Origin of the sequence: Riemerella anatipestifer ATCC 11845 = DSM 15868, from assembly GCF_000252855.1 — a bacterium.
GTDB lineage: Bacteria > Bacteroidota > Bacteroidia > Flavobacteriales > Weeksellaceae > Riemerella > Riemerella anatipestifera.
The window spans coordinates 1729056-1786726 of record NC_017045.1; the positions used below are offsets into that span (position 1 = coordinate 1729056).

Sequence of the window (57671 nt, forward strand, 5' to 3'; positions counted from 1 at the left end):
GGTTTTGAGGGGTTAAAGAGGCGTACTTTTCTGTTTGTTGTGATATTTTCTTTTTTGCTTCTTCGGGGGTGTTAACTCCCCAAATAGCATGAAAGGTATTCATATTGAAGGGTAAGTTGTATACTTTCCCATTGTTAATAGCAATTGGAGTGTTTGTATAACGATTAAACTCGACGAAGTTATTGATGTAGTCCCATATTTTTTTATCATTGGTATGGAAAATATGTGCACCATATTTGTGAACATTGATACCTTCTATATTTTCAGTATAACAGTTTCCACCTATATGGTCTCTTTTTTCTATCACTAGACAGCGGTAACCTTTCTTTGTTAATTCGTACGCCGCTATAGAGCCAAAAAGACCAGCTCCAACAATGAGATAATCGTATTTCATAATTTTGCTTTTTACTGTGTAAAAGTAGTGTTTTTTTGTTACTTTTGTCAAAATAAAATAAAAACAATGTCATATTTTATCTCAGTAATAGTGCCCATATATAATGTGGAGCGCTATTTAAGTAAATGTATTTCTTCTCTTATTAACCAAACTTATGATAACTACGAAATCATATTGGTAAATGATGGTTCTCCTGATGGTTGTGGAGAAATATGTGATAGATTTGCAAAAGAAAATGACAGAATAAAAGTTTTACATCTTGAAAATGGAGGTGTATGTAATGCACGGAATCAGGGAATGCTTTTAGCAAAAGGTGATTTTTTCTGTTTTGTGGATTCGGATGATTGGGTGGAACCACATTATATAGAAGATTTTGCTAAAGGGATTGAAGATGAGTATACTATGGTGGTTCAGGATGCTTGTAGAGATATAGATGATGACTCTCAAAGAAATTTCTTTAGTTTTGATAATGACGCCTTTATACTCAAGTCAGATTTTGCAAAAATGATAGATAAAAATATATTGTATGCACCAGGGGGATATCCTTGGAATAAGCTTTATTCTAGAAAAATTATTTTTGATCATCAGCTGAAATTTGATCCTGAAATAAAACTTGGGGATGATGAAAAATGGAATTTAGAGTACTTTAAGTATGTAAAGAAGGTGGTTTTTTCAAAAAGACCAAACTATCATTATATCTATAACCCCAATTCTATATCTAATCAGAAAAGACCTTTTGAAAGGGAGTTGTTAAGGTATGTTTTTAGGGCGGACTATTATAACTTTGTTCTCAATAATTATGATAAAAGAAATGAAAATTTACCAATATTAATTTCTTTTGCAGAAGAGTTTTTTAGAATCAATATCTTTGATAGAATATACAAAGGTAAATTGACTAGAAAAGAAAGGCTATATCGTTTGAGAGAGATATCTAAGCTTCCTAAGAACTATTTATTTTTTCTTCAATCTAAACTAAGGTTTAGGAATTTGGATTATACTTTGTTGAAAAAAGGAAATATACTTTTTATGGATTTAATTAAAATGGTTAGGTTAAGTTTAAATAGGTAGGGATGTTGGAGAGCTCATCAAATAAAAAAATATTACTTATTTATCATCCGTGGAGGATGTTTAAAGGAAGTCTCCATGAGCAGTTAGTGAAGGGGTTGGTTGCACTAGGACTGGATGTTACTTATCTAGATATAGAAAACCCTCCTAAGTTTAAGAATAACTATTTACCAGATAAGTTTAGAAATATTTTTGAAAGAATAGTCAGGAAAAATAAACAGTATTATCTAATTGCTGAGAAAAACCATTATAACCGTTTTTTCTATAATAAACTATTTGAGCTGAAAAAAAAAGGCAAAAAATATGATTATGTTTTAATTATAAAGCCAGAAGAGTACTCTTCAAAGTTGGTAAAACTAGCTTCTGAAATGGGAAATATTACGGTAGGTTATATTTGGGATGGGCTTAGGTTGTTTTTTAAAAAAAGCCTTGTTAAAAGTGTAAAGCATTTGGATAATATATACTCTTTTGATGTTAGAGATATTAAAAATCATCCCGACTTAAATATGTCTTTTTGTACTAATTATTATATTCCAGACAATACAGACTTAGTACCATATGATAGCAGAAAAATAGATGTGTTTTATGTAGGGGCATTAGCGGGAACTTTGCCTGAACAAAGAAGGGATGTCAAAATAGATAATGTAGCAAAGTATCTTGATGGTAATGTAGAACTTAATATTTTTGTGTCGCAATCTTTTTTGGAAGGGGATAATAATTTAGTTAAAAATCCCAAGGTGCAGTATATTACTTCTCCCACTAGCATAGAGGAAACTTTACAAAAGACTCAAAATAGCAAAATAGTAATAGATATCTGTAAAAAACATCATATTGGTCTTTCTTTTAGGTTTTTTGAATGTATGCTCTATGAAACTAAAATGATTACAAATAACACAGATGTTATCAATTATGATTTTTATCATCCAGATAATATTCTAGTGGTAGATTTTGATAATATAGATATTTATGCAGAGGATATAAAAGCATTTCAAAGTAAACCATATCATAAATTATCAAAGCAAATTACACGAAAATATGCTTTGGATAATTGGATCAAATATTTATTCAAAGAGCAACCTTATGAGGAAATTAAACATTTATAAGAGATGAGTTCGTTAGCAAGAGAAAATAATTTTGATTTTTTGAGGCTACTGTTTGCTTCATCTGTAATAATTTCACACTCTTATCCGCTTACGGAAGTTAGAGATAAGGAGATACTTATGGTAATAACCAATGGACAATTGGATTTAGGAGGTTTTTCGGTAGCTTGTTTTTTTATTATTAGTGGGTATTTAATATATCAGAGCTTGGAAAGAAGTTCCTCTATAAAAAACTATATATGGAAAAGAGTTCTAAGGCTGTATCCAGCTCTTATAGTAATGCTTTTGCTGACAGTGTCTGTGGTTCCCTTTTTTTATCAAGGGGAAGGATCTATTTTAAATAATACCAGTTATTTCACTTATTTACCAAGACAACTAAGTTTGTACAACTTGCAACACAATATCCTTGGAGTTTTTGAAGATCTACCGTATAAAACAATAAATGGTAGTTTGTGGACTATTTGTTATGAATTTACGATGTATATGCTTTTAGTGCCGTTTTATTTTATTAAATCTAGGTGGAGATTAGGAATGCTACTGATTTTATTTTTTTTGTTTTACTTTCTTTCTATTTTTTTTCCTTTATTTTTAAACAACAGACTTTTTTCAAAACTTTTTTTGTTTTCTCCTAATTTTTATAATTTAGGGTGTTTTTTTTCTGCAGGAGCATTACTAACATATTTAACTTCAAAAATCAACGGTTCAACTAAATGGTTAATGATAATTATAGGGTTAGTAGCTCTTATAGGAAGTATCTGTTTTGAGCAATATAAACCACTTAAATATTTTGTATTACCCTTTGTAGTTATTCTTATTGGGATATCATCTACCCCAATAATAAACAAGGTAGGTAAAACAATAGGAGATAATTCTTATGGTATATACATATATGGTTGGCTAGTGCAACAATCAATATTGTATATTTTTGGATTGAATACCTATTATTTAATGTTTTTTAGTCTTGTTATATCTTTTTCATTAGGTTGGCTATCGTGGCATTTTGTGGAGAAAAAGGCGTTAGAGTATAAAAACTTAATAAGATAATTAACTAAAGATATGATACCAAAAAAAATACATTATTGCTGGTTTGGAAGAGGAGAAAAATCAGATTTTATAAAATTTTGTATTGATTCTTGGAAAAAAATACAGCCTGATTTTGAGATTATTGAATGGAATGAAGATAACTTTGATGTGTATGGTATTCCCTTTACCAAAGAGGCTTACATGCAAAAAAAATGGGCGTTTGTTTCTGATTACGCTAGAGCTAAAGCTTTATACGAGCATGGAGGATTTTATCTAGATACAGATATGGAGTTGAGATTGCCATTGAATGATTTTTTACAACATAGAGCTGTGTGTGGATTTGAAATGAAAGGAATTCCTTACTCTGCCTTTTGGGCTGTAGAAAAGGGGCATGAGTTAGCTAAAGATATAAAGGAGTATTACGAAAACAAAGATAAGTTTGAGGTTGTTACAAATACTTCCGTGTTTTCAAAGTTATTGATTGATAAGTATGGAGCAAACGCAGATAATGATAGTTATCAAACCTTAAAGCATGGTGTGATGTTGTATCCGTCAAACTACTTTTCGTTGGATTTTCCTAAAAACTATGTTGTTCATCATTTTTCAGGCTCGTGGCATGGAGCATGGTCTCAAGAGAAGAATGAATTTAAAAATTTAGTTAATGTGTACGGAATAATGAAACTCTTTTTAGATATTCCAAATGCTAAAAAAGAAGTAAAAAATGTTGTTTATAATCACGAATTGATGGATATAGATAAATTTTTGAATCAAATTCCACTAAGTTATATTTTAAGATATATAAAGAAACAGATATTAAAGAAAATAGGGTTGTAAAATAGATGATAATAGGTAATGGGCTTATTGCTTCTTTATTTAAAGAAGCGGATTTGGACAATGTTATATTTTTTGCTTCGGGGGTTTCTAACTCTTTGGAGACGAGCTTAGCTCAATTCCAGCGGGAAGAAGAACTTGTAAGAAGAACAATGGAAGAGAATTTAGATAAGATATTTCTTTACTTTTCTACTTGTAGTATTTACGATTCCTCCAAGGCGGAGAGTCCTTATGTTTTACATAAACTTAAAATGGAGCAAGTGGTTGTAGAAACTTGTTCTCAATATTTGATTTTAAGACTAAGTAATGTGGTGGGAAAAGGAGGGAATCCTAACTTGTTAATGAACTACCTTGTAAACTCCGTGAAACGAGGGGAGGTAATAAATGTTCATACAAAGGCGACAAGAAATTTGATAGATGCAGAAGATGTTAAGGCTGTTGTATTTAATTTACTCAAACAAAAACAGCTTAATAGAGTTGTTAATTTAGCCTACATAGATAATTATACTATTATTGAAATACTAGAGATATTAGAAAGTGTTATCAAGCTTAAACCAAATCTTAACTTGATAAAGGCAGGGGCAGGCTATCCAATTAGTATTTCAAGTGAAGTAGAAAACTATTTTGTAGAAAACAGTCTTAATAACAAACATTTGTACTTGAAAAATATTTTGTCCAAATATTATCTTTCGTAGCGGTACTTAAAAATCTTCATACCAAGCCAGGTAGGTAGACTATTAAGAAAATCTTTCTTCTTAGTGTTAATGGTAAAGCTAGTGGAGAAGTAGTCTAATAGGCTCAAAGAAGCTAATGTTTTGTAATTAGAGTAACTCTCCTTCCAAAGAGTTTCGTTTTTTTGAGCCTTCCAATTCATTAGTAAGGTGGTGGCTTTATAGTTGGTAAGGTATTTTAAAATGAGATTCTTTCTTTCTTTTTTGGTTTCATCCTGTAAAGCTTTATCAATGTGTTGTCCTATGGTAAACCAGTTATCAAAGTGTTTTTTGTTACGGTTATGTATAACTGATTTTTGGTGTAGATAATAAAAATAGGTGTATTTGTCTTGTGGTAAGAATGCTATACTTTCAATTACTAATGCTGTTTGAAAACTTTGTAATTCATCTTGTGCGAAAAGCCCTTTTGTGAAATAAAGAGAATGTTTCTTTAAGAAATTTAAATTAATTAATTTATTCCAAGAGGAACTTGGATATTCTCCTTTTGAGAAGCTTTTGAAAATATTATCATTGCCTCTGATTATATTTTTTTTGGACTTGGTTTTAAATGTATTTTGTTCTTTACCTGTTTCAAGATTGATGGTTCTTGTATTGCCTACAACTATATCCACAGATTCTTTTTCTGCTATTTTTATTAGTGCTTCTATACAGTTGGGCGTAATGGCATCGTCACTATCTAAGAAAAAAAGATATTTTCCTTGAGCGGTATCAATCCCTTTGTTTCTAACAACAGATAGACCAGAGTTTTCCTCCAAATGATAGATTTTCCAATTATTGAGTCGGTGTTTAGAAATAAAGTCTTCTGCAATTTTTACAGAGTTATCAGGTGTCTGGTCATTTATGAGGGTAACTTCCAAGTTTGGATAAGTTTGGTGTAATACCGATTGCAAACACTTTTCTAAAAAATCTTCACATTTAAAAATAGGAATAGATATTGTAACCAAAGGAATTGATGTTCTATTTTGCATAGATTTGTTTTTAGCAAAAATACGATTATTTTTTATACATTTGTAAGTGTTAAACTATACTAATGAACTTGTTTTCGAGACTTATTTATTTTTTAATTAAATATCCCAATTTAAAAAAAATAGAAAGATATTCGTCAAATTTAAAATTTGGGGACTTTTGTAATTTTTCTTTTTATCCTAGCCTAAAAAATGTTAAGTTAGGAAATGGTATTAGTATTAGAAATTATTGCAATGTTTTGGTGGGGAATGAGGCACAGCTAATAATAGGGGATAATGTATTTATGAATAATTATTGTTCTATCAATTGTTTAGATGAGATAGAAATAGGAGAAAACACTTTATTTGGAGAGGGAGTGAAACTTTATGACCATAACCATCAACATACAAAAGGAAAAGTAGAACATCACATTTTTACTAAAGCACCTATAAAAATAGGTAGAAATTGCTGGCTTGGGAGTAATGTGTCTGTATTAAAAGGAGTTACTGTTGGGGATAATGTGATAATAGGAGCAGGGTGTATCATATACAAGGATATCCCTGCAAATAGTATTGTGATTAATAAACAAGAGCTAATGGTAAAATCAGTGTGATTAGTATGAATGTAAGTTTTCCTACAATATCTGTTGTAATGTCTGTGTATAATGCAGAGGAATATTTGGCAGAAGCAATAGACTCTATTCTTAATCAGACATATAGTGATTTTGAATTTATTATCATTGATGATTGTTCTACAGACTCTTCCTTTGCTATATTAGAAGAATATGCCACTAAAGATTCCAGGATAAAGTTATTGCAAAAGAAAGAAAATAAGGGAACTCAAGGATTTATTGAAAATTTGAATTGGGGACTTGAGGAAGCTAGGGGTAAATACATTGCAAGGATGGATGCAGATGATATTAGCCATCCTACTAGATTTGAACAGCAAGTAGATTTTTTAGATAACAATCCAAATGTTTTTATTATAGGCGCTCAATTAGATTTAATAAACGAGAAAAATGAAATAATAGGAGAAAAGTTAGCTAGCACTGACAATGAGGAAATTCAAGAGCGAATGCTTAAAACAATACAGCTATTTCATCCTGTTATTATGTTCAGAAATGAAGGTTTAAGGTATAGGGACAAGGTTTGGTATTGTGAGGATTATGAGCTGTATCTTCGTTTGATGTCAAAACAAAAAAAGATGGCTAATTTACCAATTAAATTATTGAAATATAGGGTTTTAGGTGGTTCTATATCAAGAAAAGGGAGTAAGTTTATTAAATACATGTTTCTATCTAAAGCCTTTGAAATGTATTATGAAAGACAAAAAACAGGAAAAGATACTTACGAACAAATTAATCCCTACGCTTATGTAAATATACATAATATAGATTATAAAAATTCTATGCAAGAAATGGAACAAGCTGCAAGGGCTTGTTTAAAATATAAATTCAGGGAAGAATTGGTAGATCTAGTGAAAAAACAAAAAAAGTTTTATCCTAATGAGAAGTTTGGATTTTATTCTTTGGTAAGTAAGCTACCACCGAATTTATTTAATCTCTGTTGTAGAATCTTAAATCAGATATAGCATAGAATAAAAATGGATATATTAATAAAATCATTCAATAGACCATATTATTTGGATCGTGCGATTTATAGTTTGAAAAAGTATCTGGTGGGTAATTATACTATTACAATTTTAGATGATGGTACACCTCAAAAGTATTTGGATAAAATACTCAATAAATATCCAGATGTTATATTAAAGAGAAATGAAAAAGCAGACTTAAAATCAAAAGCTATTGAAAATAATATAAAAGAAGGGACGGGTATAAATGGATTTATAATACCTGTAGATTTATGGAAAGGAGCTGTTGAAAAAGCTTCCGAATATTTTGTGATGACAGAGGATGATGTATGGTTGACGGAGGAAATAGATTTGATGGAAGTTGAAAAAACTCTAAAGTTTCATGAGGTTTCTTTGCTTAAAGTAGGATGGATAAGTAATAGGAAGGTTAATGCTTTTTTACGAGATACCATAAATGAGGAAATAGTTGCGTTGGAGCCTAACTTTTGGGTAGCAGGTAGGTGGTTTATGCACGCTGTTATTAAGAATAAATATCGTCTTTTTTCTTTGTTATATAGACTCAAGTTGGTGGATAGAAATACATATAATGATTATTGGATAATGAACTCTCTTTTAATGGGTATTTACAAAAAGGAGTATTGGCTATTTTTGTGGGATAAAATAGAGGGGAGAGTTGATGAACAGATGCAGATTATTAATGCTACACAATGGTATAGGAAAAATAAGAGAAATAAATTTAATTATACAAAATTTAAAAATCTTAGAATGAGTACAACTTTTGTGTCTTCTGCTACAAACTCATATCATCAGTATGGGATTGATTGTGATATTAATTTTTTTAATTATATAATGAACGAGGAATGGTATAGTGGAAATTTTAATTCCCTCCAAAATTTCCCTAAAGATATTTCAGAAGATTATTATATATCTTTTTTAAATAAACATAACAATAATAGATGCCTCCCTGAAAATTGGAAAGCGTGGGCAGACAAATTTAAAGAACAATATAGGAGACAAGATGTAGTTGTTGATTAGAGAAAAGATTTGCTTAAACTTTATACACTTTGTAATACACTACTAACCAAGGGTTCACTTTTAAAAAAGTTAAACCTTCGGTAATTTTAACTTACACACTTTACGGGGTAGTGTCTATTTGCTTAAATTTTATATATATTGTCAAAATCTTTTAACCAAGTGTTATGATAGGAGGATAGTTTACCATAACTATTGTCTAGGATAACAACCTCTTTCCCCATTAATACAGCCAAAATCATACCGTGTAAACGGGTAGTGTATATTTTTCTGTAGTCAGAAAAAAATGAAGTGCCCATTTCTATGAATTTTTCTCTTCTCTTCTTATTCTTTAACCCATATCTACTATCAATGTATTTTGAAAAAGGAGAGTGTCTTTGAATCATTAATGCTATACGATCTAATCTGTGTTCAAATCTCAATTTTTTATACCTTTCCTCTTTGGTTGTGTTAAAGGTTGGCCAATCTAACAAGTCATATTCTTGTTCTATATTTATATTTAAAGGTATATTTTCGTTATCTTTTCTGTCCATTACGAGTATTTTGTTTCCTTTTTTATTTGTTTGGATCTTATGTAAATCTATACAAAAAGCCATATCTGGTAACAAAAGTATTGTAGCATTAGAAAAGTACTGTTTTGCTAAGGACTCAGACTTTTCATCTCTGACGCATATGGTGATATTAGGATGTTCATTGATTATTTTAGAATCTCTTTCAAGAGTCTCTTGAGATTTGTAGTGTAGTGTTTGAGGAAGAATGATTATCTTATGATTTTGATATTTTTGGATTAAACTGATTCTAAAATTATTTACAACAGGGTATATGTCTCCGAAGTTTCCACCACCATGCAGCAGTAGGATTGTTTCGGGTCTAATGCAATTGTGGTCAAAAAATGTCAAGCTATACTCATAGTATTTTTGATATGGTATGCTGTTTAAAAAAGATAACTCCCCTTCCCAAATTAAGTTATCACCTATGTTGTCATGATCTGGTATATCAATTAGAGCATAATCACTATTGATGATAGGAGTTAAATTTTGGATGATAAGGTCTTTTAGCTTTTGTATTTTTTTTGTATTCTCCATAGTTTGCAAAGTTAAATATATAATATGATATTACTTGTGTTTAATATTCCGAATTTACATTTTTTAGTGTAGGCTGAAACTTTATATTTTCTATATCTTTGCAGAAATTTTTGCTTTGAAAAAATTACTCAACGAGACTATCATTTATGGTATTGGAGCAATCTTGCCGAGGGTTATTTATTTCCTGCTTAATCCTTTTTTTATTTATTACATCTCTAGGGAAGAGTTTGCCCAGTTTACCAATCTTTATGCTTGGATGTCTTATGTGAACATACTGCTTACACTTGGGTTTGAAACCTCTTTTTTCCGTTATTCGGCAGAGAAGGAAAACGAAAACAAGGCATTCTATACTTCGTTTTGGTTTCTCTTTTTCACGGCAAGTTTGTTTTTAGGAGGAGTTTATATTTTTAATCAAAGTATAGCAGATTCATTAGGGTACTCCGCTCACCCTGAGTATATTAAATGGTTTGCTTGGATTGCTTTTTTTGATACTATTTGCGTAATTCCGTTGGCGTGGCTTAGATTTAATAATAAACCAATAAAGTATTCTGCTATTAGAGTAGCACAGGTGCTGGTGCAGGTATTAAGTGTTTTGGCATTATTTCTATTTATACCTAAAGAGAGCTCTCAGAGCTTGGGTATGGAGACATCAGTATCCTATACATTCGTAAGTAATATTATAGCTAGTGTGGCGGCGTTTGTGATGTTACTGCCTGTAGTGAGTAAAGTAAGGCTTAAGTTCTCTATGAACTTGTTTAAACGAATGATAAAATATTCATATCCACTGATGTTGGCGGGATTAGCATTTGTTGTAAACGAAAACTTTGATAAAACGGTACAATATAACATTATTTCCAAGGCAGAAGCAGGGGCTTATGGAGGTTGTTATAAGTTGGCGGTTCTAATGACGCTATTTGTTACGGCTTATAGAATGGGTATTGAGCCATTCTTTTTTAAACAAATGAATAATGCAGATGCACCAAAAACTTATGCAAAAATCACGGAGTATTTCACATTATTTGCATCTGTGGCAGCTTTGGGTATTGTAGTAAATATTAGTTGGTTAAAATCAATTTTTATTACAGATAGCTCTTATTGGATAGCTATGGATATAGTGCCGATTATTGTGGTGGGTAATTTGTGTTTTGGTATTTATTATAATTTATCTACTTGGTATAAAGTTACGGATAGAACCTTTGTTGGGACGCTTATTTCTTGGCTAGGAGCGGCGATTACCATTTTACTGAATTTGTTATTGCTCAAAGATTATGGGTTTATGGTATCAGCTTGGGTAACCTTGTTGGTGTATTTCTTAATGATGTTGGTGTCTTACTTTTTAGGGCAAAAGTATTACCCAATCCCTTATAATATGAAAAAGATAATGTCGGTGCTTTTGGTATTGTCGGTATTTTCATTTTTATCTTACCAGATATTTGAAGCAAATGTATGGATTGGGAATATTTTATTCTTAATCTTTGGGTTTGGTATTGTTTTTTCTGAGAAGAACTTAATTTTATCAATGGTAGCAAGGTTCAGAAATAGAGGCTAATTTTAATCATTTGTTTATTTTTGGAGGAAGAAAAATTAAAACACTATATTTGAAGTTTAATTAGTAATTTATCATAAAAATATGAAAATAATAGTACCTATGGCGGGGCGAGGCTCCCGATTGAGACCACATACTCTTACGGTTCCAAAACCACTTATACCTATTGCAGGTAAGCCTATTGTGCAAAGATTGGTAGAAGATATTGCAAAAGTAGCAGGACAGCCTATAGAGGAAGTGGCTTTCATTATTGGAGATTTTGGTGATGAGGTAAAAGCTTCTCTAATTCAGATTGCAGAAAAATTAGGGGCTAAAGGGAGTGTTTATGCTCAAGATGAGCCTCTAGGTACAGCTCATGCAATAAAGTGTGCGGAAGCGTCTATGCAGGGTGATGTGGTAGTAGCGTTTGCAGACACTCTTTTCTGTGCTGATTTTGTATTAGATACTAATTCGGACGGTGTAATTTGGGTGAAAAAAGTAGAAGATCCTTCGGCTTTTGGAGTAGTTAAGTTAGATGATTATGGGTTTATTACAGATTTTGTAGAAAAACCACAGACCTTTGTTTCAGATTTAGCTATTATAGGGATTTATTACTTTAAGTCTGCTGAGAAGCTGATGGAGGAGATTAATTATATTATGGATAATAATATAATGCAAGGAGGGGAGTATCAGTTGACTGTAGCTTTAGAAAATTTAAGACAAAAAGGAGCGAAGTTTTCTTTAGGGAAAGTAAATGACTGGATGGATTGCGGCAACAAAAACGCAACAGTAGAAACTAATAGCAAGATATTACAATATGAGAAAGAATCTGTATCCTCCTTCCCATCGTCTGCTAAAATAGAAAATAGTCTTATTATTCCTCCGTGCTTTATTGGCGAAAATGTGGTTATTAAAAATTCTAAAATAGGACCTAATGTCTCTTTAGGAAATAATACTGAGGTAGTTAATTCTAATATAGATAATTCTTTAATACAGGAAAAAACACTGATTAATCATGGTAATTTGAGTAACTCTATGATAGGTAACTCTGCCAAATATTTTGGAGTATCTAGAGAAATTTCGCTAGGAGACTATTCGGTGCTAGATTTTCTTTCTAAATAGATGTATAAGTTTTTAACTATTTTTTCGTTATAGCTAGATAATTAACATTCAATATTATGAATAAATTTTGGTTATTAGGGATAGCTGTGCTTATGCTAGTGTCGTGCAAAACGCAGCAAAATATTCCGTCCGCACCACCTGTGAATACAAATAAAAAGATAGAAAAAGACCAAGTTTTTTTCAATAATATCCTTAAAGAATCATCTTTTAAAAGTCTAAAAATTTCCAGTAAAATTAAGGTAGATAATGGGAGCCCAATTCCTACATTGGACGCATTAGTTTATATAGAAAATCAAAAGAAAGTTTGGGTAAATCTTTCAGCGTTGTTCTTTAATGTAGCAAGAGGTGTCGCTACGCCAGAAGGCGTTAAAGGCTATGAGAAGTATAATAAAACTTACATAGATTCGGATTTTTCTTATCTTAATCGACTTCTAAATGTTAACTTTATTGATTACTCAACTCTTCAGAATTTATTGGTAGGGAGGACTTTTGTTCCTATTAAAGATGGTGATTTTGATTTGATTAAAAACACACGAAGCTATCATTTAACATTGTCTAAAAATCAAAAAATAATAGTAGATGGTAAGGTAAGTGAGTATAAAATAGAGTTAGATTATGACACCATGTTTAATCTTAGTAGGGTGAAATTATCTGACGCCAAAACACCTGATTATCTAGAAGTTTTTTATACCAATTGGGAAAACTTTGAGGGAAATTATTTGCCTAGAAATGTTAAAATTATTATAAAAGCAAAAAAAACAGACCAGATTTTCATAGAAAATACGAAATTTGATTCCTCTGTTATGGATACGCCGTATACTGTGCCAAATAATTATACAAAGAAGGAAATTGAATGATATTTAGGAAGTTAAGTTTTTTATTGAGTGTATTGTGTTTTGGGTTGTTTTTTTCTCAGAAGAAAGAGCAGCTCCAGAGAGAAAGTGCTGAACTGAAAAAACAAATTGCACTTATCAATTCTAATCTTGCTAAAACTCAGAAGGAGGTAAGGCTTTCGATAGCACACCTTAATGAAGTTAATAAAAAAATTCAGTTAAGAGAGAAAATTTATAGAAATACACAGAAAGAAAAGCGTTTCATTGAAGATGATATTTATCTTCGTCAAAAAGAGATTAATAAGTATAAAAAAGAGCTGGCTGTACTAAGAAAAAACTATGCTGAGATATTAGTAAAAGCTTATAAGAATAAAGGTATTCAGAATAAAGTTACATTTATTCTATCGGCTAAAAATTTAGGAGAAGCTCTAAGAAGAGTACAGTATCTTAAACAATATTCTGATTATCAGGATAAAAAAGCTAAAGAGATTAGCGGTAAAGCAGCAGAAATTCAGCAAGCTTTAAAGCTGAAACAAAAATCAGTAAAAGAGAAAGAAAATATTCTTACTCAGCAACAGAAAGATCTTTTAGTAATCCAAAATGATAGAAAACAAAGGGAACTATTATTAGAAGACTTCAAGAAAAATGAGGCGGTCCTTACGGCTGAACTTAAACAAAAGCAAGCACAAGCTAAGAAAATTGAAGGGGAAATCCGAAAGATAATAAACGAAGAAATAGCAGCTGCTAAAGCAAAAGAAGAAGCGGAGCGAAAAGCTAGACTAGAGCGAGAAAGACTTGCGAGAGAGGCTGCAGCTAGAGAAAAAGCAAGAATAGATGCTGAGAATAAAGCTAGGGCAGAAGCATTAGAAAGAGAAAGAAAAAAAGCGGAAGCAGAAGCTGCTAGATTGGCAGAAATTGAAAGAAAGAAGCAAGATGATGCTAGAAAACAAGCTGAACTTGCAAAAGCAGAAGAAAATGCAAGGAACGAAGCACGCCGAATAGCAGCTGAAAAAGATGCTAGAGAAGCCGCTGCTAGAGCTAAGGCTGCAGAAGAAAAAGCTAAGGCTGCAAGAGATGCTGAGGCAGAACTAGCCAAGAGAAAAGAAGAGGAAAAGAAAAAAGCGGAGGAAAAAACGAAGACAGCGTTTGGTGTGGGAGCAGCAACAGGGTCTAATTTTGCTGAAAATAGAGGGCGAATAGGCTTTCCAGTGGAGAGAGGGCAGGTAACACACCGTTTTGGTAGACAGCCACACCCTGTATTTAAAAATATAGTTGAGGAGAATAATGGGATTAGAATTGCAGTTTCTCCTGGTACTAAGGCAAGATGTGTTTTCCCTGGTGAAGTGTCAAGAATTTCTTTTGTTGGGGGGACTAAGACGGTTATTGTAAAACATGGTAGCTACTTTACCATATATAGTAACTTATCCGATGTTTCGGTTTCTCCTAATCAGAAGGTTTCATCAGGAACTACAATTGGGACTATAGCACAAGATTTTGAGGGGGCTTACTCTCTGGATTTCCAAATTTGGAATGGAAGTACTCCTGTTGATCCTATGGGATGGGTCTCAAATTAACTGTAAATGAATAAAAATATAAATAAATTATGTTAACGACTATTTTAGCACTATCGGTACAACATATACTTATAGTGTTGGTTATACTACTCTTATTGTTTGGAGGGAAAAAGATTCCGGAGCTGATGAAGGGCTTAGGTTCAGGTATTAAGGAATTTAAAGATGCAGTAAAGGAGGAAGAAAAACCTTCAACAGAAGAAGAGAAAAAGTAGAGCAAATCGATTAGAGGGTCTAATTTTGGTAAGGATAGCGTATTAGTTTATATGTATAAATTTTGCTATCTTTACCAAAATTTTGTTTTAATACTATAAAGATAAATATATGTTAGTAGCTATTCTTGGGGCAGTAGGACCTTGGCAGATTGTTGCCATCGTGGTTGTATTATTACTTTTGTTTGGAGGGAAGAAGATTCCAGAACTTATGAAAGGCTTGGGCTCAGGTATTAAAGAGTTTAAAGACGCGGTAAAGGAAGATGATAAAAGCTCATCTTCAACAGAGGAAGAAAATAAAAAATCATAATTAAAAAGTAAGATTTTAAATTAAATGAGTTTTTCTGAAAAAGCTTGGAATATTTTTAATCAAGCCATTATAGACTATCATAAAACAGATGATGTAGATGCAGTTGAGTCTAATCCGTTCTCTGAAAATACTTTGGAACGACTTTTGTATTCAAAGAATTGGATTGATACCGTTCAGTGGCATTTAGAGGATATTATTCGTGATGAAAACATATCTCCTGAGGAAGCTCTAAAGATTAAAAGGAGAATAGATTCATCTAACCAAGATAGAACAGATTTGGTAGAGTATATAGATGATTATTTTCTAGAAAAATATAAATCTGTGAAGCCTAAGGAAGATGCTAAAATCAATACAGAAAGTCCAGCATGGGCTATCGACAGATTGTCTATATTAGCTCTTAAGATTTATCATATGAAGATAGAAACCTTAAGAGATACAGCAGATGAGAAACATAAACTGAAGTGTTCTAATAAGTTGGCTGTTCTTGAGGAGCAGAAGCTAGATTTGAGTACAGCTATAGATAGATTATTATTTGATATAGAGAGCGGTAACAACAAAATAAAGACTTATAAGCAAATGAAAATGTATAATGATGATAGTCTAAACCCAGTTTTATATCAAAAGAAAAATGTTTAAAAATCTCTTACCCTTAGTATTCACTATATTTTTACTGGTTTCTTGTTCTGTAGAGCAAGTTAACTTGTCTCCTTTGTCGCAAGGGATTGTTTCTAAAGGAGAGGCAAAAACTTCACCTGATACCATTGTTATGAGTGCAAGTGTGAATGTTAGCCAAGTAAAGTATGCTTCTGAACTATCAACAGCGGCAGATAAACTTCCGAGGTTTTCAGACGCAGCAATAAATAAACATATAGATTTAATAAAGTTCAATGTTTCTGAGTATCTTTACGCACTTAGGGAACACAACGAAAATAGAAGGGTAAGAACGCTAGACGGTTTGCAAAAGAGTTACAAAAAACTTCAAGGGCTGAGAAAAAATCTTTCTTTGGAAGAAGATGAAGCTCTTAATTTTTATTTGGTTAAAATCAAGACCAATATTACTCTGTTAGAGTCAATAAAAACATCTTCTGATAATTTTTAATTACCTAAATTTATATGTTGAAAATACAGGCTGAGGCTAATATCCCTACCGATTTTGGTGTTTTTAAAATGATTGCATTTTCTGATAATGAAATGGATTGGACGCCACATATTGCGTTGATTGCAGAAAATACAGATTTTTCTAAAGTGGTCAATGTGAGGTTTCATTCTGAGTGTATTACTGGAGAGATATTTCATTCTAAAAAGTGTGAGTGTGGGCAGCAGCTAGATGCTGCGATGCAGTACATGCAGAAGGATGGTGGTATTATTCTTTATTTAAGGCAAGAAGGTAGAAATATAGGGATTATCAATAAGCTTAAGGCTTATGCTTTACAAGAGCAAGGAATGGATACTGTACAGGCAAATCTACATTTGGGACTACCTGCCGATGGGAGAGATTTTGGTGTAGCGATTGATATGTTAACCAGTTTGGGTATAAAAGAAATTAATCTGCTTACTAATAATCCAGATAAATTGAAATTTGTAGAGGATAGTACAATAAAGCTTAATGAGAGGATTCCTTTACAGATACCATCTAATGAAGTTAATGCGGATTATTTAAAAGTAAAAAAAACTTACTTTGGACACCTGCTAGAAGATAATAAATAATCATAATATCAATTATATAAGGTTAAAGAGCTCTTTTTTACTAAAAAGATGCTCTTGTTTTTTTAATAGTAGGCTTATAATAAAATTGTATATTTGTTGTGGTTACAACTAATTTCTTTGAGTATAATGAATATAAATGTTAGAACAGTCTTAGTTTGTGCGATGTTATTTTTTATTTTTGGAAATAATAAAGCACAATATATACCTAAAAATAACGCTGAAACCCTAAAAAAAGAAGCTAAAATTTATGCTGAAAAAACTTATCAACAGCTTTCTGAAGATGAGAAAATAGGGCAACTTTTTATAGTCGCATTATATACTAATAAAGGGGAATCATTCATCAATCAAGTCAAGACATTAGTGGAGAAGGAAAATATAGGGGGGCTTATACTGATGCAAGATGATACACGTAGGCATATAAGTTTAGTAAACGAACTTCAAGGTAAATCTAAAATACCTTTGATGATAGGTATGGATGCAGAGTGGGGACTTTACCAAAGGCTTCCAATCGCACATAAGTTCCCTTGGGCAATGACGCTTGGGGCGGTTCAAGATAATACACTTATTTATGAAATGGCAGCCAAAATAGCTGAAGATTGTAAAAGAATGGGGATTTATTGGGATTTTGCTCCTGTGGTAGATGTTAACACCAATCCCATCAATCCCATTATAGGTAATCGTTCTTTTGGGTCTAATGTGAAAAAAGTGATAGAGAAAGGGTTGGCTTACAGTTATGGTTTGCAGGATAATGGAGTTTTGGCAAGTATTAAGCATTTCCCAGGTCATGGGGATACCGATACCGATTCTCATTTGGATTTACCTGTGGTTAATCATTCATTACACAGACTTAATAAAGTAGAGTTAGCTCCATTTAAAGCACTTATGGATAAAAAAATAGGCGGTGTTATGGTGGCTCATCTCTATGTTCCGTCTTTGGAAAGCCAAAAAGGAATTCCAGCTTCTATTTCGTATAATATTGTAACTAATTTGTTGAAAAATAAGTATGGTTATCAAGGGCTTATTATTACCGATGCTCTTAATATGAATGCGGTTGCAAAAAGGTTCAATTCAGGAGAGTTAGATTTAAGAGCTTTTAAAGCTGGTAATGATATTATGCTGTTCTCTCAAGATGTACCTTCTGGTAAAAGGTTAATTAAGAAGGCTTTGCAGTCTGGCGAGATTTCTCAAGATAGACTAAAAGAATCGGTGATAAAAATTCTAGAAGCAAAGTATCTACTGGGTTTACAAGATTTTAAACCTATTGATGCCAATAACATAGAAAGAGATTTAAATAATGATACTCATCAAAAATTAACGGAAAAGTTATACGCCAACGCTTTAACATTGATAAAAGATGAGGCAAAAGCTCTACCTTTAAAATCATCAAAATACTATTATTTACCTTTGGAGGAAGCCTCTTATCAAGATTTTGTTAAAGAACTTCAAAATGAACGAGAAGTGGAGCTTATTACAGAAGATAAACTAAATACTTTACCTCAAAATACTTCAATTATTGTAGGGCTTCATAAGGATAACAGCACAGCATATAAGCCTTATAAAATATCTGCTAAATCTAAGGCAATTTTGGATAGAGTAGCAGCTAAGCATCAGTTGATATTAGTAGTATTTGGTAGTCCTTACGCTTTGAGAGATATAAATATAAAGAATTATCCAACGATACTTGTAGCTTATGAAAATAATGAATTGTCTATGAAAGCTACTGCCAAAGGGCTTCTAGGTAAAACTAAAATACATGGGCGACTTCCTGTGGTGGTAAATCAAGATTTAAAAGAAGGAGAGGGAATAGATGTGGAAGCAGTGAATAGCGGGATTGAGTGTGGTACTAAAGTTAAAAACTAATATTAAAAGGCAAATGAAAATAGGTATTTTATGCTATCCTACTTATGGAGGAAGTGGTATTGTGGCTACCGAATTAGGAATGAGTTTAGCTCAAAAAGGTTATGAGATACACTTCATTAGTTCTAACCTTCCCGCACGGTTGGATATGACTAATCCTAACATTTTTTTCCATAAAGTAAATGTTGAAACCTATCCATTGTTTAAATATCAGCCGTATGATATTGCATTGTCTTCAGCTATTTATCAGGTAGTTAAACTTTATAAATTAGACCTCATACACGTTCATTATGCTATTCCGTATGCTTATGCCGCTTTTGTAGCAAAACAGATGTTGAAAGATGAAGGTATTTTGATTCCCATGGTTACTACATTACACGGCACCGATATTACTTTGGTAGGGCAATATCCTAGTTACAAGGCAGCGGTTCAGTTTTCTATCAACCATTCAGATACGGTAACTTCTGTTTCGGAAAGTCTTAAAAAAGATACTTTGAAAGCTTTTACTATTAAAAAAGAAATACAAGTTATTCCTAATTTTATTGATAACGATTTGTATAACAGTTTTGTAGGTTGTTGTAGAAGACTATTTGCAGAAGATGATGAAAAACTACTGATTCATGTTTCCAACCTAAGAAAAGTTAAGAGAATTCCTGATGTGCTAGAGGTATTTAAAAGGGTGCAGGAAAAAGTATTAAGTAAATTGGTAATTATTGGCGAAGGTCCTGATATGGAGCTGATTAACGATTTTCTTATGGCTTACCCATACCTCATAGACAAAATAAGGATTTTAGGTAAAACTAATGATTTATACCAGATTTTAAAATGTACTGATGTGTTTTTGCTTCCTTCTGAACAAGAGAGTTTTGGTTTGGCAGCGTTGGAAGCAATGGCGGCAGGGAATGCAGTGATTAGTAGTAATGCAGGAGGGATACCAGAAGTAAACATACAAGGAGAAACAGGCTTTTTGACGGAAGTGGGCGATGTGGAAACTATGGCTAAAAAGACCATCAATCTCTTGCAAGACGATGCTTTGCTTCAAAAAATGAAAGAAAAAGCAAAAGAAGTAGCCCTGCGTTTTGATTTAAAAAATATTCTCCCACAATACGAGCAGATGTATCGTGAAACAATAGAATCGTTTAAAAATTAATTACTTCCTTCGTATGACTGAGCAACTACTGCAATATCTTTGGAATTTTAAAATCTTTAAAACTTTTGATTTTAAAGATACTAAAGGTAATAAGGTAGAGGTTTTAGATTTTGGTCAATGGAATTTTGATGAAGGAGCCGATTTTTTGTTTGCCAAAATTAAATATCAAAATATTGTTTTAGCAGGAAGTATAGAATTGCATTTGAAGTCTTCGGATTATCAAAAACATCAACATCATTTGAATAGGGAATATGATAATATTATTTTGCATGTGGTCTACACTCATGATAAAGATGTGGAAGAGCTGGTTGAGAAAAATATCCCAACATTAGAGCTTAAAGATTATTTGGAAATTTCTACACTAGAGAAATATCAGCAGTTGAAGGCTCAAAATGAGTTTATTCCGTGTGAGAAATTGATAGAGGTTTCTAAAATTCCATTTCAGTTTTCAGAGGAAACTTTACTTAAAAAACTTGACCAAAAGTCTTTGGAAATAGAAACAGAACTCGTTAAAACTAAAAATAATTACGAAGAAGTTTTATTTCAAAATTTGGCGTATGCTTTTGGACTTAAAGTCAACGCTTCCATTTTCAAACAAATGGCGGAAAGTGTAGGTTTTGCTATTGTAAATAAAATAAGGCACCATCAAAATCAATTAGAAGCTTTATTTTTCGGGTTGAGTGGCTGGCTAGAAAAGCCTTCCGATACGGAAACCGAGATGTGGAAAAGAGAGTTTGATTTTTTGAAAGCCAAATATCAACTGAATGATGCTTTTGTGACTCCTAAATTTTTAAGATTAAGACCTGCAAATTTTCCTACAATAAGGCTGTCTCAGTTGGCACATCTTTACCATTTGCATCAAAATTTATTTTCAAAAATAATTAAAGCGTCTTGCCTTGAGGAGCTTTATGAATTGTTTACACCAATTAAAGCATCGGAGTATTGGGATAATCATTATAATTTCGGAAAACCAACGGATAAAAAATCAGTTAAAAAACTGACGAAGAGTTTCATAGATTTAGTTATTCTTAATGCGGTTCTCCCTTTAAAATATACTTATCATAAACATTCGGAGGAAGAAATTTCCGAAACTATTTTAGGTTTTTACCAAAATATTAAACCAGAAAAAAATAGTATCATAGAACAGTGGGAAGCTTTAAAAGTTCCTATTAAGACGGCTATGGACAGCCAAGCTTATTTATTTCAGTATAAAAACTTTTGTAGTCAGAAAAAATGTCTAACTTGCGGCGTTGGATATCAACTTTTAAAAAGATAGAGGTTTTATGTTTGAAAATTTAAGGCACAGATTTGAGCGTGAATGGTTTGGTGTACTTACTAGAATGGGGTCTAGACTAGGGATTCCTGTGTCAAAATTAAGGGTCTTTTTCATTTATTCTACATTTGCAACGGCAGGTGTATTTTTCCTTCTTTATTTAGGGTTGGCATTCCTACTTTGGGTAAAAGATATTTTTATCGTAAGAAGACCTAGCGTATTTGATTTATGATGAAGATACAAATAAAGCCTGTGAATAGTAATAATATTACTAAACTACAGGAAATCTATCAGTCTTATATAAATACTTTTCCAAAAGACGAACGCAGAGATGAAGCAGGTTTTTGGGCTTTAGCTAGAAAAGATTTTTCTCCTATAAGAGAAATTATAAGGGGAGAAGATAGTGTAGGCTATATTATTGTGTGGGATTTATCATTATGCTTGTTTGTAGAGCATTTTGAAATATATACTTCGTTTAGAAATCAAAATTTAGGTTCTCAAGTATTGAATTATTTAAAGAATAAATTTCCATTGGTAATCTTGGAATCAGAACCTGAAAATTTAGGAGAGCTAGCATCTAGGAGGTTGGAGTTTTACCAGCGTAATGGTTTTGTAATTTTGGACAAAAATTATATTCAACCAGCTTATTCAAAGGGAAAAGTGCCTGTAAATCTATATTTGCTAGGGACGAATAACTCTGATGATTTATCCTTTCTTGTTAAAGAAATAAGGGATATAGTTTATAAGTGAAGTTTTCTTAAAAAAAATATGATATTTCTTGTTTTTTTAAATAAAAAAGTGTATATTTGGAGAGCATAAGAAGAGGGGAGAAATTTCTCTTAAGCAATAAATTTTTTTCATCATTTGTGTTTTTAGAGTCATATTATCCCAAAAGATAGTATGACTCTTTTTAATTAGTGATAGAAAGTCGTTCGTACTTGATTAAAAGTTCAATAAAGTAAGAGTAAGTAATTCTGCCTTCTTGCTGATTAGATTTCAGGAATAGATGGTTAGTCAATCCAAAAAAATCAGAAATGAGTCCTGTATGCTTATTTATAAAATCTTTCTCATAAGCTCGGTCTCGTTTCATTCCATCAGAATATTCACTAAGGATTTTTTCAACGAATTGAGGCTCTGTATCTACTAACGAGTTAAGTAAACTTTTAAGAGTGAAATATTGAGTGCTGTATTTTAGGTCAATATTATCACTATCGATTCCTATGAGATAACCTATGAAATTAGCTTCTTGCTCCCTCGCGTAACCTAGCTGGTGGGCACTTTCGTGGGCTAGAGTGAATGGCAAATAAGTATCAGGAAGATTAGGGTTATATTGAGCTTCGGCAGAAAAAGGATTGTAATACCCTAAAATACCTGTATCATTCATTATAAAAGAAAAAATACTAGGTTTGAAATTGGAGATGTCAGTTGTTATTTTAGAGTTTAAACCTAAAGGAAGTTGCTTCTGTTGATTAAGAATTTCAGAGGTTACAATACTTAAATTTTTTATCTTAAAAACACCGTTAGAATCTTCGGAGACTTGTGCTCTACTTTCTTTACATAAGTTGAGATATTTAATAGCAAGAGTTTTAGCTTCGTTAATACTAGGTTCTTCTTTGGGTAAAAGATTTATTATTGGTGGTTGAAAATAAGTCATTCCCCAAAAACTTTGATAGATGAAATAGCATATATTAACTCCTACTAATAGTTTTAGTAATGATTGTTTTTTCTTTTTAAATATTGAAACTAAGTTATAAATGAGGATTACAAATAAAACAATGTACAATATATCTCCAATAGAAAACGGAAACAAAGATGAAAGATATTGATGTGTTTCTTTTTTTAGTTCAAAAAGAGAGTTAAAGCATTCAACAGCTAAAGCAATTTTGGATAGAATATAGAATAAAACAAATTGGGCAAACAAAATGCCTGCCCAAAATCTTTTCTTTTTATGTAAATCACTAGTGTGCATTACTAGAACTTTCAGAAAGAATAACGCCTTTCTTTTTAAGAATTTTAGGAGTAATAAAACCATAAAATGCCAAATAACTGAAGCATATCACAGGAATAATGTACGAGAAATGCGTATAAGTCATTCCTAAAATTCCGTTTGGAGAGGTAAGGTCATGGTCGCAAACCCACCCTTGTATCAGAGGGATAACACCACCTCCTAGAATCATCATTACCAAGAACGAAGAGGCTTTACCAGTATTTTTACCAAGCCCTGCGATTGCCAAGTCAAAAATAGAAGGCCACATAATAGAGCAAAATAATCCACCTGAAATAAAGAAATATTTGGCAATTTCTTTGTCTGGGTAAAATAAACCTAAAATCATCATTACTGCACCAGCTACGCCAAAAATCATTAGTGTTTTTCCAGCGTTTTTACCACCTAGGAAACTCATAACGATAAAAATAAAAATCCAAATAGGGTAGACGTAAAATGCAGAAATATCTTTTCCACTTAGATGGTTAGCTCCTAAAATAATTCCGAATGCTATGAACGGAACAATAAATTTTAAAGCTAAATTAGTAGAAGACGAGGTATTGAAAACATTGATGCCTCCATTCCATCTTCCAATCATCAAGCTACCCCAATAGAGCGATACAAAAGGAGCAATATTATGTTCTAAAACATTACCAAATTCTGCAGTGTGTAATAAAGCAGGTAAATTACTAATAATAGAAACCTCAACACCTACATAAATGAAAATGGCAAGCATTCCTAATAGGAGTTGCGGATAACTAAAGATATTGAAAGAGGAATCTTTATTTGTATTATCTACTTCATCTGAAGTGAGGTCTTTAGAAGGGTCTTCTATTTTAGAAAATAGCATAAATACTGCCACGAGTATAAAGGCAATTCCAAGTATGATAAACGGTAATTTAACATCGTTGAGGTTTAGGTTAGTATCTCCGTTGCCTCCCGTTCCAAAAAGAGCTAATCCTAACAAAATAGGACCGATGGTAGTTCCCAAAGAGTTGATGCCTCCTGCTAAGGTTAGTCTGTGAGCACCAGTTTCGGGGCTTCCCATTTTAATAGCGAGAGGATTGGCAACAATCTGTTGAACAGAAAATCCTAATCCTACAATAAACAAAGCTGTTAAAAAGAACCCAAAACTATGATTACTAGCTGCTGGTACAAACAAAAAGGCACCAATAGCAGAAATTACCAACCCGAAGGCTAAGGTCTTTTTATAACCAAATTTTTGCAGAATATCACTAAACAAAGAAATGATGAAAAATATAACCGAACCTATGAAATAAGCAGCATAGAATGCCCACGCGACTAGTTGAGACTGCACCTGAGAAAGAGTAAAACTCTTCTTAAAAACAGGAATAAGATTATCGTTACTTGCGGCTACAAATCCCCAAAAGAAGAATACAATAATTAGGGATATAAATTGAGACCATTTGGTTTGTGCTGTATTTTGTTCCATTGTTAAAAATTATAAGAGCAAAGATAATTTATTATTTTATATTATAGAGTGTTTTCTTCTAGTGTGTTTTTGATAAGTTGATGTGCCTTTACTTTAAGTTCCTCTACATTATAGGTTATAGGATTATCAACAATCTCATTCAAGAATACTTTTATTTTACCAGGATAACCTTTAGAATTATCAAAAGGGAACATTTCCTTAAGCCCGATGAACGTAAATATAGCTAGTGGCATACTATGTTCCACCGCTAGGGAGAAGGCTCCGTTCTTAAAATCGTCTAGAATAATGCTTGTGTCATCAGGAACGCCACCTTCAGGGAAAATCACCATATTTTGTCCACTTCTCATTCTTTCGGCAGACCTTGTGTACACTTCGGCTCTGCTTTTCGGGCTGTTTCTGTCCACCATCACCGCTACTCTCTTGTAAATAGTTCCGAAAATGGGGATTTTTACCAACTCTTTTTTTCCTACAAAACAAATAGGGTGATTAGGTAATAAGATAACCATCAGCATAACATCAATCACAGAAGTATGGTTGGCAATCACGATGTATTGTGTGTTAGGATTAAGACTTTTTGAAGTTTTTTTAATCAACTCGTATCTAAAGCCCATACCATAGAATACGCCTAACGCCCAAAGTCTAATAAAAAAATAACAAATTTTGTAGTGCCCCTTTCTAAATGAAAAAAGATAAACCCAAGGTCCTAGTATTAGCACTAGAACAATGTTTAGTATCACAAACCATAAACGCCATAGATAAACCAGTGCCACCATAATTTTGAAAATTTTATCCGTTGAATACCACTCGTTTTTTTACACTATAGTTGAGTATAGATACTAGAGCGATAGCTGATACTTTGCTGAGTATTTCTCGGCTGAAAGTGAAAAACCATATTTTAAGATAACTTTCAAAAACCCACCAAAAGAAAACTTGGAAGAATATAAGACTCAAAAAAGTAGAAAAAACAGAGACCCCCATAAAGTAAGCAAATTCTCTCTTTTTAGAATGTTTTCCCCTCTGAAATACAAACCATATACTCAAGAAATAGTTGGTAATAATACCACTACTGGTAGATAAAATATTACTCAACGGGTAATGTACTCCCATCAAATCTACCTCCATAGGAAGCCATTGAGGAATAAAGATACTAAACAATTTAAAAGAACCTATCTCTACTATAGCACTCAAACCACCTGCTATAATAAAGAATAGAATTTGTTTTTGTTTCAGTAGATGCTGTTTCATAAAGTGGCAAATTTAACTTTAATAATTTAAAGATGTAAAATATCCAGTGGAGTTTTTTTATAAAATGTAACAAAATATAGATGCTTTGCGACTTATTGTGTTATTAAAATAAAAACTATGAAAAAACAATTAATTCTGTTGTCTTTGGTGAGTTCATTGTGTGTGATGGCACAAGAAAAAGGTGGCTCAAAAGAGAAAAGGATAGAAGAAGTTACCATCACCAAAACCAAAAAGGCGGTAGAACAAAAAGCAGATAGAACGATTTTTGACTTTTCGGAACAGCCTCAACTTAATTCAGGGACAGCTTTAGATGGGATAAAAAAACTGCCAGGGCTTGTGTCATCTGATGTGGCAGGTATGCTTTATCAAGGTAAGATGTTAGATGTATTTATGGACGGCAGACCGCTGAATATTTCCAGTAACGAACTGAATGCCTTTCTAGAAGGTATGCCAGCTAATTCTATAGACCGTATAGAGATTATCACACAACCAGGGGCAGAATTTCCTGCAACTTCTGGAGGAGCAATCCTTAATATTATCACTTCCAAAACGGCTAAAAATTACCTTACAGCTACTTATTCTGGCAATTACTCTTTTACCAATGAAGAAAAAGTACGCAGCCGAACTAATAACTCCGTTTTACTTAACGCTAAAAATAAATGGTTTGGTTGGCAGCTTAATGTGGGGCAAAATTACAGAGAATCTCTACTTAGAGGGAATACCGATAATATTACCTCTGTATTTACCGACCGATGGGGGCGTGGTTCTTTTATTAAAGCGGCAATGACTCTGGATATTGGTCAAGACAGATTATTGTTAAACTACGACCTTAACCATAATAACAATGATGCTAGAACAAATAGTAGTGGTATTATTTTAGGAGTGCCTTACGAAAGATTAGACGAAACCAATTCATTGGGAGATAGACACGAGTTTATCGCCACTTATCAGAAGAAATTCGATGATAAAAATAAAAAATTAGATTTTAAATTTTCATTCAATAAGAATGATAACAAATTCCAGCAGGAAAATCAAATATTTAACGGCGTTGGAAGAAGTGAATTGACATTAGACAATCTATCAGATGCCAGAATTTCTACTTTTAAGGTAGATTACTCTCAACCGATAAATATTTTAGATGAAGGTAAAATCAGTTTTGGTGGGTTGTACGAGAAGCTGAATTTTAATACCCAATCTGGAGGTATTACTAATCTAGATTATCAAAGGCAAACCGCCTCGTCTTATGTAGAGTTACAAGCCACTTTAGGGAAATTTGATTTCATAGCAGGAACTCGTGCCGAAGATTACGATATTTCAGGAGAGGCTTACAATGCAACTACAAAGTCTAATAAACAACTAATCCCTTTTAATCAGTTTAGGTTTTTCCCCAATGCAAGTGTGCAGTACAACTTTGGTAAGCAGGTTTATTTTGCTTTAAACTATAACAAAAAAATTACGCTGCCTAGCATTTCTGCCCTTAACCCTAACAACAATACCTTTGCTAACGGAAACCTTTGGACGACGGGTAATCCCGAACTCCAACCGACGATTTTTGACAACTATGAAGCTAAACTTTCTGCGTTTGACTATGCCTTTATCGGCTATAATGTAAGCGTGGCTAAAAATCAGCTCATTCAGATGATTATTCGTCAGGGAGATGTGATTGTTCATCGTCAGGATAATTTACCACAATTTAGAATCCACAACTTTAATGTAGGGCTTCCGTTGCCGTTTATGCTATTCCATAAACCGTTAAGCGAGGTAATGAAGATGAATTTTAACCCAGACAAAATCAACTTTATGTACCTCTATGCGGGCTACCAAAAACACGAAATTCCAGAAGTGAAAACCAAAGGATTTTGGATTTTGAACCTAATGTCGCAGTTTATACTTCCGAAAGATATCAAGCTAGTAGCTAATTTTGGATACCTTACACCGAACGGAAACTACTACTATTTTGTAGCCGATAAACCGTTTATGAACACGCTAGACCTTACACTTTCCAAGAAGTTTATGCACGACCGTTTGAGTGTTTCGGTATTTGCTAATGATATTTTAAACGGACAAAGAATGCAGGTGCGTTCTCTAGCACAAACGCCCAATGTTGTACTCTTTAATAAGTGGGACAGCCGTAGCTTCGGACTTTCTATAAACTACAAAATCCCAACTAAAAACCGCCTAGCAAAAGAAACCCCTAACCTTTTGAATAAGGATAAAAAAGAAGATACAGGGCTTATCCAAGGTCTTTAAAAACTAAGATTATGGATACTTTTAAAGGAAAAAAGGAGCATTTTTGCTCCTTTTAATGTTTATTATTTATTATATTAGCCACGCCTTATCTCCATTAAGGCAAAGTATAAAAAAGTAAAAGCTGGTGGCAAACAGCGAAAGACCCCATCAGTCATTAACCTAAAAATCTAATGAATTATGAGTTTAAGTAACTTAAGAAACAGCCATCTAAGCGAAGACAAAGTAGCTAAGGTGGTAGAAGCATTAGCCAAACTAGAGGCAGAACTGGCAGAAGTAAATGTAAATCTAACCTCGGAAGACCGCAAGAGGTACGGTAGCATCAATGAGCAAAACAAGCTCTTCGTTAATCGAGTGAATGATTTTCACAAAAGTATGCCTAGCTTACAGACACCACAGGTAGATTGGGCAGAGTTTGATAAAGACTTTAGCAGCCGTACCCATCTCACCAACATTATAGACAGGCTAGAAACGCTGCTACAAAACCTTAAAAATGCCAGAACTCTCCATGATTATGATAACTATCAAGACGCCTTGGTAGATTATGCCTATACCAATTTTATGGTAGGGACTTCGGCGCCAGGCTACGAAGCCAAGCAGAGAGAGCTGGCACAGTTTTTCGCTAGTCGTGGCAGAAGGGCAGACAAAGCTGCGGCTCCTAAAGAATAATTTTGAGTTCCTAAAAAATCAAGTCAGCCTCGTAATTAGCGAGGCTGACTTGGTTTTTTGGAAAGTGTACGGGGTCTTTAGCCTACTAGAGTTGGTTTTTTAGAAAGTTGTGTTGGTTTTTTAGGAAGTGTACGAGGTCTTTAGCCTACTAGAGTTGGTCTTTTAGAAAGTTGTGTTGGTTTTTTAGGAAGTGTACGAGGTTAAAGACCCAGAGGAGTACGTTACGAACCCCAATTTTGCCGTTATCTACGAAGAGTTTTAGCTCAACCACCAAGTCCACTTCTACTAAGACCCCGCCGAGAGCCTCAATAAGCCCTTGGGCTTACCCCACCTTCCCCTAGCATCAAAGCCCGTTTTGGGGGTGATAGGCGAGAGTGGGCTTCCCTTTTGGATTTTTCGGGGCGAAAGTGTAAGGTAAATGATTGTTGATAAGCCTAAACCTTTCCTATAAAAGATAAATTTGTATTTTTGTAGAACATAACAAATAAAATAATAATGGCTAAGAAGAACCAATCAACAAGATTGACAGTTCAACATAAAAAGTCTCAAGGAGTAGTTGGTATTTTTGGTGAAAAAGCAAAATTACACGATTTAACACTTGGTGAAATATCGCATCTCGTGATTAAGCAACTTGAAGAAGAATACCCACAGCTAACATTTCAATATAAAACAAGCATACGAAAAGAAGAAATAAACAAGGCGTTAAGAAAAATTGATGGAGAGCTAGGACAGACCCTCTTTGTTCCAAATTCAAGCGTTAAACCCGATGGAGGAATAATTGAAGTGAAAGATGATAATGGCAATTGGAGGATAATTTTAGTGTCAGAAGCTAAACATCAGGGTAAAGATATAGAAAATATTAGGAAAGGAAGGTTGGTTGGTAAGGCTAATAATCAGGATTTGATGGCGGCAGGAAATGCGATAGAAAGATCGCATAAGAATATATCAGAAATAGCCAATTTTATGCTTTTAGAATCTCATTTTCCTTATGTTTTGTTTTTAGAAGGCTCTAATTTTTTAACAGAAACTGTGTCAATTGAAAGACCAGATGGAAGAATAGTAAGACTTGAATACAATTCAGGGATATTAAACAGATTGGATAGGCTAACTGCTGCAAATTACGGAATGCCTATTAACACCAATTTGTGTGTAAATAAATTTATTAAACACAGGGATAAAACAATTATGCTCCAAGCAACATCTATTTATACACAAGGAAAAGGAGAAAAGTGGGATAATAAGGAGATGTTTGATATTATGCTTACAATTTCAAAAACCTCTCTTAAGGTATTAGGGAGCGATTTATTTAATCAAATTACCAAAAATAAATAAGCAAAGAATAGTGGCAAGAAACGCAACAAATAAATTATTACAAAAAGCAAAAAAATCTAAAAGTGATGAGTTTTATACACAGCTTTGTGATATAGAAAGTGAATTACAACATTACAAAAGCCATTTTCAAGATAAAGTGGTTTATTGTAATTGTGATGACCCAAGAGTAAGTAATTTCTACAAATACTTTGCTTCAAACTTTAAAGAATTAGGACTTAGAAGATTGATAACGGCCTGCTACCAGAGGCAAGAAACAGATTTGTTTAGCGCAACCAATGTGAGGAATGGATTTTTCTTTGAATATTTAGGACAGAATAAACCAATTGAAGTAAAATCATTTAAGGGAGATGGTGACTTTCGTAGCTCTGAAAGTATAGAGTTATTAAAACAGGCTGATATTGTTGTTACTAATCCTCCTTTTTCCCTATTTAGAGAATTTGTGGAGCAATTGATTAAATACAATAAAAAATTTCTAATTATTGGGAATATAAATGCCATCACTTATAAGGAAATATTTAAGTTAATTAAAGAAAATAAAGCTTGGCTAGGAATAAATCTTGGCAGAGGAATCTCTGGCTTTATTGTACCAGAACACTATGAATTATATGGTACAGAAGCTAGAATAGATGATTTTGGAAATAGAATCGTATCTCCAAATAATTGTTTATGGTTAACTAATTTAGACAATTTTAAAAGACACGAAGATATTAAACTAACAAAAACGTATTTCGGGAATGAAAATAAATATCCAAAATATGATAATTATGATGGTATCAATGTAGATAAAACAGAAGATATTCCTTTGGACTATGATGGGGGGATGGGAGTACCTATAACATTTTTACATAAGTTTAATCCAGAGCAATTCGAAATAATTAAATTTAGAAAAGGTAACAATGGAAAAGATTTATCAATAAATGGTAAATTCCCATATTTTAGGATACTTATTAGAAATAAAAAGGTTAAAAATATCGTACGAGTACAGAGGGAAAATCAGCCGTTAGCAAGTGTGTGGCTTAGCGGCAGGTAGTTAGGTTGGGGCTTCTATCTCTTGTTTGATTTTTGGAGTAGTAATTGATGGTTTTGTATCCCACCAATTTTTATTACTAAGTTAAATATCAATTTATTCTGTTTGACAGAATTTCTTAGTAAGGTTCAGTGCGTTTTAAAATATATTTCCTAATTTAGCCCGTCAATTTTATTATAATATGATTGCTATCGTAGATGGAGGTTCCACAAAATGTGATTGGGTAATTCTTAACCCCAACGGAAGTTTCAAACTCAAGACAGAAACCATTGGTTTTAATCCTAATATCATTCAGATTGATTTAATTCCGAAAGAAATTATGAAAAATCAGGATTTAAGCCAACTTCAGTCTAGCGTTACCCAAGTATTCTTTTATGGCTCGGGGTGTGGTATTGCAGAGAATAAGGCAGTGGTAGAGCAGCAGCTAAAAAAGGTATTTACCAATGCGAAAATAGTAGTGAGCGAAGACCTTACAGCAGCAGCCTATGCCGCTTATAGAGGCGTACCTGCCATTGTTTGTATTTTGGGTACAGGCTCCAACTCTTGCTATTTTGATGGGACAAATGTGAGAAGCGATTTGCCCTCCTTAGGGTTTTTAATCGGTGATGAGGGGAGTGGCAGTGCTTTAGGAAAGCATCTTTTAAGACGATTTTTTATGAAGAAACTTCCCGCCGATTTACATCAGGATTTTGTAGATACCTATAACCTAAGTATAGAAGAGGCGATTAAAAATATGTATCATAATCCTAGAGCTAATGCGTATTTAGCTAGTTTTAATCAGTTTATTGCTGAAAGAAAACAGCACCCTTATTTACAAAATTTAGTCTTTGACGAAATGAAAAACTTTTTAGACTATCATGTGTTGCCTTACAAGGAAGCCAAAGAGGCCGAAATTAATTTTATAGGCTCCATAGCTTATGTTTACGAAGACTCTTTAAGAGCAGCAGCGGCAGAACTCAATCTTAGGGTAGGGACTATCGTGCAAAGACCCATAGAAAGTTTGGTAAATTATCACAAAAAATACATACTAGAAATTTAAACTTAATTATATAACGATTTATATGTCAAGTAAAACCAATAGAGACGAAAAAAACTTTAGACAAGCGGCTTTAGATTATCATAGAGCGGAGCCTAAAGGTAAAATAGAAGTAATCCCATCAAAACCACACTCCTCACAGAGAGATTTAAGTTTGGCGTATTCACCAGGGGTGGCAGAGCCTTGCCTTGAGATAGAAAAAGACCCTGCAATGGCGTACGAATATACAGGGAAGAGCAACCTAGTAGCAGTAATTTCTAACGGAACAGCCGTTTTAGGCTTAGGAGATATAGGTGCAGAGGCTTCTAAACCCGTAATGGAAGGCAAAGGGTTGCTATTTAAAATCTTTGCAGACATCAATGTGTTTGATATTGAAATAGACGAGAAAGACCCAGATAAATTTATTCAGATTGTAAAAGCAATAGCCCCAACTTTTGGCGGTATCAACCTAGAAGACATTAAAGCTCCAGAGGCGTTCTATATAGAGCAAAGACTAAAGGAAGAGCTAGATATTCCGCTAATGCACGACGACCAGCACGGGACGGCAATCATCTCTGCGGCGGCACTTATCAACGCACTAGAGTTGGCAGGGAAGAAGATAGAAGAAGTAAAACTCGTGGTAAATGGGGCAGGAGCGGCAGCCATAGCGTGTACCAAACTTTATATGGAGCTAGGGCTTAGAAAAGAAAATATCTTGATGTGCGATAGCAAGGGCGTTATCAATCACAAAAGACAAAACTTAACGCCTGAAAAACTAGACTTTGTAGCAGAAACCGATTTAGAAACTTTAGAAGATGCCCTTAAAGGAGCCGATGTTTTTGTAGGGCTATCCAAAGGCGATGTAATGTCGGCAGAAATGTTGAGTTCTATGGCAGAAAATCCTATTGTATTCGGTTTGGCAAATCCAACGCCAGAAATAGATTACAATTTGGCTAAAGCTACCAGAAGTGATGTAATTATGGCAACAGGGCGAAGCGATTATCCTAATCAGGTGAACAATGTTTTGGGCTTTCCGTACATTTTCCGTGGGGCATTAGATGTTCAGGCTAAAGGGATAAACGAGGCAATGAAACTCGCTGCTGTAAAAGCCATTGCAGATTTAGCAAAAGAGCCAGTGCCAGAAGCGGTTATTTTGGCTTACAACCTTAAAGGGTTGAACTTTGGTAGAGATTATTTCATTCCGAAACCTTTTGATAATAGGTTAATAACTAGAGTGTCCGTGGCAGTAGCAAAGGCTGCGATGGAAAGCGGTATTGCTAGGAAAAACATAGAAGATTTTGAAGCCTACGAAAATCATCTTTTAGACAGAATGGGCAAAGATGAAAAACTCATCAGAATGATGCAGAATAGGGCTCGTTCTAATCCTAAGAGGGTGGCACTAGGTAATGGGGAAGAGTATAATGTGATTAAAGCGGCACAAATCCTTTACGAAGAAGGCATTGCAGAGCCTATTTTATTAGGAGACAAAAAGCTCATCAAAGAGAAGATGAAGGAGTTCGGTATAGAGCTTAATGTGAAGATTGTGGACCCTAACGATGAGGAACAGCAAGAGAACAGAAGAAAGTACAGAGAAACCCTTTGGAAGCTACGCAACAGAAAAGGAATCAACGAGTATAAAGCCAAAAGGTTTGTGAGAAATAGAGATTATTTTGGACCTTTAATGTTAAAACACGGTGATACTGATGCCCTGATTGTTGGTTTTTCAAAGAATTACTCTTCTGTACTAAAGCCTGTTTTGGAAGTGATAGAAAAAGAACCAGGTGTGGATAAGGTAGCCTCTATGATGATGATACTTTCAGGGAAAAAGCCGAGATTTTTTGCGGATACTTCCATCAACAAAAACCCCACAGCGGAAGATTTAGTTAATATTGCTAAAATGTCGGAGCTTACCGTGAAATCTTTTGCCATAGAGCCAAGAATAGCAATGTTGTCTTACGAGAACTTCTCTAGTATTTCCGAGACTTCCCAAAAGGTAGCTAAAGCGGTAGAAATATTACATAAGAAATACCCTAATATGGTGGTAGATGGTGAAATTCAGCCAGATTTTGCGATGAATTCTGACCACTTAGCAGATTATCCGTTTTCTAAATTAGGAGATACCCCAGCTAATGTGTTTATTTTCCCGAATTTGGAGTCGGCTAATATTTCGTATAAGATTATTAGAGGAATGAGAGTGGCACAAACCATAGGACCTATCCTTATGGGACTGAAACAGCCTGTACACGTATTACAAATGCGTTCTAGTGTAGATGAAATTGTAAACTTAGCCACAATAGCAGTGCTAGATGCTCAAAGGAGAGATGGTGCTAAGTAATGATAGCTATCCAAATATTAAAGTAAACTAAAAAACCAAAGGCAAAAATCCTTTGGTTTTTTTGTATTTATGAGAGGTAATAGCTATCTAAAAATCAGAAGGCAAAGTTTCATAATAAATGCTTTTGGATAGGAACGAATTATTTTTGTTACTCTTGATGTCTTGCTTCATATATTCCTTATCGTGGAAATATATTTGTGGATTTTTACGGTAATAGTTATCAATAATTTGCTGATGATTAAAGTCAAGACTTTGAATAAAATCATAATCTTGCCCTTTTCCTGTATTTATATTATAGGTAGTAATTAGGCTTCCCCAATTGATAAAACTACACGCTAGAATAGTGCCATAGAAATACCAAAACATATAGTTGAAAAGGTAAGCGTTAGTCTTTTTATTGATGACCTTAAGATAGGTGAAAAATAGTCCTATGATGCATAAAATAAGGAATATATAAACACCTAATCTTTTGTAAGTAAGTCCAAAATGTAAGATGTATTCAGTGTTTTTTATGCCTGCTGATATTACCAAAACAGCATTGAGTAGTAGCCAAACTTTAGCTAATAGTTTTAGGTGTTTGGCTTTTTCATCAAAATTAAAGTGAGATTTAAAATAAAATAATATTACCAATACCGCCATAATAATGGAAATGATGATGGTGTTGATGCGCTGATGAGTATCTGAAGAAAGTTGACTTGCAGAGATTCTGTCTTCAAAAAACTGTTCATAATTAAAGGTGCAAATAAAGATGAGGAGAAGTAAATTAAGCACCACAAAAGAGGCTACGCCGCTCATTCTTTCAGAATCTATATCAATAAAAGAATAGGTGGGAGTAGGCTTTTTTAAATGAAAATTTTTCTCAAATTGGTTACTAAGTAAACGATTGTATTTTAAACTGAATTTTTCGGCAGAGAATAACCAATAGTTAAAAGTGAGGTAAAAACCTAAAGCACTTAGTGCAAGGATTTGAGGAATATCTAGATTCCAATCAAAGTTGAGCAAGTCAGAAAAATGTTTACTAGCGGTACTGTAAATGAAGAAAAAGGTAACAAAAAATAACAAAGGAATAAGCCAGATAAATAACCGCCCTTTTCTTGAGTCCGAAGAAGAAGATTTTACATCAAGCCAATAGTCAAAATTAAAGAATTTGCATACAAATGTAAATCCATTTATAATGCCTATGGGAAGTGCTAGGATTGCCTTCATATTTCTATTTTGAGCTTTATATCTGAGTAATAAAACGGAAGTGATGAGGGCGGCAAAAGAAACAAAGTCCCCATACCAAGCAAAGGCAAAAGACGAAAATAGACTTAGCACAAAGAGACTTAGAAAGGTTTTGGTTTTTCTTTGTTTTGGAGTGATAATGAGAGTAACAAGACTTAGTAAGACTCCCAAAATTCCTAGATTAACGCCGAGATTCTCTTGGTAAAAAAGAATAACAAACACCAGTGTGCTTCCGAAAATTAAATAATGTTTTTTCATAATATTTTTATTTTAAAGTTCTTTGAATTTCAAAGTGAAAGAGTAAAAAAAAGTTTATTTTTTTAAAAGTTGTTCTAATAAATTGATATGGTTATTAAATGCTTCTTTGCCCTCTAGTGTGGCTTTATAAGAGGTTTTAGGCTTTTTTCCTACAAATTCTTTTTTCATTTCTATATATCCAGCTTTTTCTAGTGCATTACTATGGCTTGCCAAGTTACCATCGGTTACTTGTAAAATCGTTTTCATTTCCGTAAAATCAACCCATTCATTCACTATGAGTACAGACATTATTCCTAGCCTTACCCTATTTTCAAATTCTTTATTGAGTCGGTTAATATCAATCATAAAATAGATTTAAAGTGTAAAATAGACTAGTCGTATTTTTTATACATAATAATCCCATACACAATATGAGCGACTCCAAAGCCTAAACTCCAAAACAGCAATCCCCAACCTAATAAAAGCATAGAAAGTACTCCTATAACACACTCTGTAATTCCTAAAAATTTGATGTCAGAGTAAGTATATTTTGAAGCATTGATAAGTGCCAACCCGTAAAAAATAAGCGTAGCAGGAGCTAATAGTACAAAATAACTATGGTATATCAGTCCGATACAAAATAGCCCACCAATGACCAATGGCAGAAATAAGTTGTAAAGTAAATCTTTCGTGGTGTTCGTCCAAATAGGGAGATTTTTCTTTCTACTTTTGTTTACGGTAAAAAATATTCCAAATCCAATGGATAGAACCAACACTACAATGGCGGTAATAATTAAATGAGGGATGAGTGGAGCAAGTTCAATATTCTGATAAGGGTTAAAATATTCAACCCCTGACTTTTTAAATAAGAAATAAACATAAGATGCTCCGAGTATTGCAAATAGCCCTGCTGAAATACCAGAAAAACCACTTAACGAAATGAAACGAGTACTTCGCTCCATCATAGAGCGGATATGAGATAAATCTTCTTGATAATTATTTTTAATCATAAAAGAACTTTGAAATGCAAAGTTAAATTTTATTTTGAAATAGACAAACGAAAAATCAGTATTTAATAAAAAAGCGATAATCAAAATTTGATTATCGCTTTTTTACTTTTATGATTACAAGGAGTAATTAGGAGCTTCTTGAGTAATAATCACATCGTGAGGGTGAGATTCTTTAAGACCGCTACCCGTTATTTTTACCATTTTAGAATCGGTTTGTAGTGATTTAATATCTTTCGCACCGCAGTATCCCATACCAGCTCTCAGTCCACCTGTAAGCTGGAATACCACATCTTCTAATTTACCTTTGTGTGGCACTCTACCTTCGATGCCTTCGGGTACAAATTTCTTAGCTTCGCTTTGGAAATAACGCTCTTTACCACCTCTTTTCATCGCAGCTAAGCTACCCATACCTTGGTAAGATTTGAATTTTCTTCCTTGGAAGATAATTTCCTCACCTGGAGCTTCATCGGTACCAGCGAATAGAGAACCAAGCATCACTGCATTAGCACCACTTGCGATAGCCTTCACGATGTCGCCAGAAAGTTTAATTCCGCCATCTGCGATTACAGCAACATTTTTAGATTGAGCATACTCATAAACATTATATATTGCCGAAAGTTGAGGTACACCTACACCAGCCACCACTCTCGTGGTACAGATAGAACCTGGACCTACACCTACCTTTAGAACATTAGCACCAGCCTCAATGAGGTCTTTAGCAGCTTCTGCGGTTACAATATTTCCACCCACGATGTCTAGGTCTGGGAAGGCTTGTCGGATTTCCTTTATTTTGTCTAAAACCCCTTTAGAATGTCCGTGTGCAGAATCTATGGCGATAATGTCCACTCCAGCTTTAACTAAGGCAGTTACACGCTCCATCGTATCTTCGCCTACGCCTACACCCGCACCTACTATAAGTCTGCCGTTTTTATCCTTATTAGCGTGAGGATATTCTAATTGATTGTCTATATCTTTAATAGTGATAAGCCCTACGAGTTTAAAGTTTTCATCAACGATAGGGAGTTTTTCTACTCTGTTTTCTAGGAGGATATTTTTAGCTGTTTCAAGAGTAGTGTTCTTATCTGAAGTTACTAGATTGTCTTTCGTCATCAACTCTTCCACCTTCATATCCAAGTTTTCTTGGTATTTTACATCTCTATTGGTAATAATGCCTATAAGCGTATTATTGTTATCTACTACAGGCAGACCAGAGATTTTGTATCTAGACATCAGCTCTTTAGCTTCTCTTAAAGTATAGTCTTTAGAAAGCGTTACAGGGTCGGCTATCATTCCGTTTTCCGAACGTTTTACCTTGTTTACTTGAGCAGCTTGTTCCTCTATCGGCATATTTTTATGGATAAATCCTAAACCACCCACACGAGCTAAAGCAATAGCTAAGTCGGATTCGGTAACGGTATCCATCGCTGCTGAAACGATAGGTACATTCAGCGTAATTTTGTCGGTAAGACGAGATTTAAGTGAAACTTGATTGGGAAGTACCTCAGAAAAGGACGGTACTAGAAGCACATCATCGAAAGTAATGGCTGTTTCTACAATTTTGTCTTGTATAGGCATAGCACTTTCTTTGCAAAACTAAGGCTTTTTATTTAATCTTACAAAAGAAAATCAACTTGGCTTACCAATGTTAAGGAGATTTAATCAAAGTTTTGTAGCTCTACTAGCTTTTTGTAAACGCCATTTCTAGCCATTAAGTCGTTGTGGTTGCCTTGTTCTATCACCTTGCCTTTTTCCATTACTAGGATTAAGTCGGCTTTTTGTATGGTGGACAGTCGGTGGGCAATGATGAGCGAAGTTCTGTTCTCCATCATTTTGTCTAAGGCATCTTGCACGGCTCTTTCGCTTTCGGTGTCTAGGGCAGAGGTAGCTTCATCTAAAATCATCACGGGTGGATTTTTGAGTACCGCTCTTGCGATGGATATTCTTTGCTTTTGTCCTCCTGATAATTTATTGCCATCATCGCCTATATTGGTGTTGTACCCTGCAGAAAGGCTTTCTATAAATTGGTGTGCGTTGGCTATTTTAGCCGCAGCGATGACTTCTTCTTTGGAAGCATCTGGTTTACCCATTAAGATATTATTATAGACTGTATCGTTAAACAATACCGACTCTTGCGTAACCATTCCTAGCAGACTTCGGTAGTCTTTTAGTTTTAAATCTTTGATGTTGTTGCCATCTACCTCTATACTCCCGTTATTGACATCGTAGAACCTTGCCAAGAGGTTGGCGACGGTAGTTTTACCACTTCCAGACTGTCCCACCAATGCCACGGTTTTCCCTTTTGGTAAAGACATAGAGAAGTTTTCTAGAATCTTATGGTCTTGGTCGTAGAAAAAGCTGATGTTTTTAAACTCAATGCTGTGGTTGAGATTATCAATAGCGATAGGATTGGCAGTTTCTTCCACCTTTAAATCATAATCTAAAACTTCCGAAACTCTCTCCAGACTTGCCATTCCGCCTTGTATAGACGATACGGCGTTAGATAGTTGTTTGGCAGGCGCAAGGATTTGATAGAAAATCCCCAAGAAAATAAGGAAAGTAGCTGGGTCGTTATTAGTCCCGTTGATAACACTGATGCCCGAAAACCAAGCGATAAGTAACATCGTGATAGACCCCAAAAACTCACTCATTGGAGAGGCGAGCTCTCGTCTTCGGCTCATACCTATGGCGTATTTTTGCCAAAGGGTGGTGGTGGTGTCAAATCTTTTCTTTAGGATTTTATCCGCATTAAAGATTTTGATGACTTTGGAAGATTTTAAGGTTTCATCTACTAAAGAGAATAGGTTGCCTAGTTCTTCTTGTGCCGAGTTAGCTTGTCTTTTTAAACTTTTACCAACCCACGAAATCAACCACCCCATAATAGGGAAGACGATGAGTGAAAACAGCGTAAGCTGGGCATCTAGTAAAAACAAGGCGGTGAGCGAAAAAATAATCATGAATGGAGCATTCACAATATCTACTAATGCTCCCATAATACCACTTTCTATAGCACCGACATCGTTAGAGATTCTAGACATCATATCGCCCTTCCTTTGTTCTGTGAAGAACGATACGGGGAGTTTTAGAAATTTGTGATAGATGGCACTTCTTAAATCTTTAGTAATCCCCACACGGTAGTTTACAAGGAGAAAAGACCCAAGGTATCTAGAGATATTACGAAGCAAAAACGCTACCCCTGTAATCACACATACCCACGCCAGCACGGTGCTGCCGCCATAAATATCGTTATATATCTGTATTTTATAATAGACCAAATCTTTTAAGTAGCCAAAATAATTACTAATGTTACCGTCATAGAAGGGCTCTTTGGTAGTGTCTATTTTATCTAACCTTAGGATAATCCTTAAAACAGGGAGCATAGAAAGCACCGAAAATATCTGAAGTACAGAGTACAAAATATTAAAAAACATACTTCCCCAAAGGTACTTTTGGTGTGGTTTGGCGAAGCTTAAAATTCTATGTAAAGGTTTCATTAAATTTTTATATGGGTTACAAAAATAAGTTTTTTATTTGTTATAGGAAATCTTTAAAACTTGATAAAAAAAACAGTCTTAGAATAATGGATTCTAAAACTGTTTTCACTCAAAATAAAAATCGTTGTGAAGTCTATCGAAGTCTGTCTACAGATTTTACAAGCCTTTCGTCTTTCTCTATATACACATTTGCGATTAGCAAACATACAATAGAGATAAACGAAAATAGTGGCTCAATACCTTTCTCAGGAAAATCTATTCCTCCAGGTAAGTTTAGTAACCAGTAAATCAATACACCTATCAACAAAGCGTTTATAAAAATGCTGATACGGTTCAGCATCATTTGTCTTTTTCTATTTTTAAAACTGAAAATACTAAGAGACAGAAGTACTACCAGTAATCCGCAACCTAATAGAATAGGCAGATTCCCCATAGTCATAACTTCTACATCTTGAGATGATACAAAAAGAAATACAGCTCCCATAGTAGCCAAAAACATCCAGATAGTTTGTATTCTTTGAAGCATCGGTTTAGTTGTATAGTTTTAAATTGTAGTGCAAAAATAGGAATAATTTTTTGTATTTGTCAAAAATAATGTAGATTTGCAGTACAGATTCAGTATAAACTCTTACTCAACTCTTGGGTAGAGTGGCACTTTTTTAGATTAAATAATCCACATTTTTAAATATTACAGAAATATAATTCAATTATGTTTGATATAGAAACCCTTGAGGCTAAATCTTCTGCTGAACTTACGAAGATTGCTAAAGATTTAGGCGTTAAAACAGGTAGGGGGGCTACAATGAAAGATAAAGTCTATGCTATTTTAGATTTTCAAGCCTCTAATCCACAACAAACTAAAGACTATTATAACGCTACAGAGATAGTTAATGAAAAGAAAGAGAATCATCAAACTCAAGAGGATTCTCAAGCGGTAGAGAAAAAAACAAATAGGAGAGGAAAAAGGATTCCAAAAGAAGATAATACAGTTAAGGAAGTAGAAACGAAAGACGCTGAAACTTTACAAGTTGAAGAAGTTTCTGCAGAGAATACTAAAGAGGAACAAGAAGCTAACTCTCAGAGAAAGAATCAAAGAAAGCGAGTGAAGAAAAAAACGGAGCAAATATCAATATCTGAGAATACTAAGGTAACCGATACTCCAGTGGAGGCAGAGGCTAAAGAAGATAAACTTCACCCACAACAACAATCTAAGAAACACAAAAATCAATCACAGCCTAACACTAATCACAAAGAGAAGAACGAGCAGGAAACTGAAAAGTCCTTTAATTTTGATAATTTAATCACTATAGAAGGAGTGCTTGAAATTCTACCTGATAACTATGGTTTCTTGCGTTCTGCAGATTTTAATTATATTTCTTCCCCAGACGATGTTTATGTTTCTACTAATCAGATTAGAAATTATGGACTAAAAACGGGAGATACTGTGAAAGGCACAGTAAGACTTCCTAGAGAAGGAGAAAAATATTTCTCTTTACAAAAGCCATTGGAGGTCAATGGTAGAGATCTTAGTTTCATTAAAGACCGTGTGGCTTTTGAGCATTTAACCCCGTTGTTTCCTCAAGAGAAATTCAATTTAACAGGGGCTAATACTACTACATCTACTAGAATGGTAGATTTGTTTGCTCCGATAGGTAAAGGGCAAAGAGCTATGATTGTGGCTCAACCTAAAACTGGTAAAACAATGCTTCTCAAGGATATAGCGAACTCTATATCGGCCAATCACCCAGAGGCTTATATGATGATTTTGCTGATAGATGAGCGTCCAGAGGAGGTTACCGATATGCAAAGAAGTGTAAATGCGGAGGTAATAGCTTCTACTTTTGACGAGTCTGCTGAAAAGCATGTTAAGGTAGCTAATCTAGTGCTTTCTAAAGCTCAAAGAATGGTAGAATGTGGGCACGATGTGGTGATTTTGTTAGACTCTATCACGCGTTTAGCTAGGGCTTACAACACAGTAACACCTGCTTCTGGTAAGATACTTTCTGGTGGGGTAGATGCCAACGCTTTACATAGACCTAAAAGATTTTTTGGGGCGGCAAGAAAGATAGAGGGCGGAGGCTCACTTACCATTATTGCAACGGCACTCATAGATACGGGGTCTAAAATGGATGAGGTGATTTTTGAAGAGTTTAAAGGAACAGGTAATATGGAGCTGGTTCTAGATAGAAAGATAGCGAATAAGAGAACCTTCCCAGCGGTGGATATTACGGCGTCTAGTACGAGGAGAGATGATTTGTTGCACGACGAAATTACCCAACAGCGTATGTGGATTTTGAGAAAATACCTTTCTGATATGAACCCAGTAGAAGCAATGGAGTTCGTTCAGAAGCAGATGAAGGGTACTCGTAGCAACGAAGAGTTCCTAATGTCTATGAATAAATAAATTGATTTTAAATAATATATTCGAAACCATCTTAGAGAAATATCCTAAGGTGGTTTTTTATTTTGACAGAAGAGTAATCTTTACAGCAAATTAAATTTCTGTATTTTTGTATCTAATAATATTTCGAAGTGAAAAATATATTTATAAATAAAACTAAAATTATTTTGTTAGTTTTAGTGTCAGTCTTGTTTGGATTGTTCTATACCAAAGCCCAAAATAAAATGACAACTCACCCAATGGTATTTGTAGGGTATAATTATCAAAATGTGAGTTTTGGAGAGGTGGGAGGAAGACTTCTATTCCTAAAAAAAGATAATGTTATGTACCGTTTGGGAGCTTCTGCTATGCTGGGGAGCCCTAACGGAAAGTTTGCAGTAATCCCTAAATTGCAGGGAGATATTTTATTTAACTTTCAGGAAGATAAAACACTTAATCACTCATACTATGGTCTAATAGGCGTAGAAACTACCAACAAATATTTTGCTCCAAAGGTAGGGCTTAGTTTCTTCGGAATACTAGATTTTACCGTAGGGTACGCTTTCCAAATTCCAAATCAAGCAGTTAATGATAAATCTTTAAAAGGGGTTAATATAGAGGTGAATCTAAATGTTCCGTTGTCAGTCTACCAAAAATAATCTCCTATCAACTGCATTGCAAAAGTCTGAAGTAATGCAATTAAAAATATATTTTGAACTACTTTCTCCTTTTTATATATAAGAGTAAGGGTAAGGTAAGGATATATATACATACAAGCTCTTGCAGTTTCTCCTGTTCCGTAAGCTCCCGTAGCAAACATTAGTAATAGTGTAAATAAAGCAATGAAAATGACTCTAGATAATTCTTTGGATACTATTGTTTTCCAAAAATTTATAGATAGCATTAAGGCGAAGAAGGAGAAAGAGGAGAATAATAAAATCTCGCTAATGTCTTCTAGTCTTGTAAAAAAATAAACGAGAGGCTGGTGGAAGCCCATAAAACCGTTTGGATTTTCAGAGTGAGACGCCGTGAAGAAAGCCTTTATATGGTTGTAATCTATAAAGAAATACCAAGTTAGCATTATTGTCCCAAAAGATATTATGCTAATGATAAAGGCTTTCAGTAGAAAATATCCTTTATGTTTTAATATATAGTAAAAGGATATAAAAAAGAAAAAAGCCCAAAAGAATGTACCGCTGAAAGATAAAGCATTGGTTAAGGTCATTCCTAGTATTATGGGTAATATGTTTTTATAGGTTATACTTTTTTCTTTGATTAATCTTATTATGCCCAATAGAAATATTAAAGAAAAAGTGAGGAATATCCCATCTATGGAAACTATAGAATAAATATTGATAGCAGGGAGACACGCGAATGTTAATACAATTAGATTCTTATTTATTTTTGGAACGCAAAGCACCTCTAATATTCTTATCAGAGGGAATACGGCACACATACTTAAAAATGAAAATATAAATGAAAGTATTAGTGGGGATTTAAACCATTCCCAAATTATAAAATGAAACCAAACTACGAATGGAGGGTGGGTTTTGGCGTGCATAGTTAAAGTTTCTTGTGTATTGTTGAAATTTTTAAGGAAATCAAGACCATCTTTTATACTAATAGCATCGTGGTAATATTGGAAATCGGTATCTAAAAAAGGTCTTAGAAAAGAATTGTGTAATGTTCCTTGCGAGAGATTACCAAGAGTTATAAGTCCAAAGTAAAAAATAACTAATCCTAAATCAGACAGTTTATAATAGTTAAAAAAGCCAACTAATCCCAAAATCAAAAATAGACAAGAAAATAAAATACCCTCTAAATGGAATTCGGAAAAATAGACTACACTCATAGGGAAAGTTATTCTTACACCTGTAAAATAGCCATTATTTGTAAGGAAAAAGTTCAGAAAAAGCATTATAACCCAACCTAAAATTAAAATTGAAATTTTTTTGATAGGAGTGTTCTTGATTGTGTTTTTTAGGAAAGTTGTCATTATTAAAGTTGTCTTCTAAAAGGATATGCAAAAGTAATTAATTTATTATATAAGTAATATATATGAAATAAAATGGACTGTTTCTATAGTACTTAATGTTCTCTTAGATAGTAGAGTCAACTTTAATCTTTATTATTTTTATGATTAATCTTAAAATAATAAAGTAGCTAACTCTCACAAAAGAGTTAGCTGCCTATTTACAATGAGAAAACTATTTTAAAATAAAGGGTTTAGATTGTATATTACCGATGGTTTATTTTCTAATATCCTTTTGCAGAATTCTTTCCTCAATATCTCGCCAATCGTAGATGTGAAATACTTTGCCATTGCTCATAGCTACAAATATGCCTTTGGGAAATTTGTCTCCAAAGTTTACAGCTGAAGCCTCAGAACCATCACTTTTTTTAGTAGATACTGGGATTTCTGCTATTTTCCCTGCTGTTGGGTTTTCTCTTCTATAAACATTAAAAGTGTCAGCTTGTTGGTTAGAAACAAGTATATAGCCAGTGTTAGATGAGGTAGGATAAATGGAAATCCCTTCTATATCCGATAAGAAATCTCCTTGTCCAAAAACGGCTATAGATTGGTTTCCTTTTTCAGGGTCTGCATAGTATTGGTGTATGCCGTATTGCTCATCAGAATAATAGATGTAGCCTAGCTCATCATCTACAGCTATGGCTTCTATTTCTTTAATACCACTATATTTCCCAAACTTTCTTACAAGTTCTCCTGTTATTTTACCGTTTTTTTCTACCAATTTGTATTGCCAAAGATAATTGTCTTTTGGTCCTGATTTTCTGCCTACAATAGCATACATAATGCCTGTAGATGGATTTTTATAAATAGATATTCCCATTGGGCTGCGATGTTCCTCACCATCAAAAACAGAGAATGCTCCAACCTCTTTCATACTCGGTAGCGAAAATATTCTTACTTGATTTCGCTCTCGCTCGGTTGTAAGAGCAATATCTATCGTTTGGTTTCCTAGTTTAAAACCATATTCAATATCTACATTGTTTGGTCGTTTAATATCCGTAACTTTATTTACGATAACTCCATCTAGGTTGAAAACAAATAGCCCTCCATCAGAGTCTTTATCTGTTCCTATAATTAGGCTTTTGCTCGTATCTTCAGGGTGTACCCAAATAGCAGGGTCGTCTGTATCGTGTTTTACTTGTTGAGTAATGACTTTTGGCTTAACGATATTTGCTCTACTTTTGGTAGATTTGGATATAGATGTACATTGGTGGCTAGATAATAATAAGGCTAATACGGCTGTTGTGATTGTAGTTCTCATTTTGCTAAATTACAATTTAATAAAAATTAAAAATCAAATTTAAGACCTATGGTATAGCGTGGTCTATAGTATTCCATTTGCATTGTTCTAGAACTTATGCCTTGATAATATCTTAGAGGTTGATTTGTGAGATTATTAGCTTCTACAAAAACTCTCATCCATTCTTTAATAGCATAAGTTGCATTTATGTCTAGAAAACTTTGTTTGTCGTAATAGCGGTCATAGAAATCATTATCGCCTAATTCATCTAAATAAGCTGAGGTGTGATTAAACGATACTCTGGTTTGGAATTTTTTGTTTTCCCATGATAAGGAAGCATTGAACATATGTGGTGCTGTACCTGGTAGCATAAGTCCTTCTCTCATTACTCCTTCATCTGTATAGATGCCTTTTGCGTAAGATTTGGTATGGGTATAATTGGTGTATATTCCTAGATTGGATAAGAAGCCAGGTAAGAAGTCAAGTTGCCTTTGGAAGGCAATTTCAAATCCATAGACATTTACAGCATCACCATTTCTTGATTGTATAAAGGTATATATATCAGTTTGATTTAGCTGATTAGTGATGTCTGGGAAATCGTTAGAAAATTTATCGTAAGAGTATTGTGAATCTCTATAATCATAAATAAAATGATTGATTTTTTTATAGAATCCGCCAATAGAAATTAAACCTACAGATTTAAAGTAATATTCTCCCATAACATCAAGATTGTGAGCGTAAGCGGCTTTTAGATTAGGGTTTCCTGCGGTAATATCTCTGTCTTCAGGAATTACACTTACAAAAGGAGATAACCTGTAATAGTTTGGTCTTGCTATTGCGGTGGTGTAAGCTCCTCTGAGAACTAAATTTTTGGTAGGCGTATATTTAATACTTGCGTTTGGTAGGTAGTTGATATAGTTGTTAGAAACGGTTCTTGTACCCTCTAGGTTGTTTTCATCTTGTACGATATTTCCTGTATAATGGGTTTTTGTATTTTCTATTCTAACACCTAATATAAATGAAATTTGTTCATTAAGATGCTGATCCCATTTTATGTACCCAGAGTAGATGCCTTCTTTGGCGTTATAGTTTGAAGTGAGATATTCAGATGGATTTCTCTTTTTATTAAAGAGGTTAGGGTTGTTTAAATCTAATCCGCCTAGAAAGTCTCTAGAAGCAAAATATCCAGGAGTGTATTTGCTATTAGGATTCCAGTTTTTACCACTAAAAAAGATGTTGTCTGCTCCTGATAGTGAACTCATAGCATTATCTATAGGAGTGAAAGTATGGTATTCACCGTCTCTTTTCTTGAATTTTAATCTCATCTTACCTCCAATTCTTAACCTTCCTTTTTGATTTTCTATGATTGAAAATGGGAATCTAAGGTTGAGTTTACCAGTAGTTTCTTCTTCAAAGGTATGAGAGTTTTGTTCGGATAACTTATCAAACTTATAATCGGATAGGCTAGGTGGCGTGGAGCTAGTATATAGTGGTTCTGCATCTGAGCCAATATCATTACTATATTTTACCATTTTTTTTCTATCGGTATAGAAGGAAATATATCTTTCATCTGGGCGTTGTTCTTCTGCCTTGGCATAGGAAATTCCCCAATCCAAATCAATTTTATTTCCTAATATATGGTCGCCTTTTAAAGCGTAGTTTTGCATAATTTGCCTTTCCAATCTTCCACCATTATTAGGTCTGTTCAAGATACCACCTTTGGTTTGTCTTTCCTCTCTTCCTTCAAATCCTTGTTGGTTTTCCAGAGGAGCTATTTTTTTTATTCTTAGTCGGTATCTGTTTTCCCAATCATCACGCCAGTTGTACATAGCAGAAAGACGGATGTTATTTTTAGGATTTATTTTTACATCAAAATCAGACCCAATACTTTTTCTTTCTCTCTTAACATCATATTTTCTTATATCCATTTGAGAGATGTACTCTCTTCCTTTCTTATCTTTTATCCATTCCGCTTCTACATTATCCGAACCATAATCGTTGTTATGATAAGAGCCGTTCAGAACCCAGCCTAGCTTCCCATTAAAAAATCTGTTGCTATATAGAAAATTGTTAGATAATAGAGCTTTATCTCTTATTGGGCTATATCCAGAGGCGGTGGAGAAATAAAATCTTTCTTTATTAGATGCTGTTTTTGTAATTAAATCCACGGAACCTCCTATAGCATCAGCGTCTTGGTCTGGTGTTAGGGTTTTATTAACCTCTATCATTTGTATCATATCAGATGGAATTAAATCCATTTGAACATTTCTATTATCACCTTCTGCAGAAGGAATTCTGTTGCCATTAAGTGTTACAGAATTAAGTTCAGGAGCTAGACCTCTTATAATGATGTTACGAGCCTCTCCTTGGTCATTCTGCATAGTAATTCCAGGTATTCTTTTAAGAGCGTCTCCTATATTGGCATCAGGGAATTTGCCAATTTGGTCAGAAGAAACAATATTAGATATATTCATATTATTTCTTTGTTTATTGAGTGCTCTAGCTTGGCTTTGTCTAGAAAAACCTATGACAGTAACTTCCTTTATGTTGGATATTTTTTTATCGTAAATAATATTTTGATAGGTGTTTTTATTAGAACCTACGGTGATGTTGTATTTGCGTTCCCCATATCCTATATAATCTACACTAAGAGTATATTTACCTTCAGGTACATTTAGGAAAATAAAGTTACCATTGTCGTCAGAGATGGTATGGTAGTTACCAGGGGTTAAGATTAGTTTGGCACCAGGAAGTGCTATTTTAGAATTATCGTTAATATTTCCGGATAGAGTACCTACTTGAGCTTTAGTAAATATTGCGGTTGATATTAGTAGGACAAATTGTAAATTTCTTTTCATTTCCTATAGCTTTAGTTTTCGTGGCTAAATTAGGGATATGAATAGGAAGAGGAGGTTATTTAAAGTTTAAAAAAATATTAACAAATTATTAACGAAATTCTTTTTTGGGATGATTTAAAAAGAAAAACCACCTTTGAACAATGTCAAAAGTGGTTTCTATTTTGGATAGAGTCTTAATTAAGCATCAAAGTCTGCATCTTTTTCAGCAGAAACTTTTTCTTCTTTAGACTTTTCTTTTTCAGCTTTTCTTTGAGTTAATCCTTCTTTGATAGCTGCAGAAACTTGTCCTAAAATCATATCAATAGACTTAGAAGCATCATCGTTTCCTGGGATTACATAGTCTACTTTTCTAGGGTCAGAGTTTGTATCTACGATAGCAAATACAGGAATACCTAGTTTTTTAGCTTCTGTAACAGCAATGTGTTCTCTCATAATATCTACTACGAAGATAGCAGAAGGAAGACGCACCATGTCAGCGATAGAACCTAAGTTCTTCTCTAGGTTAGCTCTTTGTCTATCAACTTGCAATCTTTCTTTTTTAGATAAAGTTTCGAAAGTACCATCTTTCTTCATTTTATCAATAGCGTTCATTTTTTTAACCGCTTTTCTGATAGTAACGAAGTTAGTTAGCATACCTCCAGGCCATCTTTCAGTGATGTAAGGCATATTAAGCTCAGAAGCGTGCTTAGCTACAACTTCTTTAGCTTGTTTTTTAGTTGCCACGAAAAGAACTTTTCTACCTGCAGAAGTTATTTTTTCTAAAGCAGAGCAAGCCTCTTCTAATTTTACAGCTGTTTTATGTAAATCAATAATGTGAATACCATTTTTCTCCATAAAGATGTATGGAGCCATGTTAGGATTCCACTTTCTCGTCATATGTCCGAAGTGTACTCCTGCCTCTAAGAGGTCTTTTACATTTACTTTTGCCATTGTTTTAATGTTTGTTAGTTTACTTTCCGCTTTTTTGAGCAATCAACTGTTTCTTAAGATGGGAGAAATGTTTGGATGCTAAACATAACGGGCAATTTTAATTTGTTGTGTAGCAGACTGTGTTTTTGTAATAAAATTGATTACAAAACTGAGCCATGCCACAAAAATATTAACGCTTAGAGAATTGGAATTTCTTTCTAGCTTTCTTCTGTCCTGGTTTCTTTCTTTCCACCATTCTAGCGTCTCTAGTAAGAAGACCGTGTGGCTTAAGAACAGCTCTAAACTCTTCGTTAATCTCGCATAAAGCACGAGAAACCCCAAGTCTAATAGCTTCTGCTTGACCAGTAATACCTCCACCGAAAACATTTACAGTAACATCATACTGCTCTGCAGTTTCCGTAAGTAAGAAAGGTTGGTTTACTTTATATACAAGAACTTCTGTGTTGAAGTAGTCTTTTACATCTCTACCGTTTACTGTAACTTTACCTGCTCCAGGTTTTACATAAACTCTAGCTACAGAAGTTTTTCTTCTTCCTATTTTGTGTACTGTAGACATATCTTATTTTAATTCGTTAATGTTAATTACTTTCGGCTGTTGAGCTTCGTGCTTGTGCTCAGTACCTTCATATAGATAAAGGTTTTTAAGAATAGCAGCACCAAGTCTGTTTTTAGGAAGCATTCCTTTTACAGATTTTTCTAAAATTCTTAGGCTATTTCTTTTTCTAAGCTCTTCTGCAGTCATAGACTTTTGTCCACCAGGGTATCCTGTGTGCCAAATGTAAGTTTTATCTGCCCACTTGTTTCCAGAAAGTTCTACTTTCCCAGCATTCAAAACAATTACATTATCTCCGCAATCTACATGTGGAGTAAAGTTTGTTTTGTGCTTACCTCTCAAAATCTTCGCAACTTTAGACGCTAGACGTCCTAATGGTTGCCCGGCAGCATCTACCACAACCCATTCTTTATTAGCGGTAGCCTTGTTTGCCGATACTGTCTTGTAACTTAATGTATTCACAATTTATCGTTTATGATTAGACATAATTTTCCCTCTAAGGGTCTGCAAAGGTAAGAATATTTTTTTAATTGAAAAAATACAACTGTAAAATTTTGAGTGCTATAGCTTTTGATAGATGTTTGTGCTGATAAATTTTGTTTTACTAAACAATAAAGCTCTTTCCATGAAAGAGCTTTTATATTATCGAAGTTTATTTTTTATAGCATACCTAGCTCAAATCGAGCTTCCTCGCTCATCATATCTTTTGTCCACGAAGGTTCAAAGGTAAGTTCTAAATCTACCTCGTTTACGCCTTCTACTTCGCTCACCTTTTCTTTCACTTCTTGAGGGAGAGATTCTGCTACGGGGCAGTTAGGTGTAGTAAGTGTCATAACTACTTTCACCTTGCCTTCATCTGAAATTTGAACATCGTACACTAGCCCTAATTCATAGATGTCTACAGGTATTTCTGGGTCATAGACTGTTTTGAGGGTCTTTATGATTTCCTCTCCTATCTCTGCGATTTGTTCGTCTGTATATTTCATCATTTCTCTAAATAATTCGTTAGTCTTCTGACAAACTCAATAAATCTTCTTGCCTTAACTTTCTAAAAATATTCGCCAAAGTTAAAACATCTTTTTCACAATATTTAATAATTCTAGGTAAATCTTTTTCTTTATAATATATTTCGGCAACCATAGAACCATCTATATCGTCTTTGGGAGTAGGAACGCCAAAAATATGAGCCATTAGTTCCAGTGATATAAAACTTTTATAATCTCCGAATTTCCATAGCTCCAAAGTATCTAAATGTGGAACTTCCCAAGGTTTCTTTCCGAATAACTGAAATGGGGAAGGAGGTATCATACCATTAACTAAAAATCTTCTTGCAATCCAAGGGAAGTCAAATTCTTTTCCGTTGTGTGCACATAGAATAACATTAGTAAGGCGAGTGCTATTGAATATAGCTCCGAATTCTTCTAGTAATTTTTTTTCGTTATCCCCAGCGAAACTTCTTATTTTAAGCGTTTCGTTTCGGTCTATCATTCCTACAGAAATACAGATTATTTTTCCAAATTCTGCCATTACGCCTGCCCTTTGATGATAGAAATCTTCTGCGGTTATCTCTTCCTTGCGTTGATGTAAGGTTTTTTTATCCCAAAGATTTTGTTCTTCAGTTGGGAGGTTTTGCCAGCTTTCTTCTTGAGGTACAGTTTCTATATCTAAAAATAAGATTCGTTCTATAGGGATTTGTTTAATCATATTTTATCCAAAAAATAAATAAGCTAATGTAATAGAAGTGATAATACCTACTAAGTCTGCTAGAAGCATAGTGCCAACTGTATAGCGAGTATTTCTAATACCCACGGCTCCAAAATAAACAGCAATAACATAGAAAGTGGTGTCAGAACTTCCTTGTAAAATTCCAGCCAATCTAGAAGGGAATGAGTCAGCTCCGAAGGTAGCCATCGTATCTACCATCATACCTCTTGCTCCAGAGCCCGAAAGTGGTTTTATGAGTGCGGTAGGAAGTCCATCTACAAATCTAGTGTCTAGACTTACCATATCAGCAATCCATTTCATTCCATCTATAATGATGTGGAATACTCCCGAAGTTCTTAAAAGGGAAATGGCAATGAGCATTCCTACTAAATAAGGTATGATTTTAACACACACCGAGAAGCCTTCTTTAGCTCCTTCTACAAAAGCATCAAAAATGTTGATTTTTTTATAAATACCTCCAAGCACAATGGCAAAGAATATCAGAAGGATAATACCATTACTTAAAACTTTACTAAAGTTATCTAGCTCCTCTTTATTTAATTGAACAAGAAATAAGACCAATCCAGCTATAACAGCAGAAATACCACCTAAATACATCAATACCACAGGCTGAAGTAAATTGATTTTTTGTCTTATAGAAACTAATATCATTGATGCCATGGTGGCTGCAAAAGTAGCTATCATACAAGGTAAGAATATATCCGTAGGTGTGGCAGAGCCCATAGATGCCCTTATAGCAATAATGGATACGGGAATAAGGGTGAGCCCACTAGCGTGCAGACAGAGAAACATAATCTGGGCATTACTGGCTTTATCTTTTTCTGGATTTAGAGATTGTAGACTATCCATTGCCTTAAGACCAAAAGGAGTGGCGGCATTGTCTAGCCCTAAAAGATTGGCGGAAAAATTAAGCATCATATGTCCAAATGCAGTGTGGTTTTTAGGAACTTCTGGGAAGAGTTTAGAGAAAAAAGGCTGTATCATTCTACTTAATAAGTTGATGCCCCCAGCCTTTTCTGCAATACTCATAAAGCCCATAAAAAGCGTCATAATACCTATAAGACCTATACATATATCTACGGCAGTTTTGCTCGTGCCTATCACACCATCGGTTTCTTGTATTCTGTAAACTTTAACATTATTGCTGTTAGGTTGATATTCGTAATGAATACCTTTATTTATAAAAACAGGTGTAGTTTGAAAACTTTCTATAGCATTGGGGTGGAATTCGTTAATTGGTTTAGTAGTGATATTTACGGTATCTCCACCTTTGCCCACTACCATATCATTATAGATAGCTTTGTAGTTGTCTGATAATATATACTTTACTCCAGCTACCACGATAGCTACTAAAATAAATGCACTCCAAATTCTACTTAAAACCATAATCTGAAAAAAATTTGGATAAAAGTAAGTGTTTTTAGCTAAATCTGAAAAAAGAAAAATTCATTAATTGAAAAAAGTTTTAGGTATGATGATATAAAGCACCATTTAAAGATGAAATATTGATATTTTGGCTATCTTTGCGAATAAATTATTGTATAATATGAATATTACTATAGTGGGTACTGGCTATGTAGGATTAGTTACAGGTACAACATTGGCAGAACTAGGAAATACAGTTTACTGTGTTGACATAGATGAAAAAAAGGTTGAGGGAATGAAAAAAGGTATCGTTCCTATTTATGAGCCTAATTTAGAGGAAATGTTTTTGAGAAACATTCAAGCACAGAGATTATTTTTTACTACCAATTTAAAAGAAGCTGTTGACCAAAGTGAAGTGATTTATTTAGCTTTGCCAACGCCTCCAGGGGAAGATGGCTCAGCAGATTTGTCCTATGTCCTTAAAGTAGCTAACGATATAGGCGATATTATTACAGAATATAAAGTTATTGTTAATAAATCCACAGTGCCTGTAGGAACGGCAGATAAAGTTAGAAGTGCTATAGCTGCTAAGACTCAAATACCGTTTGATGTGGTATCTAATCCAGAGTTTCTTAGGGAAGGTTTTGCGGTGGAAGACTCCATGAATCCTGCTAGAGTAGTGGTGGGAAGTTCTTCTGAAAAGGCGAGAGAGATTATGGCAAAAATATATCAGCCATTTACCAATACGGGTGTTCCGATTATTTTTATGGATGAAAAATCTTCGGAACTTACAAAGTATGCAGCTAATTCTTTCTTAGCAGTTAAAATTACTTTTATGAACGAAATCGCAAATTTCTGCGAAAGAGTAGGAGCTGATGTAGATAAGGTAAGGCTAGGAATGGGCAGTGATGATAGGATAGGACACCGTTTCTTATTCCCTGGTATTGGGTATGGTGGTAGCTGCTTTCCTAAAGATGTAAAGGCATTGATAAAATCTGGTAAAGAAGCTGATTTTAATTTCCAAATATTAGAAGCGACTGAAAATGTAAACCAAAATCAAAAAGTTATTTTGGTGTCAGAAATAGAAAAATATTTTGGAGGGAATCTAAAATGTAAAAAGATAGCACTTTGGGGCTTGGCTTTTAAAGCGAATACAGATGATATTAGAGAGGCTTCTTCTTTAGATAATATTAAAATTTTATTAGAAAAAGGAGCTACAATTACAGCTTATGATGCGATAGCAGAGTCTAATGTGAAAAAAGTGCTGGGAGATAAAATAACCTATGCAAGTGATATGTATTCTGCATTAGAAGGAGCTGATGCTTTATTGATAGCTACGGAATGGTCAGAATTTAAAAATCCTAACTTTGATTTGATGGCAGAAAAAATGAACGGTAAAGCTATTTTTGATGGTAGAAATATGTTTGCCTTAGAACAAGTAGAAGGAACAGGTTTCTATTATAAGAGTATAGGTAGAAAGACTTTAGGGTAAATACACTCTTTTAATGACAACTATGATGTCCCTTGTTTTCAGGGGACATTTTGTTTTCTATGCTAAGAGCTTCTTTCTTTGGTGATAAATAAGGGATTCCTAACTCTAAACCTCTTAGTATAAAGAGCCCACCCAAGATAAGCATTACTACAGGCATTATTTTTAGGATTTTATTTCTAGTAGCTATATTAAGCATGTTACCTAATAAAACAGTAATAAACATAAAAGGGAAAGTTCCTAGTCCAAATAACATCATAAATAATCCTCCTTGTATAGCTCCACCAGCTGCTAGAGATGCTGCCAAGGCTACATAAACCATTCCACATGGTAAAAAGCCATTAAGCACTCCTGTTAAAAACCTTGAGGAGTAATCGGTTTTGGATAATAATTTTCCTAGGTTGAGTTTTATTTTTAATAGAAATTTCGAGAGAAAAGGTATTTTAGAAGCAAAATCTCCGTTCCCGAAAGAAAAAAGAGCCATTATGATTAAAATGATTCCTGCAAAAATGGTAAGCCAACCTTGAACTCCCGCTAGCTGAAAGCCTTCTCCAATTAGTCCTAGTAAAATTCCCAATATAGAATAAGTGAAAATTCTTCCTAATTGATAGGTTATATTTTGAAGATGAAAGTTAACCTGTTTTTTTCTTGAAAGTCCTAAAGAAAGAGCTATAGGTCCGCACATACCAATACAATGGAGTCCTGTTGTGAAACCCAAAGTAAGTGCTGCTATGATGAGAGTTATTTCCATACTAGGTCGTAGTCTATTTGATAATCTTTGTTATCTTTTGTCCACATTAGTTTTAGAATATAGCCTCCTGGAACTAAAACCTTTTTAGGAATGAGAAAGGAATTATTAACATCTAAAGTCATGTCCTTTTTTACATCTAACTTTTGGTCATCTATTCTATAGAGAACAAATTTTATTTTAGTATTTTGATTATTATTCTCCGAAGGAAATACGATACTTATTCCATGAGGTGTTTGCTGATATTTAGGAGCATTCTCAATCGTAGACGCATTTTTCTTAGCATCTATTACACTTTGGTAGGCTAGTTCATCTTCATAATAATTATCCGAAACCAATTCAGAATTCTGCTGCCCATGAGAGAATACAAATATGAGATAAAGAATAAATAGTATAAACGAGCCTAATGCAGCTACAACTCCATGTGCCCAAGTGAACTTAAAATTTTTCATTTAAAATTGCAAATTAAATTCTCCTTCAAAATAAGTTTCAAAAGTAGTGAGTAACTTGCCGTCTTTATCATAGACACCAATTACTAAATTCTGTTTAGAAAGTTTTATTTCTTTTTTAGGGAAGCTAATATTTACCGTTCCCTTTTCCATTTTATCTCTCTTTAATACTATTTTGCTAGAACCTCCATATTTTATAACGCCATTAGCAGGTTCTAAAACTTTAAAGGTTACTACATAGTCCTTGCTAGACTTATTAAGCAAGGTGTAATTGTAAGTGTTGGTAATTTCGTTATCAGATATAAAGAATGTACTTCCAGCAGGTTTAATAAATTTAGCCTCCATACTTCCTCTATTGTATAAAAGGAACGATACAAAAGTCATCAATGCTATTAAAACTGCAGTGTAAGCTTTCATTCTAGAGGTGAATTTAAACCTTCTACCTTGTTCTATTTCATTTTCGGTAGCGTATCTTATCAGCCCTTTAGGTAAGCCCACCTTTTCCATAACTTCATTACAAGCATCTATACATGCCGTACAATTAATACATTCTAATTGTTGTCCATTTCTAATATCTATTCCCGTTGGACATACTACTACACATTGGTTACAATCAATACAGTCTCCTTTACCTTCGGCAGCTCTGTCTTCATTCTTACGCCATTTAGAACGATTTTCACCTCTCTTAAAATCGTAGTAAACATTGATGGTTTGCTTATCTATAAGAACACCTTGTAGTCTTCCGTATGGACAAACAAGTGTACATACCTGTTCTCTAAACCAAGCGAATACTAAATAAAAGGCTGCGGTGAAAAGTAGCATTACCAAAAAGTTGGTAGGGTATTTTATAGGACCTTCTTTCATTATTCTAAAAACCTCTTCGTAACCTACAATGTACGTGAACATAAAATGAGTTACAACCAAAGAAATAATGATATAGATTGTCCATTTAAGCCCTCTTTTTCTTATTTTTTCAGAATTCCAAGGCTGTTGGTCTAGTTTTATTTGCTTGTTTCTGTCGCCCTCAATCCAATATTCTATCTTACGGAATACATTTTCCATAAAAATGGTTTGTGGGCAAATCCAACCGCAGAATATTCTTCCAAAAACAACGGTAAATAGAATGATGAACACTATAGAAGTGACTGCTCCTAGAGCGAGAATGAAAAAATCCTGAGGATAAAAAGGTTGTCCTACAATAAAGAACTCTCTATCAAGGATATTTATTAGAAGAAATGGATTTCCGTTTATTTTAATAAACGGAAGAATAAAAAATA

The 57671-nt window shown here is 33.8% G+C and carries 56 protein-coding genes (2 of these 56 cut by a window edge); 31 read left to right on the plus strand and 25 right to left on the minus strand.

Going from position 1 to position 57671, the window contains the following annotated elements:
* Positions 1–394 carry the 5' end (the start) of a UDP-galactopyranose mutase gene (gene glf, locus RA0C_RS08225; RefSeq protein ID WP_004916573.1) on the minus strand. 716 nt of this gene lie to the left of the window's left edge, so 394 of the gene's 1110 nt are visible here — the first part of the coding sequence; it begins with the start codon at positions 392–394; its stop codon lies beyond the left edge, outside the window.
* Between the two features lie 66 nt (positions 395–460).
* Here glf and RA0C_RS08230 point away from each other — a divergent pair, with 66 nt between their 5' ends.
* From RA0C_RS08230 to RA0C_RS08250, 5 genes are read left to right on the plus strand one after another with little or no spacing between them, the layout of a single operon-like run.
* Entirely contained in the window at positions 461–1462 is a 1002-nt protein-coding gene (locus tag RA0C_RS08230) for a glycosyltransferase family 2 protein (RefSeq protein WP_004916575.1), read from the plus strand.
* A 56-nt stretch (positions 1463–1518) separates the two neighbouring features.
* On the plus strand, positions 1519–2562 hold the full coding sequence (locus RA0C_RS08235) for a hypothetical protein (RefSeq protein ID WP_004916580.1): 1044 nt from the start codon (positions 1519–1521) through the stop codon (positions 2560–2562).
* A 3-nt stretch (positions 2563–2565) separates the two neighbouring features.
* On the plus strand, positions 2566–3603 hold the full coding sequence (locus RA0C_RS08240) for an acyltransferase family protein (protein ID WP_004916585.1): 1038 nt from the start codon (positions 2566–2568) through the stop codon (positions 3601–3603).
* 12 nt (positions 3604–3615) lie between these two features.
* Positions 3616–4416 (plus strand): glycosyltransferase family 32 protein, encoded by an 801-nt coding sequence (locus RA0C_RS08245; protein ID WP_013447102.1) that lies wholly within the window; start codon positions 3616–3618, stop codon positions 4414–4416.
* A gap of 5 nt (positions 4417–4421) precedes the next feature.
* Positions 4422–5108, plus strand: a complete 687-nt coding sequence (locus RA0C_RS08250; RefSeq protein ID WP_013447103.1) for an NAD-dependent epimerase/dehydratase family protein — start codon at positions 4422–4424, stop codon at positions 5106–5108.
* Here the strand turns inward: RA0C_RS08250 and RA0C_RS08255 are convergent.
* Positions 5096–6112, minus strand: a complete 1017-nt coding sequence (locus RA0C_RS08255; RefSeq protein ID WP_004916593.1) for a glycosyltransferase family 2 protein — start codon at positions 6110–6112, stop codon at positions 5096–5098. The two genes, RA0C_RS08250 and RA0C_RS08255, sit on opposite strands and share 13 nt — an antisense overlap.
* A 62-nt stretch (positions 6113–6174) precedes the next feature.
* Here RA0C_RS08255 and RA0C_RS08260 point away from each other — a divergent pair, with 62 nt between their 5' ends.
* Genes RA0C_RS08260 through RA0C_RS08270 form a run of 3 tightly spaced genes read left to right on the plus strand, consistent with a single transcriptional unit; the run spans position 6175 to position 8714 of the window.
* A complete protein-coding gene (locus RA0C_RS08260) occupies positions 6175–6702 on the plus strand; it encodes an acyltransferase (RefSeq protein ID WP_004916596.1) in 528 nt (175 codons plus the stop codon).
* Positions 6703–6707: 5 nt separating this feature from the next.
* Complete coding sequence (locus RA0C_RS08265; protein WP_004916599.1) at positions 6708–7679, plus strand: glycosyltransferase family 2 protein; 972 nt, start codon at positions 6708–6710, stop codon at positions 7677–7679.
* Positions 7680–7691: 12 nt separating this feature from the next.
* A complete protein-coding gene (locus RA0C_RS08270) occupies positions 7692–8714 on the plus strand; it encodes a glycosyltransferase (RefSeq protein ID WP_004916602.1) in 1023 nt (340 codons plus the stop codon).
* A 122-nt stretch (positions 8715–8836) separates the two neighbouring features.
* Here RA0C_RS08270 and RA0C_RS08275 read toward each other — a convergent pair whose 3' ends face one another.
* The gene (locus tag RA0C_RS08275; RefSeq protein WP_004916605.1) at positions 8837–9796 is read right to left on the minus strand and encodes a polysaccharide pyruvyl transferase family protein; all 960 of its coding nucleotides are present in this window, start codon (positions 9794–9796) and stop codon (positions 8837–8839) included.
* A 115-nt stretch (positions 9797–9911) separates the two neighbouring features.
* Here RA0C_RS08275 and RA0C_RS08280 point away from each other — a divergent pair, with 115 nt between their 5' ends.
* The 14 genes from RA0C_RS08280 (at position 9912) to RA0C_RS08345 (ending at position 22106) form a co-directional block, all read left to right on the plus strand.
* Positions 9912–11345 (plus strand): lipopolysaccharide biosynthesis protein, encoded by a 1434-nt coding sequence (locus RA0C_RS08280; RefSeq protein WP_004916608.1) that lies wholly within the window; start codon positions 9912–9914, stop codon positions 11343–11345.
* Between the two features lie 81 nt (positions 11346–11426).
* Entirely contained in the window at positions 11427–12443 is a 1017-nt protein-coding gene (locus RA0C_RS08285; RefSeq protein WP_013447104.1) for a sugar phosphate nucleotidyltransferase, read from the plus strand.
* A 56-nt stretch (positions 12444–12499) separates the two neighbouring features.
* Complete coding sequence (locus RA0C_RS08290) at positions 12500–13300, plus strand: DUF4292 domain-containing protein (RefSeq protein WP_004916613.1); 801 nt, start codon at positions 12500–12502, stop codon at positions 13298–13300.
* Positions 13297–14850: a murein hydrolase activator EnvC family protein gene (locus tag RA0C_RS08295; protein ID WP_004916617.1), complete on the plus strand. Its 1554-nt coding sequence runs from the start codon at positions 13297–13299 to the stop codon at positions 14848–14850. The genes RA0C_RS08290 and RA0C_RS08295 overlap by 4 nt, the downstream gene beginning before the upstream one ends.
* Positions 14851–14879: 29 nt before the next feature.
* On the plus strand, positions 14880–15062 hold the full coding sequence (locus RA0C_RS08300; RefSeq protein WP_004916619.1) for a Sec-independent protein translocase subunit TatA/TatB: 183 nt from the start codon (positions 14880–14882) through the stop codon (positions 15060–15062).
* Positions 15063–15171: 109 nt separating this feature from the next.
* Positions 15172–15369, plus strand: a complete 198-nt coding sequence (tatA, locus tag RA0C_RS08305; RefSeq protein ID WP_004916622.1) for a twin-arginine translocase TatA/TatE family subunit — start codon at positions 15172–15174, stop codon at positions 15367–15369.
* Positions 15370–15393: 24 nt separating this feature from the next.
* Positions 15394–16005: a DUF4254 domain-containing protein gene (locus tag RA0C_RS08310; protein WP_004916624.1), complete on the plus strand. Its 612-nt coding sequence runs from the start codon at positions 15394–15396 to the stop codon at positions 16003–16005.
* On the plus strand, positions 15998–16468 hold the full coding sequence (locus tag RA0C_RS08315; protein WP_004916625.1) for a hypothetical protein: 471 nt from the start codon (positions 15998–16000) through the stop codon (positions 16466–16468). The genes RA0C_RS08310 and RA0C_RS08315 overlap by 8 nt, the downstream gene beginning before the upstream one ends.
* 14 nt (positions 16469–16482) lie before the next feature.
* Positions 16483–17076: a GTP cyclohydrolase II gene (gene ribA, locus RA0C_RS08320; RefSeq protein WP_004916627.1), complete on the plus strand. Its 594-nt coding sequence runs from the start codon at positions 16483–16485 to the stop codon at positions 17074–17076.
* Positions 17077–17238: 162 nt separating this feature from the next.
* Complete coding sequence (locus tag RA0C_RS08325) at positions 17239–18936, plus strand: glycoside hydrolase family 3 protein (protein WP_004916628.1); 1698 nt, start codon at positions 17239–17241, stop codon at positions 18934–18936.
* Positions 18937–18949: 13 nt separating this feature from the next.
* Positions 18950–20083, plus strand: a complete 1134-nt coding sequence (gene bshA, locus RA0C_RS08330; protein WP_013447106.1) for an N-acetyl-alpha-D-glucosaminyl L-malate synthase BshA — start codon at positions 18950–18952, stop codon at positions 20081–20083.
* Positions 20084–20096: 13 nt separating this feature from the next.
* On the plus strand, positions 20097–21359 hold the full coding sequence (locus RA0C_RS08335) for a DUF2851 family protein (protein WP_004916634.1): 1263 nt from the start codon (positions 20097–20099) through the stop codon (positions 21357–21359).
* A gap of 7 nt (positions 21360–21366) precedes the next feature.
* The gene (locus RA0C_RS08340) at positions 21367–21588 is read left to right on the plus strand and encodes a hypothetical protein (protein WP_004916635.1); all 222 of its coding nucleotides are present in this window, start codon (positions 21367–21369) and stop codon (positions 21586–21588) included.
* Positions 21585–22106, plus strand: coding sequence for a GNAT family N-acetyltransferase (locus tag RA0C_RS08345; RefSeq protein ID WP_004916637.1), 522 nt, complete (start codon positions 21585–21587; stop codon positions 22104–22106). Before RA0C_RS08340 ends, RA0C_RS08345 begins: the two co-directional genes overlap by 4 nt.
* Before the next feature lie 160 nt (positions 22107–22266).
* On the opposite strand, the gene RA0C_RS08350 is transcribed toward RA0C_RS08345, so the two are convergent.
* From RA0C_RS08350 to RA0C_RS08365, 4 genes are read right to left on the minus strand one after another with little or no spacing between them, the layout of a single operon-like run.
* Positions 22267–23325 (minus strand): DUF3810 domain-containing protein, encoded by a 1059-nt coding sequence (locus RA0C_RS08350; protein WP_004916639.1) that lies wholly within the window; start codon positions 23323–23325, stop codon positions 22267–22269.
* The gene (locus RA0C_RS08355; RefSeq protein WP_014411338.1) at positions 23315–24793 is read right to left on the minus strand and encodes an MFS transporter; all 1479 of its coding nucleotides are present in this window, start codon (positions 24791–24793) and stop codon (positions 23315–23317) included. The genes RA0C_RS08350 and RA0C_RS08355 overlap by 11 nt, the downstream gene beginning before the upstream one ends.
* 41 nt (positions 24794–24834) lie before the next feature.
* Positions 24835–25566: a lysophospholipid acyltransferase family protein gene (locus tag RA0C_RS08360; RefSeq protein WP_004916644.1), complete on the minus strand. Its 732-nt coding sequence runs from the start codon at positions 25564–25566 to the stop codon at positions 24835–24837.
* A gap of 13 nt (positions 25567–25579) precedes the next feature.
* Positions 25580–26038 carry a GtrA family protein gene (locus RA0C_RS08365; RefSeq protein ID WP_013447108.1) on the minus strand — a complete coding sequence of 153 codons (459 nt, stop codon included), beginning with the start codon at positions 26036–26038 and terminating at the stop codon, positions 25580–25582.
* A 117-nt stretch (positions 26039–26155) separates the two neighbouring features.
* Between RA0C_RS08365 and RA0C_RS08370 the strand changes: the two genes are divergently transcribed.
* The 6 genes from RA0C_RS08370 to RA0C_RS08395 all read left to right on the plus strand — a co-directional run bounded on the left by RA0C_RS08370 (position 26156) and on the right by RA0C_RS08395 (position 34663).
* Positions 26156–28288 (plus strand): outer membrane beta-barrel family protein, encoded by a 2133-nt coding sequence (locus tag RA0C_RS08370; protein ID WP_013447109.1) that lies wholly within the window; start codon positions 26156–26158, stop codon positions 28286–28288.
* A gap of 177 nt (positions 28289–28465) precedes the next feature.
* A complete protein-coding gene (locus RA0C_RS08375) occupies positions 28466–28954 on the plus strand; it encodes a hypothetical protein (RefSeq protein WP_004916652.1) in 489 nt (162 codons plus the stop codon).
* Between the two features lie 495 nt (positions 28955–29449).
* Positions 29450–30286 (plus strand): EcoRI family type II restriction endonuclease, encoded by an 837-nt coding sequence (locus tag RA0C_RS08380; RefSeq protein ID WP_013447110.1) that lies wholly within the window; start codon positions 29450–29452, stop codon positions 30284–30286.
* A gap of 10 nt (positions 30287–30296) precedes the next feature.
* Positions 30297–31316, plus strand: a complete 1020-nt coding sequence (locus RA0C_RS08385; RefSeq protein ID WP_013447111.1) for an adenine-specific methyltransferase EcoRI family protein — start codon at positions 30297–30299, stop codon at positions 31314–31316.
* 178 nt (positions 31317–31494) lie between these two features.
* Positions 31495–32352 carry a BadF/BadG/BcrA/BcrD ATPase family protein gene (locus RA0C_RS08390; protein ID WP_013447112.1) on the plus strand — a complete coding sequence of 286 codons (858 nt, stop codon included), beginning with the start codon at positions 31495–31497 and terminating at the stop codon, positions 32350–32352.
* Positions 32353–32374: 22 nt separating this feature from the next.
* Positions 32375–34663 carry an NADP-dependent malic enzyme gene (locus RA0C_RS08395; protein WP_013447113.1) on the plus strand — a complete coding sequence of 763 codons (2289 nt, stop codon included), beginning with the start codon at positions 32375–32377 and terminating at the stop codon, positions 34661–34663.
* A gap of 87 nt (positions 34664–34750) precedes the next feature.
* Here RA0C_RS08395 and RA0C_RS08400 read toward each other — a convergent pair whose 3' ends face one another.
* The 6 genes from RA0C_RS08400 to RA0C_RS08425 form a co-directional block, all read right to left on the minus strand.
* On the minus strand, positions 34751–36145 hold the full coding sequence (locus RA0C_RS08400) for a DUF4153 domain-containing protein (protein WP_013447114.1): 1395 nt from the start codon (positions 36143–36145) through the stop codon (positions 34751–34753).
* 54 nt (positions 36146–36199) lie between these two features.
* Positions 36200–36490 carry a winged helix-turn-helix domain-containing protein gene (locus RA0C_RS08405; RefSeq protein WP_004916664.1) on the minus strand — a complete coding sequence of 97 codons (291 nt, stop codon included), beginning with the start codon at positions 36488–36490 and terminating at the stop codon, positions 36200–36202.
* 26 nt (positions 36491–36516) lie between these two features.
* Entirely contained in the window at positions 36517–37218 is a 702-nt protein-coding gene (locus RA0C_RS08410; protein WP_013447115.1) for a hypothetical protein, read from the minus strand.
* Positions 37219–37248: 30 nt separating this feature from the next.
* Entirely contained in the window at positions 37249–38709 is a 1461-nt protein-coding gene (gene guaB / locus RA0C_RS08415) for an IMP dehydrogenase (protein ID WP_004916671.1), read from the minus strand.
* Positions 38710–38789: 80 nt separating this feature from the next.
* Positions 38790–40625 (minus strand): ABC transporter ATP-binding protein, encoded by a 1836-nt coding sequence (locus RA0C_RS08420; RefSeq protein ID WP_004916674.1) that lies wholly within the window; start codon positions 40623–40625, stop codon positions 38790–38792.
* A 133-nt stretch (positions 40626–40758) separates the two neighbouring features.
* Positions 40759–41151 carry a DUF4293 family protein gene (locus tag RA0C_RS08425; RefSeq protein ID WP_004916677.1) on the minus strand — a complete coding sequence of 131 codons (393 nt, stop codon included), beginning with the start codon at positions 41149–41151 and terminating at the stop codon, positions 40759–40761.
* A gap of 183 nt (positions 41152–41334) precedes the next feature.
* Here RA0C_RS08425 and rho point away from each other — a divergent pair, with 183 nt between their 5' ends.
* On the plus strand, positions 41335–43029 hold the full coding sequence (gene rho / locus RA0C_RS08430; protein ID WP_004916680.1) for a transcription termination factor Rho: 1695 nt from the start codon (positions 41335–41337) through the stop codon (positions 43027–43029).
* A gap of 128 nt (positions 43030–43157) precedes the next feature.
* Positions 43158–43664: a hypothetical protein gene (locus tag RA0C_RS08435; RefSeq protein WP_013447116.1), complete on the plus strand. Its 507-nt coding sequence runs from the start codon at positions 43158–43160 to the stop codon at positions 43662–43664.
* On the opposite strand, the gene RA0C_RS08440 is transcribed toward RA0C_RS08435, so the two are convergent.
* The 9 genes from RA0C_RS08440 to RA0C_RS08480 all read right to left on the minus strand — a co-directional run bounded on the left by RA0C_RS08440 (position 43652) and on the right by RA0C_RS08480 (position 53729).
* Entirely contained in the window at positions 43652–44857 is a 1206-nt protein-coding gene (locus tag RA0C_RS08440; RefSeq protein WP_013447117.1) for a hypothetical protein, read from the minus strand. The two genes, RA0C_RS08435 and RA0C_RS08440, sit on opposite strands and share 13 nt — an antisense overlap.
* Positions 44858–45254: 397 nt before the next feature.
* Entirely contained in the window at positions 45255–46298 is a 1044-nt protein-coding gene (locus RA0C_RS08445) for a phytase (protein WP_004916685.1), read from the minus strand.
* A 26-nt stretch (positions 46299–46324) separates the two neighbouring features.
* A complete protein-coding gene (locus tag RA0C_RS08450; protein WP_013447118.1) occupies positions 46325–49135 on the minus strand; it encodes a TonB-dependent receptor in 2811 nt (936 codons plus the stop codon).
* Positions 49136–49312: 177 nt separating this feature from the next.
* A complete protein-coding gene (gene rpsB, locus RA0C_RS08455) occupies positions 49313–50065 on the minus strand; it encodes a 30S ribosomal protein S2 (RefSeq protein ID WP_004916689.1) in 753 nt (250 codons plus the stop codon).
* Positions 50066–50234: 169 nt separating this feature from the next.
* Complete coding sequence (rpsI, locus tag RA0C_RS08460; RefSeq protein WP_004916691.1) at positions 50235–50621, minus strand: 30S ribosomal protein S9; 387 nt, start codon at positions 50619–50621, stop codon at positions 50235–50237.
* Between the two features lie 3 nt (positions 50622–50624).
* Positions 50625–51080: a 50S ribosomal protein L13 gene (gene rplM, locus RA0C_RS08465; RefSeq protein WP_004916694.1), complete on the minus strand. Its 456-nt coding sequence runs from the start codon at positions 51078–51080 to the stop codon at positions 50625–50627.
* 197 nt (positions 51081–51277) lie between these two features.
* Complete coding sequence (locus tag RA0C_RS08470) at positions 51278–51604, minus strand: SUF system Fe-S cluster assembly protein (protein ID WP_004916697.1); 327 nt, start codon at positions 51602–51604, stop codon at positions 51278–51280.
* Between the two features lie 19 nt (positions 51605–51623).
* Positions 51624–52322: a 3'-5' exonuclease gene (locus RA0C_RS08475; protein ID WP_004916700.1), complete on the minus strand. Its 699-nt coding sequence runs from the start codon at positions 52320–52322 to the stop codon at positions 51624–51626.
* A gap of 3 nt (positions 52323–52325) precedes the next feature.
* Positions 52326–53729 (minus strand): nucleoside recognition domain-containing protein, encoded by a 1404-nt coding sequence (locus RA0C_RS08480; RefSeq protein WP_004916703.1) that lies wholly within the window; start codon positions 53727–53729, stop codon positions 52326–52328.
* A 160-nt stretch (positions 53730–53889) separates the two neighbouring features.
* Here RA0C_RS08480 and RA0C_RS08485 point away from each other — a divergent pair, with 160 nt between their 5' ends.
* On the plus strand, positions 53890–55200 hold the full coding sequence (locus RA0C_RS08485) for a UDP-glucose dehydrogenase family protein (RefSeq protein WP_004916706.1): 1311 nt from the start codon (positions 53890–53892) through the stop codon (positions 55198–55200).
* A gap of 10 nt (positions 55201–55210) precedes the next feature.
* On the opposite strand, the gene RA0C_RS08490 is transcribed toward RA0C_RS08485, so the two are convergent.
* The 3 genes in view from RA0C_RS08490 to ccoG are tightly spaced (each overlapping or abutting the next) and all read right to left on the minus strand, a layout consistent with a single transcriptional unit that may run on beyond the window.
* Complete coding sequence (locus tag RA0C_RS08490) at positions 55211–55948, minus strand: sulfite exporter TauE/SafE family protein (protein WP_004916708.1); 738 nt, start codon at positions 55946–55948, stop codon at positions 55211–55213.
* Complete coding sequence (locus RA0C_RS08495) at positions 55939–56397, minus strand: FixH family protein (protein ID WP_004916711.1); 459 nt, start codon at positions 56395–56397, stop codon at positions 55939–55941. The genes RA0C_RS08490 and RA0C_RS08495 overlap by 10 nt, the downstream gene beginning before the upstream one ends.
* A protein-coding gene (gene ccoG, locus RA0C_RS08500; protein ID WP_004916714.1) for a cytochrome c oxidase accessory protein CcoG crosses the window boundary here: on the minus strand, positions 56398–57671 show its 3' portion. Its footprint extends 169 nt past the window's final position; 1274 of the gene's 1443 nt are visible here — the last part of the coding sequence; its start codon lies beyond the right edge, outside the window; its stop codon occupies positions 56398–56400.

Excerpts from the sequence above, each read along its gene's own strand:
- RA0C_RS08230 (WP_004916575.1), top strand. The coding sequence starts at position 461 with ATGTCATATTTTATCTCAGTAATAGTGCCCATATATAATGTGGAGCGC.
- RA0C_RS08235 (WP_004916580.1), top strand. The coding sequence starts at position 1,519 with ATGTTTAAAGGAAGTCTCCATGAGCAGTTAGTGAAGGGGTTGGTTGCA.
- RA0C_RS08240 (WP_004916585.1), top strand. The coding sequence starts at position 2,566 with ATGAGTTCGTTAGCAAGAGAAAATAATTTTGATTTTTTGAGGCTACTG.
- RA0C_RS08245 (WP_013447102.1), top strand. The coding sequence starts at position 3,616 with ATGATACCAAAAAAAATACATTATTGCTGGTTTGGAAGAGGAGAAAAA.
- RA0C_RS08250 (WP_013447103.1), top strand. The coding sequence starts at position 4,422 with ATGATAATAGGTAATGGGCTTATTGCTTCTTTATTTAAAGAAGCGGAT.
- RA0C_RS08255 (WP_004916593.1), bottom strand. The coding sequence starts at position 6,112 with ATGCAAAATAGAACATCAATTCCTTTGGTTACAATATCTATTCCTATT.
- RA0C_RS08260 (WP_004916596.1), top strand. The coding sequence starts at position 6,175 with ATGAACTTGTTTTCGAGACTTATTTATTTTTTAATTAAATATCCCAAT.
- RA0C_RS08265 (WP_004916599.1), top strand. The coding sequence starts at position 6,708 with ATGAATGTAAGTTTTCCTACAATATCTGTTGTAATGTCTGTGTATAAT.
- RA0C_RS08270 (WP_004916602.1), top strand. The coding sequence starts at position 7,692 with ATGGATATATTAATAAAATCATTCAATAGACCATATTATTTGGATCGT.
- RA0C_RS08275 (WP_004916605.1), bottom strand. The coding sequence starts at position 9,796 with ATGGAGAATACAAAAAAAATACAAAAGCTAAAAGACCTTATCATCCAA.
- RA0C_RS08285 (WP_013447104.1), top strand. The coding sequence starts at position 11,427 with ATGAAAATAATAGTACCTATGGCGGGGCGAGGCTCCCGATTGAGACCA.
- RA0C_RS08290 (WP_004916613.1), top strand. The coding sequence starts at position 12,500 with ATGAATAAATTTTGGTTATTAGGGATAGCTGTGCTTATGCTAGTGTCG.
- RA0C_RS08295 (WP_004916617.1), top strand. The coding sequence starts at position 13,297 with ATGATATTTAGGAAGTTAAGTTTTTTATTGAGTGTATTGTGTTTTGGG.
- RA0C_RS08300 (WP_004916619.1), top strand. The coding sequence starts at position 14,880 with ATGTTAACGACTATTTTAGCACTATCGGTACAACATATACTTATAGTG.
- tatA (WP_004916622.1), top strand. The coding sequence starts at position 15,172 with ATGTTAGTAGCTATTCTTGGGGCAGTAGGACCTTGGCAGATTGTTGCC.
- RA0C_RS08310 (WP_004916624.1), top strand. The coding sequence starts at position 15,394 with ATGAGTTTTTCTGAAAAAGCTTGGAATATTTTTAATCAAGCCATTATA.
- RA0C_RS08315 (WP_004916625.1), top strand. The coding sequence starts at position 15,998 with ATGTTTAAAAATCTCTTACCCTTAGTATTCACTATATTTTTACTGGTT.
- ribA (WP_004916627.1), top strand. The coding sequence starts at position 16,483 with ATGTTGAAAATACAGGCTGAGGCTAATATCCCTACCGATTTTGGTGTT.
- RA0C_RS08325 (WP_004916628.1), top strand. The coding sequence starts at position 17,239 with ATGTTATTTTTTATTTTTGGAAATAATAAAGCACAATATATACCTAAA.
- bshA (WP_013447106.1), top strand. The coding sequence starts at position 18,950 with ATGAAAATAGGTATTTTATGCTATCCTACTTATGGAGGAAGTGGTATT.
- RA0C_RS08335 (WP_004916634.1), top strand. The coding sequence starts at position 20,097 with ATGACTGAGCAACTACTGCAATATCTTTGGAATTTTAAAATCTTTAAA.
- RA0C_RS08340 (WP_004916635.1), top strand. The coding sequence starts at position 21,367 with ATGTTTGAAAATTTAAGGCACAGATTTGAGCGTGAATGGTTTGGTGTA.
- RA0C_RS08345 (WP_004916637.1), top strand. The coding sequence starts at position 21,585 with ATGATGAAGATACAAATAAAGCCTGTGAATAGTAATAATATTACTAAA.
- RA0C_RS08350 (WP_004916639.1), bottom strand. The coding sequence starts at position 23,325 with ATGCACACTAGTGATTTACATAAAAAGAAAAGATTTTGGGCAGGCATT.
- RA0C_RS08355 (WP_014411338.1), bottom strand. The coding sequence starts at position 24,793 with ATGGAACAAAATACAGCACAAACCAAATGGTCTCAATTTATATCCCTA.
- RA0C_RS08360 (WP_004916644.1), bottom strand. The coding sequence starts at position 25,566 with ATGGTGGCACTGGTTTATCTATGGCGTTTATGGTTTGTGATACTAAAC.
- RA0C_RS08365 (WP_013447108.1), bottom strand. The coding sequence starts at position 26,038 with ATGAAACAGCATCTACTGAAACAAAAACAAATTCTATTCTTTATTATA.
- RA0C_RS08370 (WP_013447109.1), top strand. The coding sequence starts at position 26,156 with ATGAAAAAACAATTAATTCTGTTGTCTTTGGTGAGTTCATTGTGTGTG.
- RA0C_RS08375 (WP_004916652.1), top strand. The coding sequence starts at position 28,466 with ATGAGTTTAAGTAACTTAAGAAACAGCCATCTAAGCGAAGACAAAGTA.
- RA0C_RS08380 (WP_013447110.1), top strand. The coding sequence starts at position 29,450 with ATGGCTAAGAAGAACCAATCAACAAGATTGACAGTTCAACATAAAAAG.
- RA0C_RS08390 (WP_013447112.1), top strand. The coding sequence starts at position 31,495 with ATGATTGCTATCGTAGATGGAGGTTCCACAAAATGTGATTGGGTAATT.
- RA0C_RS08395 (WP_013447113.1), top strand. The coding sequence starts at position 32,375 with ATGTCAAGTAAAACCAATAGAGACGAAAAAAACTTTAGACAAGCGGCT.
- RA0C_RS08400 (WP_013447114.1), bottom strand. The coding sequence starts at position 36,145 with ATGAAAAAACATTATTTAATTTTCGGAAGCACACTGGTGTTTGTTATT.
- RA0C_RS08405 (WP_004916664.1), bottom strand. The coding sequence starts at position 36,490 with ATGATTGATATTAACCGACTCAATAAAGAATTTGAAAATAGGGTAAGG.
- guaB (WP_004916671.1), bottom strand. The coding sequence starts at position 38,709 with ATGCCTATACAAGACAAAATTGTAGAAACAGCCATTACTTTCGATGAT.
- RA0C_RS08420 (WP_004916674.1), bottom strand. The coding sequence starts at position 40,625 with ATGAAACCTTTACATAGAATTTTAAGCTTCGCCAAACCACACCAAAAG.
- RA0C_RS08425 (WP_004916677.1), bottom strand. The coding sequence starts at position 41,151 with ATGCTTCAAAGAATACAAACTATCTGGATGTTTTTGGCTACTATGGGA.
- rho (WP_004916680.1), top strand. The coding sequence starts at position 41,335 with ATGTTTGATATAGAAACCCTTGAGGCTAAATCTTCTGCTGAACTTACG.
- RA0C_RS08440 (WP_013447117.1), bottom strand. The coding sequence starts at position 44,857 with ATGAGTGTAGTCTATTTTTCCGAATTCCATTTAGAGGGTATTTTATTT.
- RA0C_RS08445 (WP_004916685.1), bottom strand. The coding sequence starts at position 46,298 with ATGAGAACTACAATCACAACAGCCGTATTAGCCTTATTATTATCTAGC.
- RA0C_RS08450 (WP_013447118.1), bottom strand. The coding sequence starts at position 49,135 with ATGAAAAGAAATTTACAATTTGTCCTACTAATATCAACCGCAATATTT.
- rpsB (WP_004916689.1), bottom strand. The coding sequence starts at position 50,065 with ATGGCAAAAGTAAATGTAAAAGACCTCTTAGAGGCAGGAGTACACTTC.
- rpsI (WP_004916691.1), bottom strand. The coding sequence starts at position 50,621 with ATGTCTACAGTACACAAAATAGGAAGAAGAAAAACTTCTGTAGCTAGA.
- RA0C_RS08470 (WP_004916697.1), bottom strand. The coding sequence starts at position 51,604 with ATGAAATATACAGACGAACAAATCGCAGAGATAGGAGAGGAAATCATA.
- RA0C_RS08475 (WP_004916700.1), bottom strand. The coding sequence starts at position 52,322 with ATGATTAAACAAATCCCTATAGAACGAATCTTATTTTTAGATATAGAA.
- RA0C_RS08480 (WP_004916703.1), bottom strand. The coding sequence starts at position 53,729 with ATGGTTTTAAGTAGAATTTGGAGTGCATTTATTTTAGTAGCTATCGTG.
- RA0C_RS08485 (WP_004916706.1), top strand. The coding sequence starts at position 53,890 with ATGAATATTACTATAGTGGGTACTGGCTATGTAGGATTAGTTACAGGT.
- RA0C_RS08490 (WP_004916708.1), bottom strand. The coding sequence starts at position 55,948 with ATGGAAATAACTCTCATCATAGCAGCACTTACTTTGGGTTTCACAACA.
- RA0C_RS08495 (WP_004916711.1), bottom strand. The coding sequence starts at position 56,397 with ATGAAAAATTTTAAGTTCACTTGGGCACATGGAGTTGTAGCTGCATTA.